At 68.0% G+C, this 45,798-nt stretch carries 38 protein-coding genes; 15 read left to right on the top strand and 23 right to left on the bottom strand.

Annotated features, from left to right (window positions below):
* Positions 1 to 130: 130 nt before the first annotated feature.
* Together AAG801_RS13195 and AAG801_RS13190 are read left to right on the top strand one after the other, a co-directional pair.
* Positions 131 to 856, top strand: coding sequence for a cytochrome c4 (locus AAG801_RS13195; RefSeq protein ID WP_341888777.1), 726 nt, complete (start codon positions 131 to 133; stop codon positions 854 to 856).
* 7 nt (positions 857 to 863) lie between these two features.
* Positions 864 to 2,162, top strand: a complete 1,299-nt coding sequence (locus tag AAG801_RS13190) for a c-type cytochrome (RefSeq protein ID WP_341888776.1) — start codon at positions 864 to 866, stop codon at positions 2,160 to 2,162.
* Positions 2,163 to 2,180: 18 nt separating this feature from the next.
* Here the strand turns inward: AAG801_RS13190 and AAG801_RS13185 are convergent, their stop codons facing one another.
* The 19 genes from AAG801_RS13185 to gspG form a co-directional block, all read right to left on the bottom strand.
* Positions 2,181 to 3,620, bottom strand: coding sequence for an 8-oxoguanine deaminase (locus AAG801_RS13185; RefSeq protein WP_341888775.1), 1,440 nt, complete (start codon positions 3,618 to 3,620; stop codon positions 2,181 to 2,183).
* Positions 3,617 to 5,032, bottom strand: a complete 1,416-nt coding sequence (locus AAG801_RS13180; protein ID WP_101491079.1) for a nucleobase:cation symporter-2 family protein — start codon at positions 5,030 to 5,032, stop codon at positions 3,617 to 3,619. Before AAG801_RS13180 ends, AAG801_RS13185 begins: the two co-directional genes overlap by 4 nt.
* A gap of 128 nt (positions 5,033 to 5,160) precedes the next feature.
* On the bottom strand, positions 5,161 to 6,063 hold the full coding sequence (locus tag AAG801_RS13175) for a LysR substrate-binding domain-containing protein (protein ID WP_341888774.1): 903 nt from the start codon (positions 6,061 to 6,063) through the stop codon (positions 5,161 to 5,163).
* Positions 6,064 to 6,111: 48 nt separating this feature from the next.
* Positions 6,112 to 8,355 carry a phospholipase C, phosphocholine-specific gene (locus tag AAG801_RS13170; RefSeq protein WP_341888773.1) on the bottom strand — a complete coding sequence of 748 codons (2,244 nt, stop codon included), beginning with the start codon at positions 8,353 to 8,355 and terminating at the stop codon, positions 6,112 to 6,114.
* Between the two features lie 15 nt (positions 8,356 to 8,370).
* On the bottom strand, positions 8,371 to 10,590 hold the full coding sequence (locus AAG801_RS13165) for a phospholipase C, phosphocholine-specific (protein WP_341888772.1): 2,220 nt from the start codon (positions 10,588 to 10,590) through the stop codon (positions 8,371 to 8,373).
* Between the two features lie 32 nt (positions 10,591 to 10,622).
* Positions 10,623 to 10,799: a hypothetical protein gene (locus AAG801_RS13160; RefSeq protein WP_180288492.1), complete on the bottom strand. Its 177-nt coding sequence runs from the start codon at positions 10,797 to 10,799 to the stop codon at positions 10,623 to 10,625.
* Between the two features lie 42 nt (positions 10,800 to 10,841).
* Positions 10,842 to 12,896: a LamG-like jellyroll fold domain-containing protein gene (locus AAG801_RS13155; protein ID WP_341888771.1), complete on the bottom strand. Its 2,055-nt coding sequence runs from the start codon at positions 12,894 to 12,896 to the stop codon at positions 10,842 to 10,844.
* 468 nt (positions 12,897 to 13,364) lie between these two features.
* Complete coding sequence (locus tag AAG801_RS13150; protein ID WP_192195082.1) at positions 13,365 to 14,264, bottom strand: 5'-nucleotidase; 900 nt, start codon at positions 14,262 to 14,264, stop codon at positions 13,365 to 13,367.
* A gap of 22 nt (positions 14,265 to 14,286) precedes the next feature.
* Positions 14,287 to 15,531 carry a type II secretion system inner membrane protein GspF gene (gene gspF / locus AAG801_RS13145; protein WP_341888770.1) on the bottom strand — a complete coding sequence of 415 codons (1,245 nt, stop codon included), beginning with the start codon at positions 15,529 to 15,531 and terminating at the stop codon, positions 14,287 to 14,289.
* A gap of 9 nt (positions 15,532 to 15,540) precedes the next feature.
* Positions 15,541 to 16,932 (bottom strand): ATPase, T2SS/T4P/T4SS family, encoded by a 1,392-nt coding sequence (locus tag AAG801_RS13140; RefSeq protein ID WP_099795208.1) that lies wholly within the window; start codon positions 16,930 to 16,932, stop codon positions 15,541 to 15,543.
* Positions 16,933 to 16,959: 27 nt separating this feature from the next.
* On the bottom strand, positions 16,960 to 19,281 hold the full coding sequence (gene gspD / locus AAG801_RS13135) for a type II secretion system secretin GspD (protein WP_341888769.1): 2,322 nt from the start codon (positions 19,279 to 19,281) through the stop codon (positions 16,960 to 16,962).
* Between the two features lie 7 nt (positions 19,282 to 19,288).
* Positions 19,289 to 20,092 carry a type II secretion system protein N gene (gene gspN, locus AAG801_RS13130; RefSeq protein WP_341888768.1) on the bottom strand — a complete coding sequence of 268 codons (804 nt, stop codon included), beginning with the start codon at positions 20,090 to 20,092 and terminating at the stop codon, positions 19,289 to 19,291.
* A gap of 22 nt (positions 20,093 to 20,114) precedes the next feature.
* The gene (gene gspM / locus AAG801_RS13125) at positions 20,115 to 20,666 is read right to left on the bottom strand and encodes a type II secretion system protein GspM (RefSeq protein WP_159273964.1); all 552 of its coding nucleotides are present in this window, start codon (positions 20,664 to 20,666) and stop codon (positions 20,115 to 20,117) included.
* Positions 20,663 to 21,874 (bottom strand): type II secretion system protein GspL, encoded by a 1,212-nt coding sequence (gspL, locus tag AAG801_RS13120; RefSeq protein ID WP_341888767.1) that lies wholly within the window; start codon positions 21,872 to 21,874, stop codon positions 20,663 to 20,665. The genes gspM and gspL overlap by 4 nt, the downstream gene beginning before the upstream one ends.
* Before the next feature lie 129 nt (positions 21,875 to 22,003).
* On the bottom strand, positions 22,004 to 23,041 hold the full coding sequence (gene gspK / locus AAG801_RS13115; RefSeq protein ID WP_341888766.1) for a type II secretion system minor pseudopilin GspK: 1,038 nt from the start codon (positions 23,039 to 23,041) through the stop codon (positions 22,004 to 22,006).
* Positions 23,038 to 23,727: a prepilin-type N-terminal cleavage/methylation domain-containing protein gene (locus tag AAG801_RS13110; protein ID WP_341888765.1), complete on the bottom strand. Its 690-nt coding sequence runs from the start codon at positions 23,725 to 23,727 to the stop codon at positions 23,038 to 23,040. Before AAG801_RS13110 ends, gspK begins: the two co-directional genes overlap by 4 nt.
* A complete protein-coding gene (gene gspI / locus AAG801_RS13105; RefSeq protein WP_341888764.1) occupies positions 23,727 to 24,107 on the bottom strand; it encodes a type II secretion system minor pseudopilin GspI in 381 nt (126 codons plus the stop codon). The genes AAG801_RS13110 and gspI overlap by 1 nt, the downstream gene beginning before the upstream one ends.
* Complete coding sequence (locus AAG801_RS13100) at positions 24,104 to 24,562, bottom strand: prepilin-type N-terminal cleavage/methylation domain-containing protein (RefSeq protein WP_257884884.1); 459 nt, start codon at positions 24,560 to 24,562, stop codon at positions 24,104 to 24,106. Before AAG801_RS13100 ends, gspI begins: the two co-directional genes overlap by 4 nt.
* Before the next feature lie 22 nt (positions 24,563 to 24,584).
* Positions 24,585 to 25,025, bottom strand: coding sequence for a type II secretion system major pseudopilin GspG (gene gspG / locus AAG801_RS13095; protein ID WP_341888763.1), 441 nt, complete (start codon positions 25,023 to 25,025; stop codon positions 24,585 to 24,587).
* A 50-nt stretch (positions 25,026 to 25,075) separates the two neighbouring features.
* On the opposite strand from gspG, the gene AAG801_RS13090 reads away from it, so the two are divergent.
* Positions 25,076 to 25,711, top strand: a complete 636-nt coding sequence (locus AAG801_RS13090) for a hypothetical protein (RefSeq protein WP_341888762.1) — start codon at positions 25,076 to 25,078, stop codon at positions 25,709 to 25,711.
* A 36-nt stretch (positions 25,712 to 25,747) separates the two neighbouring features.
* Here AAG801_RS13090 and ilvA read toward each other — a convergent pair whose 3' ends face one another.
* Positions 25,748 to 27,313: a threonine ammonia-lyase, biosynthetic gene (gene ilvA, locus AAG801_RS13085; RefSeq protein ID WP_257884883.1), complete on the bottom strand. Its 1,566-nt coding sequence runs from the start codon at positions 27,311 to 27,313 to the stop codon at positions 25,748 to 25,750.
* A gap of 232 nt (positions 27,314 to 27,545) precedes the next feature.
* On the opposite strand from ilvA, the gene AAG801_RS13080 reads away from it, so the two are divergent.
* On the top strand, positions 27,546 to 28,517 hold the full coding sequence (locus AAG801_RS13080; RefSeq protein ID WP_341888761.1) for a hypothetical protein: 972 nt from the start codon (positions 27,546 to 27,548) through the stop codon (positions 28,515 to 28,517).
* A 95-nt stretch (positions 28,518 to 28,612) separates the two neighbouring features.
* On the opposite strand, the gene AAG801_RS13075 is transcribed toward AAG801_RS13080, so the two are convergent.
* The gene (locus AAG801_RS13075) at positions 28,613 to 29,869 is read right to left on the bottom strand and encodes a porin (RefSeq protein WP_341888778.1); all 1,257 of its coding nucleotides are present in this window, start codon (positions 29,867 to 29,869) and stop codon (positions 28,613 to 28,615) included.
* 272 nt (positions 29,870 to 30,141) lie between these two features.
* Here AAG801_RS13075 and AAG801_RS13070 point away from each other — a divergent pair, with 272 nt between their 5' ends.
* Positions 30,142 to 30,591, top strand: coding sequence for an OsmC family protein (locus AAG801_RS13070; RefSeq protein ID WP_056509299.1), 450 nt, complete (start codon positions 30,142 to 30,144; stop codon positions 30,589 to 30,591).
* Positions 30,592 to 30,618: 27 nt separating this feature from the next.
* Here AAG801_RS13070 and coq7 read toward each other — a convergent pair whose 3' ends face one another.
* On the bottom strand, positions 30,619 to 31,248 hold the full coding sequence (coq7, locus tag AAG801_RS13065; RefSeq protein WP_192195092.1) for a 2-polyprenyl-3-methyl-6-methoxy-1,4-benzoquinone monooxygenase: 630 nt from the start codon (positions 31,246 to 31,248) through the stop codon (positions 30,619 to 30,621).
* A 281-nt stretch (positions 31,249 to 31,529) separates the two neighbouring features.
* On the opposite strand from coq7, the gene AAG801_RS13060 reads away from it, so the two are divergent.
* The 8 genes from AAG801_RS13060 (at position 31,530) to ygiD (ending at position 40,983) form a co-directional block, all read left to right on the top strand.
* Positions 31,530 to 32,774: a porin gene (locus AAG801_RS13060; protein WP_341888760.1), complete on the top strand. Its 1,245-nt coding sequence runs from the start codon at positions 31,530 to 31,532 to the stop codon at positions 32,772 to 32,774.
* A gap of 201 nt (positions 32,775 to 32,975) precedes the next feature.
* Complete coding sequence (locus AAG801_RS13055; protein ID WP_056573001.1) at positions 32,976 to 33,956, top strand: ABC transporter permease; 981 nt, start codon at positions 32,976 to 32,978, stop codon at positions 33,954 to 33,956.
* Between the two features lies 1 nt (position 33,957).
* Entirely contained in the window at positions 33,958 to 35,232 is a 1,275-nt protein-coding gene (locus AAG801_RS13050) for a M20 aminoacylase family protein (RefSeq protein ID WP_341888759.1), read from the top strand.
* Between the two features lie 31 nt (positions 35,233 to 35,263).
* Positions 35,264 to 36,844, top strand: coding sequence for an ABC transporter substrate-binding protein (locus AAG801_RS13045; protein WP_341888758.1), 1,581 nt, complete (start codon positions 35,264 to 35,266; stop codon positions 36,842 to 36,844).
* A gap of 75 nt (positions 36,845 to 36,919) precedes the next feature.
* Entirely contained in the window at positions 36,920 to 37,831 is a 912-nt protein-coding gene (locus AAG801_RS13040) for an ABC transporter permease (RefSeq protein WP_341888757.1), read from the top strand.
* A gap of 20 nt (positions 37,832 to 37,851) precedes the next feature.
* Positions 37,852 to 38,922: an ABC transporter ATP-binding protein gene (locus AAG801_RS13035; protein ID WP_341888756.1), complete on the top strand. Its 1,071-nt coding sequence runs from the start codon at positions 37,852 to 37,854 to the stop codon at positions 38,920 to 38,922.
* Positions 38,919 to 39,959 carry a dipeptide ABC transporter ATP-binding protein gene (locus AAG801_RS13030; protein ID WP_341888755.1) on the top strand — a complete coding sequence of 347 codons (1,041 nt, stop codon included), beginning with the start codon at positions 38,919 to 38,921 and terminating at the stop codon, positions 39,957 to 39,959. Before AAG801_RS13035 ends, AAG801_RS13030 begins: the two co-directional genes overlap by 4 nt.
* Positions 39,960 to 40,062: 103 nt before the next feature.
* Entirely contained in the window at positions 40,063 to 40,983 is a 921-nt protein-coding gene (gene ygiD / locus AAG801_RS13025) for a 4,5-DOPA dioxygenase extradiol (RefSeq protein WP_341888754.1), read from the top strand.
* A gap of 28 nt (positions 40,984 to 41,011) precedes the next feature.
* Here the strand turns inward: ygiD and zwf are convergent, their stop codons facing one another.
* Positions 41,012 to 42,484 carry a glucose-6-phosphate dehydrogenase gene (zwf, locus tag AAG801_RS13020; protein ID WP_341888753.1) on the bottom strand — a complete coding sequence of 491 codons (1,473 nt, stop codon included), beginning with the start codon at positions 42,482 to 42,484 and terminating at the stop codon, positions 41,012 to 41,014.
* 146 nt (positions 42,485 to 42,630) lie between these two features.
* Here zwf and AAG801_RS13015 point away from each other — a divergent pair, with 146 nt between their 5' ends.
* The gene (locus AAG801_RS13015; protein WP_341888752.1) at positions 42,631 to 43,641 is read left to right on the top strand and encodes an ABC transporter substrate-binding protein; all 1,011 of its coding nucleotides are present in this window, start codon (positions 42,631 to 42,633) and stop codon (positions 43,639 to 43,641) included.
* Positions 43,642 to 45,798 (top strand): iron ABC transporter permease (locus AAG801_RS13010; RefSeq protein ID WP_341888751.1); only part of this gene is annotated, 2,157 nt, incomplete at its 3' end.

Raw genomic sequence — 45,798 nt, 5'->3', positions numbered from 1 at the left:
GCCGCCGGGCCGACGCCGACAAGCGGACCGCCCAACTGGGCATCCTGCCGCTGATCGGCGTGGGGCTGTGCATGGCCCTGCTGCTGATCGCGGGCCTGCTGGCCCTGGCGCATTTCGCGGCAGGCACGTGATGAAGGCCGTGCTCCATCGCGCGGCGCTGGCCCTGGCGCTGCTGTTGCCGCTCGCGCCTGCCATGACGCGCGCAGCCACCACCACCGTGCCCGACACCATCGAACAGCGCGTGGCCGCCTGCATCGCCTGCCACGGGCGCGAGGGCGCCACCACCAACGCCGGCTTCTTCCCGCGCCTGGCGGGCAAGCCCGCGGGCTACCTGTTCAACCAGCTCGTGAGTTTTCGCGACGGGCGCCGCTTCAACAGCGACATGACCTACATGGTCCAGCACCTGTCGGACGACTACCTGCGCGAGATGGCCGACTACTTCGCGAACCTGTCGCTGCCGTACGCGGCGATCTCGCCGCAGAGCGACGCCTCGCCCGAGCAGCTGCGCCGCGGCCGTCAGCTGGCGCTCGAAGGCGATGCCGCGCGCAACATCCCGGCCTGCGTGCAGTGCCACGGCGCGGCGCTCACGGGCGTGCAGCCGGCCATTCCGGGCCTGCTGGGCCTGCCGCGGCTGTATGTGTCGTCGCAGCTCGGCGCCTGGCTCACCAAGGAGCGCCACGCGCCCGCGCCCGACTGCATGGCGCAAATCGGCCAGCGCATGACCACCGCCGACATCAACGCCGTGGCCAGCTGGCTGGCCGTGCAGCCGATGCCGGCCGACACCCGCCCGGCCGCCTCGCTGCCCGCGCCGTTGCCCGTCACCTGCGGCGGCATGCCGACCGCAGCGAAACCGTGAGAACCCGATGACCGCGCGATTGAGACATTTCGGCTGGGCCCTGCTGGGCCTCGTCACCCTGGCGGCCGTGTTGGCCGGCGTCGTGCTGGCGCTGAACCTGCGCGGCGAAGACCCGCTGCCCGAACGCGCCGAAGCCTTCGAGGCCACACCGCAGCTCGTCGAGCGCGGGCGCTACCTTGCGCTGGCGGGCAACTGTGCCGGCTGCCACACCACGCGCGGCGGCCAGCCCTACGCGGGCGGCGTGCCGCTCGAAACGCCGTTCGGCACCATCTACGCGACCAACCTCACGCCTGACCCGACGCACGGCATCGGCAGTTGGAGCAGCGCGCACTTCTGGCGCGCCATGCACAACGGCCGCAGCAAGGACGGGCGTTTGCTGTACCCGGCCTTTCCGTACCCGAACTTCACGCAGGTCACGCGCGAAGACTCCGACGCCCTCTACGCCTACCTGCGCGGCGTGGCGCCCGCCGCCACGGAAAACAAGGCGCACCGGCTGCGCTTTCCGTACGACACGCAGGCCGCGCTCGCGGTGTGGCGCGCGCTCTCGTTCAAGCCGCAGCCCTTCGTGGCGAACGCGAACAAGCCGGCCGAATGGAACCGCGGCGCTTACCTGGTCGGCGGGCTGGGCCACTGCATCGCCTGCCACGGCAGCCGCAACTCGCTGGGTGCGACAGAAACCAAGCTCGGACTCTCGGGCGGGCTCATCGCGGTGGAGAACTGGTACGCGCCGTCGCTGGCCGATCCGCACGAAGCGGGCGTGGCCGACTGGCCCGCGGCCGATGTCGTGGCGCTGCTCAAGTCGGGCACCTCCCCGCGCGGCTCGGTGATGGGCCCGATGGCCGACGTCGTGTTCCGCAGCACGCAGTACCTGAGCGACGCCGACCTCGGCGCGATGGCGATCTACCTGAAGGACCTGCCCGAGGCCGTGAAGAAGGACGCCCCCGAAGCAACCAAGGCCCCCGCCGCGCCGGTGCGGCGCGACGCTGGCGCGATGGTGCGCGGCGCGAAGATATACGACCAGCGCTGCGCGTACTGCCACGGCGACCAGGGCCAGGGCGCGGCCGGCGCCTACCCGCCGCTCGCGGGCAACCGCGCAGTGACGATGGCGCGGCCCACCAACCTGATCCAGGTGGTGGCGCACGGCGGTTTCCTGCCCGCGACGGCCGGCAACCCGCGCCCCTACGGCATGCCGCCGTTCGGGCACGCGCTCGACGCGACCGAAGTGGCCGAGGTGCTCACCTACATCCGCGGCGCGTGGGGCAACAACGCCGCGCCGGTCACGCAGCTGGACACGATGCGGCGCTGACGATCAGCGCGCCGCTTTTCAGGCGGTGTGCGGATGCCGCGCGCTTTCGTACAGCGTGCGCGCGAGTTCGCGGTGCGTCGCCAGCAGCGGTGCCAGCTCGAAGCCCGTGAAGCGCCCGTCGCGGATGCGGACCACACCGTCGATCACGCTCAGTGCCGCCGCCACCGGCGTGCAGAACACCAGCGCCGCGACCGGGTCGTGCCAGGCGCCGGCGTGGTCGACGCCGCGCATGTCGAAGGCCACGAGGTCGGCCGACATGCCCGGCGCCAGCGCGCCGATGTCGTCGCGCCCGAGCACGCGGGCGCCGCCGAGCGTGGCGATCTCCAGCGCCTCGCGCGCCGTCATCGCGGCGGGGCCGTAGCCCACGCGCTGCAGCAGCATCGCCTGGCGCGCCTCGCCCAGCATGTGCGCGCCGTCGTTCGACGCGCTGCCGTCCACGCCCAGGCCCACGGGCACGCCCGCGCGCCGCATGGCCCCGATGGGCGCGATGCCCGAGGCCAGCCGCATGTTCGAGCACGGGCAGTGCGCCACGCCGGTGCCGGTGCGCCCGAAGAGCGCGATGCCGGCGTCGTCGAGCTTCACGCAGTGCGCGTGCCACACGTCGGGGCCGACCCAGCCCAGGTCTTCGGCGTACTCGGCCGGCGTCATGCCGAACTTCTCGCGCGAGTAGGCGACGTCGTTGTCGTTCTCGGCCAGGTGCGTGTGCAGCGACACGCCGCGCGCGCGCGCCAGCTCGGCCGACAGCCGCATCAGGTCGCGCGACACCGAGAACGGCGAGCAGGGCGCGAGCACGATGCGGCGCATCGAATGGCGCGCGGGGTTGTGCCAGCGGTCGATGAGCCGCTCGCTGTCGCGCAGGATCGCGGCCTCGGTCTCCACCACCTCGTCGGGCGGCAGGCCGCCGGCGCTGCGGCCCACGCTCATGCTGCCGCGCGCCGCGTGGAAGCGCATGCCCATGGCGTCGGCCGCCTCGATCGAGTCGTCGAGCCGCGACCCGTTCGGGAACAGGTAGAGGTGATCGCTGGTGGTGGTGCAGCCCGAGCGCATCAGCTCGGCCATGGCGGTCTGCGTCGACACGCGGATCATCTCGGGCGTGAGCCGCGCCCACAGCAGGTACAGGTTCGTGAGCCAGCCGAAGAGCTCCGCATCCTGCGCCTCGGGCACGGCGCGCGTGAGGCTCTGGTACATGTGGTGGTGCGTGTTCACCAACCCGGGCATCACGACATGGCCGTGCATGTCGATGGCCTCGGCCTGGCCGCTGCGCAGCGCGTCGAGGTACACCGCCGGCAGCTCGGCCGTGGCGCCCACCCAGGCGACGGCGGGGCCGTTCATCACCACGGCGCCGTCGGCGATCTCGCGCCGGGCGGCGTCCATGGTGACGAGCACGTCGGCGTGCCGGACGATCAGCAGCGGCGGGCGCTGCGGCGAAGAGGAAGAAGATGGATGTTGAAAAGTCATTCGGAGCCGTGCGAAGTGCGCGCCGCCATCGCGAAGGAACGTTCCTTCGACAGCACGCCGTTGTAGAAAAGATTGAGCAGCACCGCGGCCAGCGTGCCCAGCACGATGCCGCTGTGCGTCAGCGGATGGGTCCAGGCGGGGAAGTGCTGGAAGAAGTTCGGCGACAGCGTGGGGATCAATCCGAGCCCGATCGAAATGGCGATCACGTACAGCGCGTGGCGGTTCTGCGCGTAGTCGATCGCACCCAGGATGCGCACGCCCGTGGCCGCGACCATGCCGAACATCACGATGCCCGCGCCGCCGAGCACGAACTGCGGCACCGAGGCCACGATGTGCGCGATCTTCGGAAAGAGCGCGAGTGCGATCAGCATCAGGCCACCGCCCGCCGCCACGTAGCGCGAGCGCACGCCCGTCACCGTGACCAGCCCCACGTTCTGCGAGAACGAGGTGTAGGGGAAGGTGTTGAACACACCGCCGATGACGGTGCCCAGCCCGTCGGCACGCAGCCCGCGCGTGAGCGCATCGGTCGTCACCTTGCGGCCGGTGATCTCGCCCAGTGCCAGGAACATGCCGGTCGATTCGACCAGCGTGATGAGCATCACGATGCACATCGAGGCAATGGCCGTGAGCTCGAAGCGCGGCAGGCCGAAGTGGAAGGGCGTGGTCACGGCCATCCAGCTGGCTTCTTCGAGTCCGTCGAAGTGCATGCGCCCGAGCGCGAGCGACACGCCCACGCCGAACACGATGCCCAGCAGCACCGCGATGTTCGCGATGAGGCCCTTGCCGAAGCGCGTGATCGCGATGATCACCGCCAGCACCGCCGCGGCAATCGCCAGGTTCACCGGCTCGCCGTAGGCCGGGTTGGCCACCGCGTGCGCCACGCCGTCGATCATGCGGGTCGCGGTGGGCTGGCCGCCCGCAGCCCAGTTGATGGCCACGCCCATGAGCGACACGCCGATCAGCGTGATGACCGTGCCCGTGACGAGCGGCGGAAACACGCCCAGCACCCGCCCCATGAGCGGCGCAACGAGCATGCCGAACACGCCCGCCACGATGGTCGCGCCGTAGATCGCGGGCAGCCCGAGCGACGGATCCATGCCGATGGCGATCATCGGCCCGACGGCCGCGAAGGTCACGCCCATCATCACCGGCATGCGGATGCCGAAGCGCCAGAAGCCGATGGCCTGCACCAGCGTGGCAATGCCGGCGGCAAACAGGTCGGCGTTGATGAGGAAGGCGATGTCGGCCTTCGAGAGGCCGAGCGCACCGCCCACGATGAGCGGCACGGCCACCGTGCCCGCGTACATCACGAGCACGTGCTGCAGGCTCAATGCGCCGCAACGGGCGAGCGGAAGCTTCTGGTCGACCCCTTCGCCGTCTCCTGCGGGGGTCTTTTTATCGTTCGAGAACATGGGAACCTTTCCTGCCGATGAACCGGCGCGGCAGTCTAGGAGCGATGTCTTTGCACATGCAAAGTCAATAAATGACGCGCCCTGTGCACAAAAAGTGGACGGTCATCGCAGGGGCTGCCAGAGCGGCATCAGGGTGCCAGCAGGTCGTCCAAGCAGGCCACGACATGGTTCGCGAACAGCTCGGCCGCGGCGCTCGGCGGCTGTGCGGCGCGGGTCTCGAGCGTGAGCGTCTGGGCGCCCAGCGTGGTGTCGCGCAGCGGCACGAAGACGAGCGTGCCGTCGTTGCGCTCCTCGTCCACGTCCAGGCGGTTCAGCAGCGTGATGCCGCCGCCGTCGCGCACCAGCCGGCGCATCAGCGCGGTGGAGGTGGTTTCGACCACCGGCGACACGCGGATGGCCGAGCGCTCGAACGCGGCGTCGAGGATCGGTCGGATCGACAGCGAGGGCGCGGGCAGGATCAGCGGGTAGCCCACGCACTCCGCCAGCACCGTGGTCGCATGCGCCGTGAGCGGATGGCCCGGCGGCACCACCGCGCCGATCGGCCACTCGCTGCTGAACAGCGTGCGAAAGCCGGCCGTGCCGGGCACGTCGTAGGCCAGCGCCAGGTCGGCATCGCCTTCGGCCACGCTGCGCAGCACGGCCGCGATGGGCAGGCCGAGCAGCTTGAGCTGGATGCCCGGGTGCGCGGCCCGAAAGCGCTGCACCACGGCCGGCAGGAAGGCGTCGGCCAGGCCGGCCGTGGTGGCCAGCGTGACCTCGCCCTGGCGCAGGCCGCGCATGTCCTCGATGCGCTGGCGCACGAGGTCGAACTCGCGCAGTGTGCCGCGCGCATGCGCCAGCACGATCTCGCCCACGGGCGTGAGCTTGAGCGTGTTGTGGATGCGCTCGAACAACGGCGCGCCCAGTTCTTCCTCGAGGTTGAGGATCTGCCGGTTCACGGCCGTGGGCACCACGTGCAGCTGCTCGGCCGCTTTGCGGATCGAGCCCGCGCGAACCACCTCGACGAAGTACCGAATGACCTTGGCGTGCATGAATTCCCCCGCGCCACTGGCGGGCGCGGGGGGATCATGCCTACGTCTTCAAAGGTCGGGCAAGCCCATCGCCGGATCGCTGACCGTGTGCTTGCCGGTTTCCACGCGGCCGGCAAAGCGGCGGTAGAAGGCCGGGTCGCTGTCGCAGGTGACGGCAAAGTCGTACCACTGGCCGCTGGCGGCGAGCTCCCAGTGCTGCTCGGCCTGGGCACCGCCGTTCACCGTCGCGTTCCACGGGCCGTCGTCGCGGTAGGCCTTGGCGCGCACCGTGAACTTGCACGCGGCCTTGCCGTCGTTGCGCATCTGCAGGTAGACGTTGCCGTTGGCGATGTCGTAGCAGACACGCACCTCGGGCGCGGCCACGCCGCCGGCGCGCAGGCGGTTGAGGTCGCCCTTGAAGTGGCGGTGGTAGCCGTTGGGGCCGAGCACCCAGAGGTCGTAGAAGCCGCTGTTGTCGGTGGCGGCGGCCCAGCTGTCGTCGAGCGTCTTGCCGGGCTCGACCATGTAGCGGCGTGGCAGGCGGTCGAGGTTGAGCTTGTCGTACACGTGGAACACGGCGGCGGCCTTGCCGGTGTTCGAGAAGATCAGCTTCACGGTGCCGGTGAGGGTGTCGGCCCTGGCGCTCGTGTGCAGCTCGTAGGGCAGGGCGCGCGAAGGGCGCGTGCCGGTGGCCTGGCGCGGCAGCTGCGGGTCGGTTGGCAGCGGCACCTGCGGCAGCGCCTGCTGGTCGTTGCGCACCTTGTCGGCATCGGTCCTGCTCAACTTGCCCGCGAGTTGGGGCGGGGCCTCGGTGTTCGGCGTGGCGAAGTTGAAGGCGCTCGTGAGGTCACCGCACACCGCGCGCCGGAAGGGCGAGATGTTCGGCTCCTTCACGCCGAAACGCGTTTCCAGGAATTGCAGCACCGAGGTGTGATCGAAGGCCTGCGAGCTGACCCAGCCGCCGCGGCTCCAGGGCGAGATCACGTACAGCGGCACACGCGGGCCGGGGCCGAACACGCGGTTGTCGGGCTTCGGCTGCGAGGTGCTGCCTTCGGGCGCCGGCTGCGTGAAGTACTCGGCCTTCAGGGCGTCGGCGGCGAGCGTGGTCTTGCCGGCCGGTGTCTTGTCGGGGTTGAGCGAGGGCGCCGAGGGCGAGGGCACATGGTCGAAGTAGCCGTCGTTCTCGTCGAAGTTGACCAGCAGCACGGTCTTGCTCCAGACCTCGGGCACGGCGGTGAGCGCATCGAGGATTTCCTGGATGAACCACGCACCCTGCACCGGGCTGGAGGGGCCGGGATGCTCGCAGTAGGCGGAGGGCGCATTGATCCAGCTCACCTTCGGCAGGCGGCCGGCCTTGATGTCGCGCCGGAACGCGTCCAGGTAGTCCTCGGGCTTGTCGCCGGGCAGCGTGTTGGCGATGCCCTTGTAGAGCGGGTTGCCGGGGTTGTCGCTGGCCGCGTCGTAGGCGTGGAAAGGGAGCTTCTGGCCCGTGTCGGAAAACGGCGCCTTGTAGTAACCGCTGGTCACCGGGTAGGGCGACGCGCGGTTGGCACGACGGAACTGGCGGAACGCGCCCAGCATGTTGTCGCCCCATTCGTCGGGCATGTTCTGGTAGCAGATCCAGCTCACACCGGCGTCTTCGAGGCGCTCGGCGTAGGTCTTCCACGTGTAGCCGGTGTCGACCTTGCTGGGCGTGGCGTCGAGCCAGTCCCACTCGTTGGTGACGAAGGCCACGTTCTGCGCGGTCGGCCCGTTGGTGCCGGTGATGTGGAACGAACGGTTCGCGTCGGTGCCGGTGTGCATCGCGCAGTGGTACGCGTCGCACAGCGTGAAGGCATCGGCCAGCGCGAACTGGAACGGCACCTCGGCCTGCTTGTGATACCCCATGGCCTTGGGCGTTTTGTAGCGCGCCCATTCGTGCATGCGGCCACCGCCCCAGGCCTGCTGGCTGTCGTCCCAGTCGTGCGGCGTGCCGCCGTCGCGCTGCGCATTGCCCTTGCGGCTGTCGAAGTGGTACGGCAGCACCACGTTGCCGTTGGCATCGCTTTGCTGCCAGACGTTGAGGCCCTTGGGCAGCGGAATGGGAAAGCGGTCGCCGAAGCCACGCACGCCGGCGAGGGTGCCGAAGTAGTGGTCGAACGACCGGTTCTCCTGCATCAGGATCACGACGTGTTCGACGTCGTTGATCGTGCCGGTCTTGTTGTTGGCGGGAATGGCCAGCGCGCGCCGGATGCTCGGCGGAAAGGCCGAGAGGGCGAGCGCGGCGGCACCGGTGGTGGCGGTGCCGGTGAGGAAGTTGCGGCGGGAGGTCATGGTGTCACCCTGGCCTCAGGCGCGGGCCGTGCCCATGGCCGGATCGCTCACCGAATGCCGGCCCGTTTCCACGCGGCCCGCAAAGCGCCGGTAGTAGCTGGTGTCGGCATCGCAAGTCACTTCGAAGTCGTACCAGGCGCCGCTGGCGGCCAGGTCCCAGTGCTGCTCGGTCGAGGTGCCGCCCGCCACGGTCGCGGTCCACGGGCCGTCGGTGCGGTAGGCCTTGGGGCGCACGGTGAACTTGCAGGCGTTGCGACCGCCGTTGAGCATCTGCAGGTAGACGTTGCCGTTGGCGATGTCGTAGCACACGCGCACTTCGGGGTTGGGCGCATCGCCGGCGCGCAGGCTGTTCAGGTCGCCGCGGAAATGGCGGTGGAAGCCGTTGGGGCCGAGCACCCACAGGTCGTAGAAGCCCGTGTTGTCGACCATCGCGTTCCAGGTGTCGTCCAGCGTCTTGCCGGCCTCGACCATGTAGCGGCGCGGCAGGCGTTCCAGGTTGAGCTTGTCGTACACATGGAACACGGCGGCGGCCTTGCCCGTGTTGGCGAACACCAGCCGCACCTTGCCACTGGTGGCGTCGTTGCGTGCGCTCACGTGCAGCTCGTAGGGCAGGGCGCGCGAGGGACGCGTGCCGGCGGCCTGGCGCGGCAGCTGCGGGTCGGCGGGCATCGGCACCTGCGCCTGGGCTTCCTGCGCCGCGCGCGTGTCGTTCGCCTGCGTCTTGGTTGTGCGGCCGGCCAGCGTGGGCAGCGCCTCGGTGTTAGGCGTGGCGAAGTTGAAGGCGCTCGTGAGGTCGCCGCACACCGCGCGGCGGAACGCGCTGATGTTGGGCTCCTTCACGCCGAAGCGCGTCTCGATGAAGCGGATCACCGAGGTGTGGTCGAAGGCCTGCGAGTTGACCCAGCCGCCGCGGCTCCACGGCGAGATGATGTACATCGGCACGCGCACGCCGGGGCCGTACACGCGACCGTCGGGCGCGGGTTGATGGGTGGTGCCCGGCGGCTTGGGGTGCGTGAAGCGCTCGAAGGCGATGTCGGCTTCGGGCAGCGTCGTCTTGCCGGCGGGCGAGCCGTCGGGGTTGAGCGAGGGCGCGGCCGGCGACGGGTAGTGGTCGAAGTAGCCGTCGTTCTCATCGAAGTTGATGATCAGCACGGTCTTGCTCCACACCTCAGGCACGGCGGTGAGCGCATCGAGCGTTTCCTGGATGTACCAGCCGCCTTCCACGGGGCTCGATGGTCCGGGGTGCTCCGAATAGGTGGCGGGTGCGACGATCCACGACACCTGCGGCAGCTTGCCGTTCTTCACGTCGTTGCGGAAGGTGTTCAGGTACTCCTCCACGTTGGCGCCGGGCATGGTGTTGGCGATGCCCTTGTACAGCGGGTTGCCGACGTCGTCGCTGGCCGGGTCGTAGGCCGGCACCGGGCCGGTGTTCTTGATCGGCTTGCCCGAGGCTTCGCTGGCCTGGCGGTACTGCTTGAAGCCCACGAGCGGGTTGTCGCCGAAGTTGTCGCGCATGTTTTCATACACGATCCAGCTGATGCCGGCGGCCTGCAGGCGCTCGGGAAACGTCTTCCACTCGTAGCCGGTGGTCGACGGCGGCGTGTAGCTGTCGTCCCACTCGTTGGTGACCGAGGCCACGCCCGCGCCCGTGGGGCCGTTGGTGCCGGTCCAGTGGAACATGCGGTTCGAGTTGGTGCCCGTGTGCATGCTGCAGTGGTAGCCGTCGCACAGCGTGAAGGCATTGGCCAGCGCGAACTGGTACGGCAGCTCGGCCTGCTCGAGGTAGCCCATGGCCTGGGTGTACGGCGCGGTGCCGGTCTTCTTGTACTTGACCCACTGGTAGGCGCGGCCGCCGTCCCAGGCGTTCTGGCCGTCGTTCCAGTCATGCGGCGTGCCGGCCACGCGCTGTGCGTTGCCCTTGGTCTGGTCCAGGTGGTAGGGCAGCACGGGCGTGCCCGTTTCGTCGGCCTGCTGCCAGACGTTGCGCCCGCCCGGCAGCGGAATGGTGAAGCGATCGCCGAAGCCGCGCACGCCCATGAGCGTGCCGAAGTAGTGGTCGAACGAACGGTTCTCCTGCATCAGGATGACGATGTGTTCGACGTCCTTGATGGTGCCGGTCTTGTTGTTGGCCGGAATGGCCAGTGCGCGGCGAATGCTCGGCGGGAAGGCCGAGAGTGCGAGGGCGGCAGCGCCGGTGGTGGCGGTGCCCGTGAGGAATTTGCGGCGTGAATTCATGGTCTTGTCGTGGCTGTTCATGAAGTCGCGCGTCACGGTGCGCAGCGCATTTCGGGCTTCACGCCGGTCTCGGGCTGGGGCTGCGGGGGCGGCGTGATGATGGGCGGGAAGCCGCCGCCGTTGTTGTCACTGCCGCCGCAGGCGGACAGCGTGCAAGCCAGGAGGAAGGCGGCGAGCAGCCGCGTGGGGAGGGAAGCTTGAAGCAGCATGGGGTGATCCGTTCTTTGTGATGTCGTGGAGACCGGGGGTGATCAGGGAGCGAGCGCCGACAGCGGCTGGCCCGAGGTGTAGATGGCGGTCAGTTCTTCGGCGGTGAGCGCGCGGTTCCAGATCGCGAAGTCGTTGAAGTCCATCGCGCCGCGCGGCGAGGCCGACCAGCGCTGGTAGTACAGGCCGGTGGCGTCTTCGTTCAGCGCGATGCCCTTGCCCAGGCCGCCGAGCGCGGCGACCAATGAAGTCGAGAGCGCGACGCTGCCGGTCTGCGTGCCCTTCACGGGGTCGAACACATAGCCGCTCATGTTCTTGCCGGCCTTGTCGACGACCATCGCGACGTAGGCCCAGCGGCCCGCGCTCAGGAAGTGCTTGCCCTTGATCTCGCCGCGGCCGCTGCCGGTGCCGGTGTTGAAGCGCAGTTCGCAGTTGCTGAACAGGCCGAGTGCGAGGCCTGCGTTGTCGCCGGTGTCGTAGTTCTTGTTGGCGATGACCGAGGCGCCGTTGCTCACGCCCTGGCTGCAGGTGGCGTCGGTGCGCAGCCAGAAGCCGAAGGTGAAGGCGGCGACGGACGGGGATGTGGTCACGTCGCGCGTCTGCAGCAGCTTGTAGCCGGCCATGCCGCTCGCGTTCTTGATGCGGCTGTCCACGCGCAGCGCCTGCACGCGGTAGGGCGGCTGGAAGTTGTCGTCGGCCACGAGCGAACCACTGTCCGCATCCGCAGCCATGGGCACGAGCGTCGCGGTGGCGTTGAGGTCCAGCGCGGGCAGTGCGTCGAGTGGGAACAGATTGACCAGGCCCACCTTCACGTAGGCGATCTGCGCGGAGATCGAGACGGCGGCACGACCGGCGGCGACCGTGTACTGGAACGCGTAGAGGCCATCGGCCGCAGCTTTGACGGGGTCGGTGTAGCGCGTGGCGCCGGCCGGCAGCGTGGCGATCGGCTTGCCGTCGCGCAGCACCTGAACGGGGCCGCCGAGGTCGCCCGCGAGCGTCCACGAGAGCTCGATGCTGCTCCGGTCGGCGCTGGTGCGGGCCGCGAGCTGCTGCACGGCGGTGGTGGCTTGCAGGGCCTGGCCGTTGAAGTTGTAGGCCGCGGTCGCAGGCAGTGCGCCGAGGTGGCGCAGCACCGTGGGCGCGATGTCGGTCGCGGCGGCCGACTGGCGCAGCGCGTTGTCGTCGGCCGGCGAGGCGGCACCGACGGCGGGCAGCGCGGGCAAGGTCTTGTTGCTGGCGATGAAGACGGTCTTGTTGTCTATGTCCTTCAGAGACGTGACACCGCCGAAGGCATCGAGGCCGTGGCCGGTCGTGAGGATCACGAGCCAGTCTTCCTTCGCATCGTTGGCGGCGCGTTGCGCGATGCGTGCGAGCAGCTGGCCGACGGCTGCTGCCGTGTCGGACACGGCGCGCTGGTAGCTGTCGCTGCGCAGGCCATTCGCGGCTGCGGCGGCAGGTGCGCTGTACTGCGCGACCAGCAGGTCGTAGCCTGCGCCGATGAGCCGCGTGGTGTTGGCGGTCACGCAGGCGTCGGCACCGGCGCAGTCGACGGCGGTGTCGAGCGTGCCGGTTTCTGCGAGCAGCAGGTTCGGATAGAGCGCGTCGGCGGTGACCGATGCGGTGAGGTAGCTAGCGTCTTTCTTCTGCTTCGCGAAGGCGAAGACGGAGGGCGCGAGCTTGGCGTCGATGCGTTGGTCCGCGGTGTCGGCACGCACCGCGTGGCGCGGCACCCAGGTGCCGGTCAAGAGCGTTGCCCAGCCGGGGCCGTCGGTGGCGGGCTGCTCGCTGAGCGCGCCATCGGTGCCGCCGGTCCATGCGGGGGCAAGCTGCAAAGATTGCAGCGCGGCAGGCACTTTCTTCTGTGCGATGGCTTCGCGTAACGCTGCGTGCGTGAGTCCGTCGATCTCGACGATCAATGCCTTGGGGCCGCTCTTGCCTTCGTTGGGCGTGCTGGTTGGTGGCGTCGGTGTGCCGCTGATCGGGGGAAAGGCAACGCCACCGCCGCCTCCACCGCCGCAGGCCGCGAGCGCGGCGGAAATCGCAAGGGGCAACAGCCAGCGCGTGAGGGGCGCGGCGTGCGTAGAAGGAGTCGGACGCATCGGAAAAGCCGTTCGGTTCTTGTTGTCTATCGAAGGAGGTGAACGCCCAGCACGAAAAAAAAGTGCCACGAAGGCACTGCGCACCGGACAGGCGACAAGACTAGGGAGAACCCGTTACTCGGCAGTGAACGAGCGATGACAGTGGGACGAAACGCGTGTGACAACGCGCTGGTCTGCGGCTGCTTCAACAGCTGCGAGAGAGGGACCGTGGCGCGTGCACAGGACACCGGGTACTCCCCTCCGCGAATGTCCCCCGGGGCTTCGCCCCTCCTCCTTAATTTCGCTGCGGGGAGCACCCAGTGCCCTGGGCACGGGACGCAGCGCTGGTGTGCGGCCGATCAATCACTGCACGGCCCATCGATCACGTCGATGGGGTGCCTTGCGCAGCGAAATAAAGGAGGAGGGCGAAGCCCGGGGGACATTCGCGGAGCAAGGTGCCCCGTCGGCGGGATCGTGCCCTGAACGACGTCAGGGCTCGTTGCTGATGCCGCTCGACACATGCCCCGCAGGCACATGCCGCGAGGCCGCGTCGACGTGACCGGTCTGGTCGTCGAAGAAGAAGTCGGGCTCGAACTCGCGCAGGAACTCACCCTTGGGCAGGCCGCCGAGGAACATCGCTTCGTCGACGCGGATGTTCCACTTCATGAGCGTGCGGATCGCGCGCTCGTGCGCCGGCGCACTGCGCGCCGTGACCAGCGCGGTGCGGATGCGCATCTGCGCATTGCCCGCCATCTGCAGCCGGTGCAAGGCCATCAGCAGCGGCTTGAACGGACCTTCGGGCAGGGGCAGGTCGGCCTTGCTGAGTTCGTGCGCCTGGAAGGCGTCGAGGCCCTCGGCCTGGAACACGCGCTCGGCTTCGTCGCTGAAGAGCACGGCATCACCGTCGAAGGCGATGCGCACTTCGTTGGGCCACGCATCGCTGGCCTTCACCGATTCGACGAGCACGCGCGCGGCAGGAAAGCCGGCGGCGAGCGCTTCGCGCACGTCTTGTGCGTTGACCGACAGGAACAGATGCGCGCGCAGCGGGCGCAGGTAGCCGAAGGGCGGGCGGCCTTGCGTGAACACGCCGCGCTGCAGCTTGATGTCGGCCGCGGCGCTCGACTTGAAGATGCGCATGCCCGACACCGGGTCGTTGCGCGAGAGGATGACCACCTCGACGCGCTGCACGCCGTCGTCGTTGAAGCGCAGCAGCTTGCGAATCAGCGACGACGCGATGCCCGGGGCGGCCGGTTCATCGATGCGGTCGAGCTGCAGCTTCATGTAGCCCTCGTTGTCGCCGGCCTCGAAGATCTTGTTTTCTTCTTCGAGGTTGAACAGGGCCCGCGAGGAGATCGCGACCACGAGTTTGTCTTCGAGCGTTACGGGCATGTGAGGGGCTCCCCGTCCGTCGTCACTTGACGAACTGATTGAGCTGGATGATAGGCAGCATCACGGCCAGCACGATGAGCATCACCACGCCGCCCATGGCGACGATGAGCAGCGGCTCGAGGATGGTGGCCAGGTGCATCGCGCGGCGCTGCACTTCGGCGCCGAGCTGGTTGGCGGCGCGTTGCAGCATCACGGGCAGCGTGCCGGTCTGCTCGCCCAGGCGCGCGAACATCGACACCAGCCCCGGGAAGCGTTTCTTCTGCGCCAGCGCGGAGGCCAGCGGCGCGCCTTCGCGCACCAGCACCAGCGCGTCGAGCGCGTCGGCGCGCATGGCGCGGTTGCCCAGTGTTTCGGAGGCCGCCTGCAGCGCACGCAGGATCGGCACGCCGGCCGTGGCGAGCATGGCGAGCGTGCTCGCGAAGCGCGCCGCGTTGTAGCCGCGCGCGAGCTTGCCGACCAGCGGCAGCTTGAGCCAGGCGGCATCGAACTTGAGGCGGAAGGCTTCCTGCGCCAATGCGACGCGCACGCCGACGGCCGCGATCACGATGACGCCCAGCATCCACCAGCCGTAGTTGCGCACGGCCGCGCTCAGCGACAGCATCACGGTCGTGAGGAAGGGCAGCGAGCGCTTGGTGCCCGCGAACACCTGGGCCACCTGCGGCACCACGTAGCTCACGAGGAAGATCACGATGACGATCGCCACCAGCGTGACGATGGCCGGGTACAGCGCGGCGCCGATCAGCTTCTGCTGCAGCACCTGGCGCTCTTCGAGGTCGTCGGCGAGGCGTTCGAGCACGAGCCCGAGGTTGCCGCTTTGCTCGCCCGCGCCGATCACGGCGGTGTAGATGGGCGAGAACTCGCGCGGGTGCGCCGCCAGCGCGCGCGCGAAGGGCGAGCCCGCGTTGACCTCGGCGCGCAGCGAGGCGACGAGGTTGCGTTGGGGTTCCGATTCGGCCTCGTCGGTGAGGGCCGTGAGTGCGCGTTCCAGCGGCAGGCCGGCCGAGATGAGGCCGGCGAGCTGGCGCGTCCACACGGCGAGGTTGGTCGAGTTGAAGACGCGCTTGCCGCCGCCGAGCCAGCGCGTGAGCGCGTTGCTGCCGGCGCCGCCACCACCGGCCGCATCGCCGCTGCCGACCGGCTTGACCGACAGCGGAATGAGCGCCTGCGCCCGCAGCAGGCCGCGTGCGGCGCGTGCGGTGTCGGCCTCGAGCACGCCTTCGCGCGAGTGGCCGCTGGCGTCGATGGCTTCGAAGGAATAGGCGGGCATCGCGGGTCGTTACTCGCGGGTGACGCGCACGAGTTCGGCGCGCGAGGTGATGCCGGCCTGCACCAGCCGTTCGCCGTCTTCGCGCATGGAGCGCAGGCCGCCGCGTGCGCCGGCCTCGAACAGCGCGCTCTCTGCGGCCTTGCCGTGGATGAGTGCCTGCACTTCGTCGTCGGCCACGAGCAGCTCGAAGATGCCGGTGCGGCCCTGGTAGCCGGTCTGGCCGCAGACTTCGCAGCCGGGGCCGCCGCAGGCCGTGCAGACCTTGCGCACGAGGCGCTGGGCCAGCACGCCGAGCAGCGACGAGCTCAAGAGGAAGGGCTCCACGCCCATGTCGGTCAGGCGCGTGACGGCGCTGACCGAGTCGTTGGTGTGCAGCGTGGCCAGCACGAGGTGGCCGGTGAGCGAGGCCTGGATGGCGATCTGCGCGGTTTCGAAGTCGCGGATTTCGCCGATCATGATCACGTCGGGGTCTTGCCGCAGGATGGCGCGCAGGGCCTTGGCGAAGGTGAGTTCGATCTTCGCGTTGATCTGCGTCTGGCCCACGCCCGGCAGCTCGTACTCGATCGGGTCTTCGACCGTCATGATGTTGCTGCGGCTCGCATCGAGCCGGGCCAGCGCGGCGTACAGCGTGGTGGTCTTGCCCGAGCCGGTCGGGCCGGTCACGAGGATGATGCCGTGCGGCTGCGCAATGAGTTTTTCGAAGCGTGCCAGCGAGTCGCCCTGCATGCCGACCGATTCGAGCGTGAGCTTCGATTCGCTCTTGTCCAAGAGGCGCAGCACGGCGCGTTCGCCGTGCGCGCTGGGCAGCGTCGACACCCGCACGTCGACCGCGCGCGTGCCGATGCGCAAGGAGATGCGCCCGTCCTGCGGCAGCCGCTTCTCGGAGATGTCGAGGTCGGCCATGATCTTCAGGCGCGAGATCAGCGCGGCGTGCAGCGCACGGTTGGGCTGCACCACTTCGCGCAAGGTGCCGTCGATGCGAAAGCGCACGGACGACGTGCGCTCGTAGGGCTCGATGTGGATGTCGCTGGCGCCGTCGCGCGCGGCCTGCGTGAGCAGCGCGTTCAGCATGCGGATGATGGGCGCGTCGCCGGCGCTGGCCAGCAGGTCTTCGACGGCCGGCAGCTCCTGCATCATGCGCGAGAGGTCGGCGTCGTTCTGCACTTCGCTGACCACCGCGGCGGCGCTCGATTCGCCCTGGGCGTAGGCGGCGCTGATGCGTTGGGCGAGCGGGCCGGCGTCGAGCACCTCGAAGGCCTGCACGCCGTACTTGCGGGTCACTTCACCGACCGCGCTGCGCGCCGGGTGGGCAGACATCCACAGCGTGTGGCGGCCGTCGTCCGTGGCTTCGAGCAGCAGTTGCTGGCTGCGGGCGAACGCGTAGGGCAGGGGATAGCGCATGGGGGGCTGGCGTGTGCGGGACGGGGTTCAGGGCGACTCGCGCGAGCTGGTCGGGTCGGAGGTGGGCGGCAGCGCGCCGCGCAGCGGGCTGGGCGCGAGCCGGCGGTTGTCGGTGGCGGGGCGCGGCGGCGGGATGAGCTGCGTGCCTTCCATGCGGGTCTTGCTGCTGTCGTTGCTGTTCAGGCGGTTGATGCGCACCAGCGGCGCCTCGGGCAGCACGGGCGCCGAGTCGACACCGCGCAGCATGATGTTGTCGGTGTTGGGCTGCGTGCGCTGCTGCATGCCGCGGATCTCGTCGTAGCGGTCGTAGGCGAAGGCTTCGGTGGAGGCACCGTCGCGCATCACGGCGGGGCGCAGGAACATCATGAGGTTGCTCTTGTCGCGCGTGCGCACCTCGTTCTTGAACAGGTTGCCGAACACCGGGATGTCGCCGGCCAGCGGCACCTTCTCGATGGTGTTGCCGTAGTTGTCCGACAGCAGGCCGCCGAGCATCACGAGGCCGCCGTCTTCCACCAGCACGCTCGATTCGATGGAGCGCTTGTTGGTGGTCGGGCCGTTCGGGTCTTTCACGGTGTTCTGGTCGACCGTGGAGGTCTCCTGGAAGATGGTCATCTTCACGGTGCCGTTCTCGTTGATGGTCGGGCGCACGCGCAGCGTAAGGCCCACGTCCTTGCGTTCCACCGTGGTGAACGGGTTGATGCCGACCGAGCCCGAGGTGCTGGCGTACTGGCCGGTCACGAAGGGCACGTTCTGGCCGATGACGATCTTGGCTTCTTCGTTGTCCAGGGTCAGCAGGTTGGGCGTGGACAGCACGTTGGCGTCGCCGTCGCTGTTGAAGAAGTTGGCGATGGCGCCCAGGATGTACTGGCCGCCGATCTTGCCGGCAATGCCCAGGTTCAGGCCGGTGGAAGGCCGGATGTTGGCCACGTCGCGCGTGGCCAGCGCCTGCGTCAGCGCCAGGATGTTGGCGCTGGCCAGGCTGGAGTTGGTGCCGATGACGGCGTTGTTGCCCAGCGCGCTCTGCCACTGCACGCCGAAGTTGGCGGCCTTCTTGGCGCTGACCTCGACGATGAGCGCTTCGATCATCACCTGCGCGCGGCGGCCGTCGAGCCTGTCGATCACGGCGCGCATCTGGCGGTACTGCGGTTCGGGCGCGGTGATGATCAGCGAGTTGGTGCTCGGGTCGGCCTGGATCTGGCCGCCGGTGGACGGCTGGTTGGCGTTGTTCAGCGGCGCGTTGGCCGCGGCCGAACCGCCGCCCTGGTTGTTGCCGCCGAAGCCGGCCTGCATCTGCTGCGGCATGCCGGCCGGCGGCACCGACGAACCGGCGCTGCCCGCGGCGCCGGGCGCACCGGGCACCTGCGACTGCTGCTGGCTTGCTGCCATGGCGGCGCGCAGCGTGGCCGCAAGGCGCACCGCATCGGCGTTCTTCAGGTAGACCACGTAGATGTTGCCGGCCGCGCCGTTGCTGGTTTCGGCCGGTGCGCGGTCGAGCTTCTCGACCAGCGTGCGCACGAGCTGCGCGCGTGCCGGGTTGGCGGCGCGAAGAATCAGCGAGTTGCTGCGCGGGTCGGCCATCAGCGTGGTGCGGAACGAGGCGTCGGCCCCGCCCGGCGCGGCCGCGCCCGGCGTGCTCGCACCGCCGCCGTCGACCAGCCGCGTGACCAGCGGCACCATGTCGGTGGCCACCGAATGCTTGAGCTGGATCACCTCGATGTCGGACGCGTTGGGCACGTCGAGCGACGCGATGATGCGCGCCAGCCGGCGCATGTTGTCGGCGTAGTCGGTGATCACGAGCGAGTTGTTGCCCGGGTTCACGTTGATGGTGTTGTTCGGCGGAATCAGCGGGCGCAGCACCGGCAGCAGGCTGTTGGCCGACTCGTAGTTCAGGCGAAAGATCTGCGTGACGATCTGGTTGCCCGCGGCCGAGCTGGCGCCGCTGATGGAGGTGTTGACGGTGCTGGTCTGCAGCTTGGCGTCGGCCTCGGGCACCACCTTGTAGAGGCCGTCGGCCTCGACCACCGCGAAGCCCTGCAGGCGCAGCGCAGCGGCAAACTGGTTGAACGCGGCGGCCGGCGCCAGCGGGCGGTCGGTGACCAGGTTCATGGTGCCCTTCACGCGCGGATCGACCACCACGTCGCGCCCGGTGACCACGGCCATGGTGCGGGCCACGGCCTCGATGTCGGCGGCGGCGAAGTTGAGCGTGATCGGTTCGCCGCGCCGTGGGGCGTCGCCGGTCTGTGCGTAGGCGGCCGGCAAGACCGGCACGAACGACGCCGCGATCAGCAGGCGTACCGCGAGCGCAATGAGGCCGGGGCGGGCGCCGGACGAGGACAGAGGCTTCTTCATGGTCGGATCAACCCAGGGTGATGATCGAGCGCGCACCGTCGCGCCGCCCGATGATGTTCAACAAATTGGAAAGTGCGTCTTCGCGGCCCGGTGCCGCGCTGGCTTCGCCGTTGAAGCGCAACGCGGTGCCGCTCCAGTCGCCGCTGCCGTTCAGTTCGAGGCTGCCTTCGCGCGTGCTCAGCAGCAGCGTGGGACGCGTGCCGCCTTCGAGCGACAGGCGGTAGCTGCCCATCGGCCGCAGGGTCGACAGGGCGGACGAGACATCGGTGGCGTCGAGCGTGGCCTGGCCCTCGATGCGCAATGCGGGGCCGTCCCACTGCATGGCGAAGGCGCGCGTATTGAGGTCGAGCGCGCCTTCGAGCTTGAGCGTGTTCCAGGGCGCGCCCAGGCCGGTGAGCAGCGTGGCGGGCCAGCGCGAGCGGGCGTCCTGCCAGGTGAGCTGCAGGCCGTCGGCGCGCGGGCTGGCTTGCAGGCCCAGCGGCTGCGCCGCGCAGCAGGACAGATCGAGGCGTGCCGACAGGCCGCGCCAGTTCGGCCACATGCGCCAGTTCAACAGGCCGGGCAGCGAGACGGCCTGCGCGCCGCCCGCACCGCTGGCGAACACGACGGCGGCGGTGCCGTTCCAGACCGTGCCGCGCGGGTTGACCAGCAGCAGGCGGCCTTGCGTCCAGCCCGAGAGCGCCGAGGCCAGCCAGCGCGCCGGTGCGAACAGCACGACCGCGACCAGCATGCCGGTGACGGCGCCGAGCACGGCCCAGCGCCAGCTGCCGCGGCGCGGCTGGAGGTCGGGGGCCGGAGAGCGTCTCGCCATGCCGTGCGGTGCTTGAGGGTGCTCAGCGCGGGGCGGGCAGCGCCATCACGAGCGTGCCGTCCCAGCGGGGTTGCGGAGGTTGGTCGGGCGTGGCGGGCGCAGGCTTGGCGCCCGGCGGCGGCGGTGCGACGGGCGCGCGCGTGAGGTGCACTTCGCGCGGCACGGCGTGGGCGTTGCCGCGTGCTTGTGCGAGCCATTGCGCCAGGCTTTGGGCGGGCGCGCCGCGCAGCGTGACGGTGGCGCCGCCGTCGCCGCCGGCCGTCATGAGCTGGGCGTTCGTGACGCCGAGGCCGTCGCGCACCGAGCTTTCGAGTGCGCGCAGTGCGTCGTCGCGCGCCAGGCGCGGTTGCGACTGCAGCGCCTTCGCGCGGTTCTGCAAGGTGGCCATCTGCTGGAGCTGGGCGTCGAGCCGTGCGTGTTCGGCCGGTGCCGCGGCCAGCGTGCGCAGCGCGGGGGCGAGCGCAATCCACCAGAGCAAGGCCAGTGCCACCAGCGCAACGGCGCCGATGACGAGGCGGCGCTCGCGCATCCCGAGGACGGCCCAGCGGGCCTTGAGTTGTTCGCTGAAGTTCATCGGTTGGCCTCGGCCTGCACCAGCAGCAGATCGCCTTCGGTGCGCACCTGGTAGCCGCGCGGCGACAGCACGCTGGTGATCTGCGTGACCTCCTGCGGCTGCAGCCCGAGGCCGCGCAGGCGCAGTTGGCCGGCGCTGAAATCGATCGCGCTCGGGGAGCGGCCGGACGGCAGGGCGGCGGCGATGGCGCCGACCATGGGTTCGAAATCGCTCGGTGCCACGTCGCCCACGGCCTGTTGCAGCGCGGCGACCTCGCGGCCCATCTGCAGCGGCGCGTCGACCACGATCTTCACCGAGGGGAAAGTTTGCGTCAGGATGGCGCGGGTGGCCTGGCGTTTGGACTCGAGCGCGTTGCGCTCCTTCCAGGCCCAGGCGTTCAGGCCGATCAATTGAGTCAGCAGCAGCACCACGATGCCCCAGCGCGCGGCGCGCCATTCGGGCGCGAAGCGCAGTGTCTGCAACACCGAAGCGAACTTCTTGCCGGCGCGCGCGCGGCCCGTCACGGCGAGGTCGAACTGCGCGAGTTCCCAGGGCGTGCGCGTGGCGTGCAGCCAGCGCTGCGGCGCCTGCACGATCGGCACGCGGCGCTCCAGCAGGTGTTCGGCCGCTTCGGCCACGGCGGGTTCGGTGCTGATCACGGCGGTGTCGAGCGGCAGGCTGCCCGACAGGGCCAGGCCCGCGCCGGCCAGCGGCAGCGAGACCACGCCGTCGCCGTCGCAGACTGTGAGTCGGGGCGCTTCGGCCTCGCCCGTGACCTGCAGCAGCGGTGGCGCATCGGCCGGCTGCGGCGTGAATTCGGGAACGATGCGCACGACGCGCCGGCCGGCCGCTTCGAGCCCTTGCACGACGCTGCGCAGCCAGATGCGGTTGCAGGCCGCGACCCACACGGGCTCGCCGGCCTTGGCGTCGGGTGCGAGTGCGAAGTGCAGGGTTTCCGGTTCGTCGAGCAGGTGTTCTTCGAGCAGGCCGTCGAGGACGGCGCGCAGCTTCGAGGTGCTGCCCATGCTGCCCTTGGGCAAGGTGACGCGGTGCCACGAGAGCGCCGCGGACGGAATGCCGAGCGTGACCTCGGGGCCCGACGGCAGCAGTGCCAGCAGCGCACGGCCCTGGTCGCGCAGGGCGATGCCGTCCTCACCGGCCTGGGCCCAGTCGTACTCACCCGCGGCATCGGCCGGAGGGAGGGGAGCAATGAGCAGCAACGGGGTCATTTAAGGGGTGTCGGAAAAGCCGGAGATTGTAGGGGGTGGCTTACAAGTTGTTGCTATTGTTTGAATAGCATACCTTGCAGAGACTACGTGCGTTTGACGGTGTTTTGGGTGGACAAAAGTTAACGGGACTCAGGGTTTTGCCGGAGGCGTGGTGGCGCCCGCGCCACGGGTGCGCCAGACGGTGGTCACGGCCAGGCCCTTGCGAAAGAGCAGCGAGTGCTCTTCGACCCACGTGCGATCGAGCCGCAGCCGGCCGTACACCTCGAAATACTGGGTGCCCACGCCATGCTGGGCCGCGTTGAAGCGCGAGCCGCCGCTGGGCAGGCCGGCGTTGGCTTCCTCGATGTTCTTGAAGAAGGAGCGGGTGCGCCGCTCCACCAGCTGGCGCGCGCTGGCGATGCCCAGCGATTCGACGCTCGCGCTGATGGCCTCGGCGCTGGCCGTGTTGAGGTTGAGCGTGGTGCGCTCCGGCAGGATCGTCACGTAGGGCTCGAGCGCGGCGGCGGTGGCGGGTGAGAGACCGAGCCAGACCAGCTGCGCGACTTCCTGCGGCATCAGCGGGGCGCCGCCGGTGTCGGCGCTGGCATCGCTGCTGCCGCCACCACCACTACCGGCTGAGGCGGCGTCGGTGCTGCCGGTGTGCAGCGCGCTCGCGAGCCGCGTGGTCATCTGGCCGAGTTCGCCCGCCGGCAGGCCGAGCAGGTTGAAGAGGCGCGTGAAGGTGGCGACGCTGGCCGGCACCGGCTTGCCGGCGTCCACCAGCGACAGCACGTTGAGCTTGGACTGCGCGTCGACGATGCGGCCCGACAGGAACGCGTCGGGCAGGCCTTCGAGGTTGTCGCTGGCCACGTTCTTCTCGGCCGAAAGAAAGCTCGTGAGGCGGGCCTCTTCGAGCGGCACAGCCCACGGCTCGCCGAGGTGGTCGGGGCCGCCGGCGCGGCCGTCTTCGCCGAGGATCAGGCGCGACCAGTCGAGCGCGCCGATCAGCACCCAGGCCGCCTGCACGCGCGCGCGCTCGGCGCCTTCGACTTCGGCGGAGCGCCACTGCTGCCAGAGCGCGGCGGCGGAAAACGTGGCGACCAGCATCACGGTCAGCATCGCGGCGAGCAGCGCGGCGCCGGACTGGCGGCGTGTGCTTGCCGTGCGACTTGGTCGCGGCGCGGTCATGAGCGCGGCCCCCCGAGCGTCGGCCGGACCCAGTCGCGCGTGAGCGTGCCCGAGAGCCCGTCGCCGGGCGGCAGGTTCAGCACCAGCCGCACGCCGTCGGGCATCGCGACGAGTGCACCAGCTGGGTTGGACGGGTTTGCTGCCGCGACGGGCAGTGGCTCCGCCGGCACCCAGGCGTTGTTGCGGAAGTACGCGAGCTGCCAGCTGTTGACCGGCATCAGCGCCACGTCGGTGGCGCCGCCGGTGGGCGTGGCCCCGTCCTGCGCCCAGGCGGCCGCGAGGTTCCAGGCCTGCACCCATTCGCCGCGCGTGGCGAAGGGCGCCGACTGCCAGCGCCGCCAGCGCGTGCCGTCGGCGCCGGGGCGCAGCGTCCAGGCGACGACCTGCACGGTCGGCGTGCTGGTGTCGCTGCCGCGGCGCGTCATGCGCAGCACGCGGCCGTCCCAGTCGATCGGGCGGGTCTGCGCGAGCAGGGTGACGGCATCGAGGTCGGCGCTCCATTGCGCGAGCGTGGCCTGCAGCGTGAGCACCGCGTCGGCGCGCAACTGGTTCTGCGTGGTGGCGCGCGACATGCTGTCCAGGCCGCGCCAGCTCACGAGTGCGAGCAGCGCCATCACGGCGATGGCGACCAGCAGCTCGATCAGCGTGAAGCCGCGTGCGCGCGAAGGCTTGCGGATGTGCGCCATCAGACGCGCCCCACCACGGTCGAGACGCGCAGCAGCGGCGCGCTGCCTTCGTCGCGCACCTGCACGTCGACGCGCCGGAAGTTCGGGTTGAGCGTGGGCACGGTCGTGGTCGTCACGAGGAAGGTGAGGCCGGCCTGCAGGCAGATGGATCCCGAGTCGCCGATGGCCGGCATCTGCCGCGACAGGCGCGCCTTGGCGAGTTCGTTTTCGGCGCACAGGCCGGCCAGCACGAGGTCGGACTGGCGCTGCGCATTGCGCGTAAGCGACATGGTGGCCTGCGAGCCGGCTGCGAGCGCGAGCGCGACGATGCCGAGCGCGATCAGCACCTCGATCAGCGTGAAGCCGCGGCTGGAGCCGGCGCGCCGCAGCCGTTGTCTCATGGCACGGCGAACACGGTGAAGGGCCGCAGCCCGTCGGTGGCGACGCGCAGCATGCGCGCGGGCGGGCCTTCGCTGTGCAGCATGACCTGCTGCGCCGGAATGATCGGGTCGGGCCCGAGCTGCAGCGCCGCCACCGGCGTGCCGCCGCCCAGCAGGGGCTGGGCAGTGATGCCCGCGTGGATCCAGCCGGTGGGAAGTGCGTCGGCCGGCAGTCCGTCGAAGACGAAGCCGCCGCCTTCGACGAGGCGCCAGCGCACCATGACGCCGCTGGCGCGCGACTGGGCGCGGGCCGATTCGAGCAGGGCGGCGAGGCGGTCGGCCTCGCGGTCGAGCGCGGCGGCGTTGCTGTCGCGCATCGCGAAGCTCACGCTGGCGGTCGCGATGGCGATGATCGCGATCACCACGATCAGCTCCAGCAATGTGAAGCCGCGCACCGCGCGAGGGGATGGCAGCACAGCGCGGCCGAGGGCGATGTGTTTACTGCCAGCTGCCGATGTCGGCATTCTTGCCCTCGCCGCCGCTCTGTCCGTCGGCGCCGAAGGAGAGCACGTCGATTTCGCCCTTGATGCCCGGGTTCATGTACTGGTACGGATGGCCCCAGGGGTCGTTGGGCAGCTTCTCGACGTAGGGCTTCCAGTTGGGCGCGGCCGGGCCCGCGGTGGGGCGGGTCAGCAGCGACTGCAGGCCCTGCTCGGCGGCCGGGTAGCGCTGGTTGTCGAGGCGGTAGAGCTTGAGCGCCTGCATCAGGTTGTTGATGTCGGTGCGGGCGGCGGTGACGCGAGCGTCGTCGGCGCGCTCGATCACGTTCGGCACGATCAGGGCCGCGAGCACGCCGATGATGACAAGCACCACCATGAGTTCGATCAGCGTGAAGCCGCGCTGGGCGGTGCGGGAGACGGAACGAAGGAGTTTGTTCATAGCTTGCGGGGACATGAGGCAGTAAGCGCGCTGCATGATAATCCGCGGCCATGACAAGTCCTTACTCCGCAGCCCGCTGGCATGCCCCACTTGCAACGACGGGGCTTTGGGCGTTGGCCGCAGGCGCCGCGGTGTTCTGGGCGCTGAGGCTGGCGTCACCGGCCGACGCCGTGGCCGCTGCGGCCACGATGCCGCGCGCGCCGGTTGCGGCCGATGCCGAGGCGGTGGCCCGGTTGCTGGGCGTGGTCACGGTGACGTCGAACGCGCCCGTGGCGCCGGAGGCCGCGAGCCGCTTCGCGCTGTCGGGCGTGGTGGCGGACCCGTCGAACCAGGGCGCGGCGCTGATCTCGATCGACGGCAAGCCGCCGCGGCCGTTCCGCGTCGGCTCGAAGGTCGGTGAGAGCTATGTGCTGCAGTCGGTGGGTGTGCGCGCGGCGACGCTCGGTGCCCAGCGCGAGGGGCCGGCGGCGTTCACGCTGCAGTTGCCGGTGCGTGCGCCGCTGAGCATGGGACTTCCGACGCCGCCTGCCGGTCTGCCCACGGTGTCGTCACCTGCGCCGGCCGGGCCCTTGCCGGCCACGATGCCGGCGGTGGTGATGCCGCCGCAGCAGCAGCAACTGCAACCTGCCGCCACGGCGGGTGCTGCGATGGAGCCGCCGCCGCAGGCGCAGAGCCCTGCGCAGTAAGCGCAGCGGTCTCTATCTCTTTTCTTCTTCTTTCGCTCAGGCCTGAAGGAACAGGCGGTAGGCCGGGTTGGCCGTTTCCTCAACGCAGGGGTAGCCCAGCGTTTCGAGGAAGCTGTCGAAGGCGGCCGACTCTTCGGCCGGCACCTGCAGGCCCACGAGGATGCGCCCGTAGTCGGCGCCCTGGTTGCGGTAGTGGAACAGGCTGATGTTCCAGTTCGGCCGCATCAGGCTCAGGAACTTGAGCAACGCACCCGGACGTTCGGGGAACACGAAGCGCAGCAGGCGCTCGTCGTGCGCGAGTCCCGTGCGACCGCCCACCAGATGGCGCAGATGCTCCTTGGCGAGTTCGTCGTGCGTGAGGTCGAGCGCGTCGAAGCCGTGCTCGATGAAGACCTTCGCGATCGTGGCTGACTCGCCGCGCGCCGAGGTCGTGAGGCCGACGAACACGTGGGCCTTGGCCGCGTCGCTGATGCGGTAGTTGAATTCGGTCACGCTGCGCGGTGCGCCGCCGGCAGGCAACTCACTGATCAGTTCGCAGAAACGACGGAAGCTGCCGCGCTCTTCGGGGATGGTCACGGCGAACAGTGCTTCGCGTTCTTCACCGACCTCGGCGCGCTCGGCCACGAAGCGCAGGCGGTCGAAATTCATGTTCGCGCCGCACAGGATCGCCGCGTAGGTCTCGCCCTGGCGGCCGTGCTCGGCTACGTACTGCTTGATGGCCGCCACGGCCAGCGCGCCGGCCGGCTCGACGATGCTGCGCGTGTCGACGAACACATCCTTGATGGCAGCGCACACGGCATCGGTGTCGACCGAGATGTAGCTGTCGACCAGGTTCTGCGCAATGCGGAAGGTTTCCTCGCCGACCAGCTTGACGGCGGTGCCATCGGAGAACAGGCCCACGTCGGGCAGGTTCACGCGCTGGTGCGCGGCGACCGATTGCATCATCGCGTCGGAGTCGTTCATCTGAACGCCGATCACCTTGATCTCGGGCCGCACGGCCTTGATGTAGTTGGCCACGCCGGAGATGAGGCCACCGCCACCGATCGCCACGAACACTGCGTCGAGCGGACCCTGGTGCTGGCGCAGGATTTCCATCGCGATGGTGCCTTGGCCCGCGATGACATCGGGGTCGTCGAACGGATGGACGAAGGTCAGGTTCTGTTGCGCTTGCAATTCGAGCGCATGCAGGTAGGCATCGGAATAGCTGTCGCCGTGCAACACGATCTCGCCGCCGAAACCGCGCACCGCATCGATCTTCAATTGCGGCGTGGTCACGGGCATCACGATCACTGCACGTGTGCCGAGCTTGCGCGCGCCGAGCGCAACACCTTGTGCGTGGTTGCCGGCTGAAGCGCAAATCACACCGCTCGCCAATTGCGCTTTGCTGAGGTGCGCCATCTTGTTATAGGCGCCGCGCAGTTTGAAACTGAAGACGGGTTGCTGGTCTTCGCGCTTGAGCAAGACGGTATTGCCTAATCGCTCGCTGAGCGCGCGCGCCTTCTCCAGAGCGGACTCGACGGCCACGTCGTAGACCCGCGCATTGAGGATTTTTCTGAGATAGTCGGCGGGCGTTAAAGCCGCGGTAACGGGTGCATTGCGCAAGATCTTTTCCAGGGAGTTTTCATTTGCTAACCATCAATCATAAGAGGCATCGGTATTGCATGCGGGGAATGTCATGGACACAAATGTCATAAACCTATTCCGCAAGGCTCCAGCTGCAAATGATTCCGGTTTTTTTGCGCGCACCTATCCCGCGATTCATACGCCCGCTAATTCGATAACTGTTGGGCAGAATTTGTTATCAGTTTCTGTCAGTGACCTTTCGAAAGGACTGATGCAAGCCGAGGCCGCACGCGTGCAACGCGGCGAAATCGGACGGCCCACATGGCAGGTCATGGGCAACAGATTGCGTGCGCACATCGTTCCGTTGCTGGGCGATGTGCAGGCGACTTTGTTCGTGACGGCTGACGTGCAGCGACTGATCGATCACCTTGGCGAGCAAGGCTTCACCAGCACGACGATCGCGCAGTACCTCGTGCTGTTGCGCAAGATCGTGATGCACGGTGTGCACACCGGCGCGGTGCGCGAGGCGCCCGTGTTTCCGAAGATCAAGGTGCGCAGCCAGCCGCGAGGCAGTTTCAGCGTCGCGGAGTACCGCGCTTTGATTGCGGCAGCACGCAAGTTGCGTGGCCACTCGCACCCGGTGCTTGATCGGTTGACGGCTGGCGAACGGTTCTGGATTGCGCGTGAATTGCTCGTCATGCCCGACGAGCTGCCGTGGCTGATCCGCTGGATGGTCAATACCTTCGTGCGCCCGAGCGATATCAAGCTCATGAAGCACAAGCACATCGAGGTCGTGCGCGGCAAGCACGTCTACCTGCGGATGAACTTGCCGGAAACCAAGCGGCACAGCCAGCCCATCGTGAGCCTGCGGCCTGCCGTTCGTGTCTATGAATGTTTGCGCGCTCACCGCGCGGCGCATGGCTTCGGCGGGGCGGAAGATTACATCTTCATGCCGCACCTGAAGAACCGTGAGCACGCGCTGGCGGTTCTCAACTTCTTCTTTCACTGGGTGCTCGAAAAGACGGGGCTCGAGAAGGGGCCGCTGGGTCAATCGAGGACGCTGTATTGCCTGCGTCATACCGCCATCACGTTGCGGTTGTTGTATGGGCAGGGGATCGACATGCTGACCTTGGCGCGCAATGCGCGCACGAGCGTCAACATGGTCGAGCGTTTCTACGCCTCGGTGCTGAGCGGAGAAATGAATGTGGGGCTGCTGCAGAGCAGGCGTGGCCGGGTGAGTTGAAGAAGCACAAAAAGCCGCCCGGCGTGAGCCGGGCGGCTTGAGGGCCTCTTGATTCAAACTGGCAAGGGCCAGCATGAGAATCGAGCCGCGATCGATCAGAAGGCGTGGCGGATGCCGAAGTCGTAGCCGGTCGAGGTCTTCGGGGTGAAGGAGTTGGCTGCGTTGTTGTAGAAGACCGGGCCACCGACCGTGTAGCCAGCACCGTTCTTGTTGCTCACGCGAGCAACCGTGGCGTACAGCGCCGTGCGCTTCGACAGGTTGTGCACATAACCGATGGCCAACTTGTTGGCCTTCTTGTCGGCGGGCAGCACTTCCCATGCGGTGCGAGCAACCAGGTTCTCGTCGTACTTGACACTCGAGTACGAAGCGCGGATCAGGCCAGCACCGACCGGCACGGTCACGCCGAGCAGGTAGCCGGTGAGATCCATGTCGGGACGGCCACCCAGGTATGGTTCGACTTCGTAGTCGATCTTGTTCTTGGCGCGTGACAGTTCACCGAACAACTTCACGGGGCCGAAGTCGTACGAAGCGCCCAGGTTGAACGTGTTGACCTTGGTGGTTGTGCCGACGTAGAAGTCGTCACCCACGGTGCTGCTGCCATAAGCCAGTGCAACATCCAGGGGGCCGTTGGCGTAGCCGAAACGGCCGCCGACGTAGCGGCCTTGGCGCGACTTGTTTTCATCAGGAGGCGTCGCAGTACCGGGGCTGTACTTGTTCTTCTCGTGGAAGCCATACATCACTTGACCGTAGAAACCACCCAGGTCTGCGGGCAGGAAGTAGCCGATCGTGTTGCTGGCACGAACATAGTTGTTCGTGCCGACGTTGCTGATCGAGCCGACGCTGGCCGCGGGGGTGCCGAAGGTGCCGAACGAGTTCTCTGCCGTATGGATCAGGTTGGTGCCGACGCCACTGGTGCCGAACGGATCGAACGCGTCGTGGTTCTTGAACGTCGGGGTCAGGTCGCGGCCCAAACGGACTTCACCGAAAGCGCCCGACAAGCTCACGGTCGAGCGACGAGCGAACGTCGCAACACCTTCAGAGCCGTCATCGTTCTTGATCGGAGCTTCGAGCCAGAAGCTGGCTGCCAGGCCACCACCGAGGTCTTCCGTGCCACGGAAGCCCAGACGGCTGGAGTTGAGGGCCGAACTCGCAAGTTCGCGACGGCTTGTTTTGACGCTGCCCTTGTTCACATAGAACGGGTTGTAGATCGGGAAGCCAGCGGCGTTGTAGGTCACGCCGTTGTTCTGATCACGCGAGGTGGACGAGTAGCCGCTGATCGACGCGTCGACCACACCAAACAGAGTGACGGACGACTGAGCCGAGGCAACACCGGCAACAGCCAGGGCAGCCAGAGCAGCTGCCCTTTCGGGGGCGGGTGGCTAGAGTGGCTCTCTGTCGATCGGACAAAGAAAAAAGCCCCGAGTCTTGCGACTCGGGGCTAAATCCACCAATTGGAAGGGTGGAGGAGACAACTGGGTGCGCACCATGAAGTGCGCAGCAATGAAATAGAGTATACCCACCCTTTGCTGCGACGCAACAAGCGGGCGATGCTTTTCCCACACACAAAATCGATGCTGGCGTGCATTTCTGCGCGTCAATTCATCCCAATTGGAATCGAAACACCATGGAATGCACAGTAAGTTGGACTGGTGACGCAGGCACCCGATCGGCCATGGGCTTCGTGGCCGAGACCGGCAGCGGCCATGTCCTGATGATGGACGGGGCCCCGGACGCGGCCAAGCCCGAGAACGGCGGCCAGAACCTGGCCGCGCGGCCGATGGAAACCGTGCTCGCGGGCACCGGGGGCTGCACGGCCTACGACGTGGTGCTCATATTGAAAAGAGGGCGCCATCGCGTCGAGCGCTGCAGCGTCAAGCTGACCAGCGAGCGCGCGGAAAAGGACCCCAAGGTCTTCACGAAGATCCACATGCACTTCACCGTGGCGGGCAAGGGGATTCCGGCTCCCGCGGTAGAGCGGGCAATCGCCCTGAGCCACGAAACCTACTGCTCGGCCAGCATCATGCTGGCGAAGACGGCGGAAATCACGACCAGCTTCGACCTGATCGAGACCTGAAATGTCGCGTGGCGGCGCCCCGGGGACTCAAATCCGGTGCGCTACGGTCGTCATGACCCGTGATGCCAGGCGCATGAGGGCCTTGGCTGGCGCCGGCAGTTCCGCCGCGCCAGCGTCCACGGCTTGCGTGGCATGGCGGGCTTCGTCGATCTTCATCTGCTCGACCACGGCACGGGAGGCGTGATCGGTCGGCGGCAGGCGATCCAGGTGGCTTTCGAGGTGTGCTTCCACCTGGCGTTCGGTTTCTGCAACGAAACCGAGGCTCAAGGGGTCGCCCAAGCGTCCGGCAATCAGGCCGAGGCCGAAGGCGCCCGCATACCAGAGCGGATTCAGGAGGGACGGGCGGGCACCCAGATCGTCCAGCCGCTGCCGGGTCCAGGCCAGGTGGTCGGTTTCTTCATGCGCAGCTTCCAGGAAATGGGCGCGCAATGCCGGGTCGCGCGTCACAGCGGCCTGGGCGGTGTACAGAGCCTGCGCGCACACTTCGCCGACATGGTTCACGCGCATCAGGGCGCCGGCTTCGCGGCGTTCCGACTCGCTCAGTTCACCTTGAGGCTCGATCGCTGGAGGAAGCGCCCGAGTGGCGTGAGAACGGGCAAAAAGCGTGCGCAAAGCCGCATCGGCGGCAGTCAGGGCTGGGTCGAACAAGGCGGTCATGCGCCTATTTGAACCCACCTGCTCAGCGATGCAAGTCGGCCACATTTCGTTTCACATCATGGAAAAACAACCCGCCTAAGCCCTTTGTTGCACGACTGCAACGAAACACGCGGGGCTTCCCAGATTTAGGGCGATTTGTTTTGCCCTGTTGCAGTGGCTCTGGTGCAATAGCATCAACTTCCCAAAAGGAGGTTGGCCCGGGGTCCGGTGGGAGCACTAAGTGCCAGTCACGGTGAGCCCTTCGCACCGGAGCCCTATGTTTAACCTTGGAGAAACTTGCAATGAAAAAATCTCTAGTTGCTCTGGCTGCCCTGGCTGTTGCCGGTGTTGCCTCGGCTCAGTCGTCCGTCACTCTGTTTGGTGTGGTCGACGCGTCGATCAGCGGCTACTCGTCCACCTCGCGCGACCTGCGCGGCGCTACGTTCGCCGACCCGTTCTACCTGAACAAGGGCAGCGTCAAGGCAAGCCGTCGTGAACTGGCTAACTCGGGCTACAACTCCAGCCGTCTGGGCTTCCGTGGTACGGAAGACCTCGGTGGTGGCCTGGCAGCCAGCTTCTGGCTCGAAGCTCCGATCACCAACGACAACGGCCAAGAAGGCGTCGCAACGTTCGCACGTCGCTCGACCGTGAGCCTGTCGGGTGGTTTCGGTGAAATCCGCCTGGGTCGTGACTACACCCCGACGTTCTGGAACGACACCGTGTTCGATCCGTTCGGCACCAACGGCGTTGGCACCAACCTGATCTCGACGGCCAATGGCTCGTTCGGTGGCTTCGGTACCCCCGCTGCTTCGACCGCTCCGTTCGCCAACGTTGGTAACAACAACTACGTTCGCGCCAGCAACACCATCGGCTACTTCCTGCCGCCGAACCTGGGTGGTTTCTACGGTCAAGTGATGTACGGCTTCGCTGAGAAGACCAAGTACAGCCCTGGCCTGGCAACGCCTGATGTGGCTAACACCCAGCGTCAAGGTCGTTACGTCGGCGGTCGCTTCGGCTACGCCAACGGCCCCCTGGACGTTGCTCTGGCTTACGGCAGCAGCACCGTGGGTGACAACTTCTACCCTGGCACGACCGACAAGGTCAACACGCTGAACCTGGGCGCTTCGTATGACTTCGGTCCCGTGAAGCTGTTCGGTGAAGTGTCGCGCGCCAAGAACAAGCGTGACTACGAAGTCACCCCGTTCGCTGGCGGCCGTGCCGACACGGACCTGACCGGTTACCTGCTCGGCGTGACCGTGCCGGTCGGTGCTGGCCTGATCCGCGCTTCGTACTCGTCGGTCAAGTACGACCTGAACCAGCCTGAGTCGTTCTTCGTGCCCCGCGCTGCGGACCCGAAGGCCAACAAGCTGGCTCTGGGCTACGTGCACAACCTGTCGAAGCGCACGGCTCTGTACGCCACCGTTGCTCGCGTGAGCAACAAGAACGGTGCTTCGCTGACCGTCGGCGGCCCGGCTTTCGTGACCACGGGTGGCTTCACCCCGAAGAACTCGACCGGCTACGACTTCGGTATCCGTCACGCTTTCTAATTTGATGCTGGCGTAAGCCAGCTTCGAATCGAAAGACTAAAAGCCACCCGGCGTAAGCCGGGTGGCTTTTTTCATTGGTGCGCCGTCATCGCGAGGCCGGGCAGTGTTGGCAAAGAGCACCATCTGTGTGCACCCCCGGGGAACCCCCGTGCGGGCACGGTGTTTGCACTGCTAGCATGCCGCGATCACTCTTGTTGCTGAATGACTGCCTTTGTACTGCGCCGCCTGATCCAGGCCGTGATCGTGATGATCGCGGTTGCGTTCATTGCCTTCCTCCTCTTTCAATATGTCGGCGACCCGGTCGTGTTCCTGCTGGGACAAGACGCCAAGCCCGACCAGATCCGTGAAATGCGCGCCGCATTGGGGCTCGACCGACCCTTCTTCGTGCAGTTCTGGCATTTCCTCGTCAACGCCGCACAAGGCGAGTTCGGGCTGAGCCTGCGACAGGGCGCCAAGGTGTCGCGCCTGATCGGCGAGCGCTTCCCGGCCACGCTTGAACTGGCACTCGTGGCCGCGGCCCTCGCGCTGTTCGTCGGCATTCCGATGGGCGTGTACACCGCGTTGCGCCGTGGCACCTTCATGAGCCAGGTGTTCATGACCGTGTCGCTGCTCGGCGTGTCGCTGCCCACCTTCCTGATCGGCATCCTGCTGATCCTCGTCTTCGCCGTGACGCTGGGCTGGTTCCCGAGCTTCGGGCGCGGCGACACCGTGCAGTTCGGCTGGTGGACCAGCGGGCTCTTCAAGGCCGACGGCTGGCACCACATCATCCTGCCGGCGGTGACGCTGGCGATCTTCCAGCTCACGCTGATCATGCGGCTGGTGCGCGCCGAGATGCTCGAGGTGCTGCGCACCGACTACATCAAGTTCGCGCGCGCACGGGGCCTGTCGAACCGCGCGATCCACTTTGGCCACGCGCTCAAGAACACGCTGGTGCCCGTCATGACCATCACGGGCCTGCAGCTCGGCGGCCTGATCGCCTTCGCGATCATCACGGAGTCGGTGTTCCAGTGGCCGGGCATGGGGCTGCTCTTCATCCAGGCCGTGACCTTCGCGGACATCCCCGTGATGGCCGCCTACCTGTGCCTGATCGCGCTGATCTTCGTGGTGATCAACCTCGTGGTCGATCTGTTGTACTTCGTGGTCGATCCCCGGCTGCGCGTGGGCAAGGCGGGAGGCCATTGAGGTGAGTGCCGCAACAGCCGCAGCAACGCCGCGCCTGCAGGCCTCCGGCCGGGCCTTCGCGCACATCGCCAGCTTCTACCCCGAGATCACGGCCTTTCGCCGCGACCTGCATGCCAACCCCGAGCTCGGCTTCGAAGAGGTCTACACCTCGGGCCGCGTGCGCGAAGCACTGCGCGCTTGCGGCGTGGACGAGATCCACGACGGCATCGGCAAGACCGGCGTCGTCGGTGTCATCCGTGGCAAGTCGACGGCCAGCGGTCGCATGATCGGCCTGCGTGCCGACATGGACGCGCTGCCCATGCGCGAAGACAACGACTTCGGCTGGCGCTCCGCCAACGACGGCCTGATGCACGGCTGCGGCCACGACGGCCACACCGCCATGCTCGTCGGCGCCGCACGCTACCTGGCCGAGACGCGCGACTTCGACGGCACCGCCGTGCTGATCTTCCAGCCCGGCGAAGAAGGCTTTGCCGGTGCGCGCGTGATGATCGAAGACGGCCTGTTCGACCGCTTCCCGGTGAACGCCGTCTATGCAATGCACAACTGGCCCGCGATGCCGGCCGGCACCGTCGGCATCAATCGCGGCGCGATGATGGCCGCGGCCGACCGCGTGACGATCGAGGTCAAGGGCAAGGGCGGCCATGGCGCGCACGCCTACCAGACCATCGACCCCGTCGTGGTGGCCGCGCACATCATCACCGCGGCGCAGACCATCGTGTCGCGCAGCGTGCGCCCCATCGACGCGGCCGTCGTCAGCATCTGCGCCGTGCAGGCTGGCGACCTTGGCGCCATGAGCGTGATCCCGGGCGAGGCCACGCTGGTCGGCACCGTGCGAACCTTCAGCGCGCGCGTGCAGGCGCAGGTCGAGCAGCGACTGAGCGAGCTGTGCACGGCCATTGCCTCCGGCTTTGGCGCGACTGCGACGATCAAGTACGAACGCATTTATCCGGCCACGATCAACACCGCGCCCGAAGCGATGTTCGCGGCCGACGTGGCCGAGTCGCTGGTCGGCGCGAAGAACGTCGACCGCAACCTGGAGCCCAGCATGGGCGCCGAAGATTTCTCTTTCATGCTGCAGAAGAAGGCCGGTGCCTATCTGCGCATCGGCCAGGACGCCCGCAGCGGCGCCTTCCTGCACAACAGCCGCTACGACTTCAATGACGAGATCCTGCCGTTGGGCGCCGCACTGCATGCGGGCCTGATCGAGCAGGGCATGCCGCTGGCTGCTACCCGCAGCCTGCAGCCAGGGAAAGCCGCCGCCACCGCGGCGCCGTGATGTGTACGATTTCAACCCGAGGAGTGTTCCCATGAGTTTCAAGAAGAAGGCGGCCGCGGTCGCTGTCCTGTGCGCTCTGAGCGCCGTCAGCATGGTCGCCAGCGCGCAGACCATCCGCATCGCGAACCAGGGCGACGCCCTGTCGCTCGACCCGCACTCGCTCAACGAGTCACTGCAACTGAGCGTCACCGCCAACGTCTATGAAACTCTCGTGGGCCGCAACAAGGACCTGAGCCTGGCGCCGCTGCTGGCCACGAGCTGGAAGCAGACCTCGCCGAACGTGTGGCGCTTCGAGCTGCGCAAGGGCGTCGTGTTCCATGACGGCACGCCGTTCAGTGCCGACGACGTGGTGTTCAGCTTCGCGCGTGCGCAGGGCGACGGCTCCGACATGAAGGCCACGCTCAGCGAGATCAAGGCCGTGCGCAAGGTCGGCGACCTCGCCGTCGAAATCGAAACCAACGGCCCGTTCCCGATCCTGCCCGACGTGATCTCGCTCACCATGATCATGAGCAAGAAGTGGTGCGAGGAAAACCAGGCCACCAAGCCCGTCGACCGCCGCAAGGGCATCGAGAACACCGCCTCGTTCAAGGCCAACGGCACCGGCCCGTTCCGCGTGCGCGAGCGCCAGCCCAACGTGCGCACCGTGTTCACGCGCAACGGCACCTACTGGGGCAAGATCGACGGCAACGCGCAGGAGATCGTGTTCACGCCCATCGCCAACCCCGCGACCCGCGTGGCCGCTCTGGTCTCCGGCGAAGTCGACGTGATGGAGCCCGTGCCCGTGCAGGACATCGCGCGCATCAACGCCGCGCCCAACGCCCGCGTCATCACCGGCCCCGAGATGCGCACCATCTTCCTGGGCATGGACCAGAAGCGCGACGAGCTGCAGTACTCGAACGTGAAGGGCAAGAACCCGTTCAAGGACAAGCGCGTGCGCCAGGCCTTCTACCAGGCCATCGACATCGCCGGCATCCAGCGCACCGTGATGCGCGGCGCCTCCAAGCCCACCGCGCTGCTCGTCGGCCCGGGCATCAACGGCTGGACCGCCGACCAGGACAAGCGCTTGCCCTTCGACGTCGATGCCGCCAAGAAGCTGCTGACCGAAGCCGGCTACCCGAGCGGCTTCGAAGTCTCGATGAACTGTCCGAACGACCGCTACGTCAACGACGGCCAGATCTGCCAGAGCGTGGCCGCCAACCTGGCGAAGATCGGCGTGAAGATCAACCTCGTGGCCGAGACCAAGGGCACCTACTTCCCGAAGATCCTGCGCCGCGACACCAGCTTCTACATGCTGGGCTGGACCCCGACCACCTACGACTCGCACAACGCACTGAGCTCGCTCACCTCGTGCCCCGACGACAAGGGCACGGGCCAGTTCAACCTGGGCGCCTACTGCAACCCCAAGCTGGACGAGCTGACCAAGAAGATCCAGTCCGAGTCGGACAAGGGCAAGCGCAACGAGATGATCAAGGAAGCCTTCAAGGTCCATTCCGACGACATCGGCCACCTGCCGCTGCATCAGCAGTCGCTGGCCTGGGGCGTGAGCAAGAAGGTCGAGCTGGTGCAACTGGCCGACAACTTCATGTACTTCAAGTGGATGAGCATCAAGTAAGTCGACCGTGGGCCGCTGCCTGAGCGGCCCGACCATGGGCCCGCTTATTGCGGGCCCATTCTTTTTTGCCTCACGATGAAAAAAACCCTTGCCCGCTGGCTCGACAGCGATGTCGGCTACAGCTTCCGCACCTCGCCGGTGGCGATCGCTGCCGCCGTCATTGCGCTGGTGTGCGTCTTCTGTTCGGTGTTCGCCGGATGGGTGTCGCCGCACAATCCTTTTGACCTCGCCACCCTCGAACTCGGCGACGCCCGCCTGCCGCCGGCCTGGAGCGCTGAAGGCTCCTCCAAATACCTGCTCGGCACCGACGACCAGGGCCGCGACATTCTTTCGGCCGTGATCTACGGCGCGCGCATCTCGCTGATCGTCGGCGTGGTGTCGGTGGTGCTGTCGGTCGTGGTCGGCGTGGTGCTCGGCCTGCTGGCCGGCTTCTTCGGCGGCTGGCTCGACTCCTTCCTCATGCGCGTGTGCGACGTGATGCTGTCGTTCCCGCCGATCCTGGTCGCGCTGCTCATCGCCGGCGTCGGCCGTGCGCTCTTTCCGAGCGCGCACGAGTCGCTGGCGTTCGGCGTGCTGATCATTTCGATCTCGCTCACAGGCTGGGTGCAGTACGCGCGCACCGTGCGCGGCTCCACGCTGGTGGAGCGCAACAAGGAGTACGTGCAGGCCGCGCGCGTCACCGGCGTGGCGCCGCTGCGCATCATGCTGCGCCACGTGCTGCCCAACGTGATGGGGCCGGTGATGGTGCTGGCCACCATCCAGGTCGCGACCGCGATCATCACCGAGGCCACGCTGTCGTTCCTGGGCGTCGGCGTGCCGCCGACCTCGCCCTCGCTGGGCACGCTCATCAGCATCGGCAACCAGTACCTGTTCTCGGGCGAATGGTGGATCACGGTGTTCCCGGGCCTGATGCTGGTGCTCATTGCACTCAGCGTGAACCTGCTCGGCGACTGGCTGCGCGACGCGCTCAATCCGCGCTTGCGCTGAACAGAAAAGGACAACGCCCCATGACGCTGCTCCAGGTCAAAGACCTCGTCGTCGAATTTCCGCACCGCCGCGGCACGCTGCGCGCGATCGACCGCATTTCCTTCGACATCGCGCCCGGAGAAATCCTCGGCGTGGTGGGCGAATCGGGTGCGGGCAAGTCGCTCACGGGCGCGGCCATCATCGGCCTGCTCGAACCGCCGGGCCGCGTGGCCAGCGGCGAGATCCTGCTCGAAGGCCAACGCATCGACAACCTCGGCTTCGATGCGATGCGCCCCATCCGCGGCCGCAAGATCGGCGCGATCTTTCAAGATCCGCTGACCTCGCTGAACCCGCTGTACACGGTGGGCCGCCAGCTCATCGAGACCATCCGCACCCACCTGCCGGTGACCGAATCGGAAGCGCGCAAGCGTGCCATCGGCCTGCTGCAGGACACCGGCATTCCCGCCGCCGAACAGCGCATCGACCACTTTCCGCACCAGTTCTCGGGCGGCATGCGCCAGCGCGTGGTGATTGCGCTCGCGCTCGCAGCCGAGCCCAAGCTCATCGTGGCCGACGAGCCGACCACCGCGCTCGACGTGTCGATCCAGGCGCAGATCATCCAGCTGCTCAAGCAGATCTGCAAAGACCGTGGCGCGGCGGTGATGCTCATCACGCACGACATGGGCGTGATCGCCGAGACCTGCGACCGCGTGGCCGTGATGTATGCGGGCCGCATCGCCGAGATCGGTCCGGTGCACGAAGTGATCCACCAACCCGCGCATCCCTACACCTCGGGCCTGATGGCGTCGATTCCCGACATGACGGTCGACCGCGAACGGCTCAACCAGATCGACGGCGCGATGCCGCGGCTCAACGCCATCCCGACCGGCTGTGCCTACAACCCCCGCTGCCCGCGCACCTTTGCGCGCTGCCTGACCGAACGGCCCGAGCTCATGCACGCGGGCGCCACGCGCGCCGCCTGCTGGCTGCACGACGCCGCCGACCCGCATGCGGGACAGGCCGAGATCGCTGCGCAACACCATGACGCCCTGGCGGCGGGCGAGCGCGCCGCGCCCGAAGCGGCCGAACCCCTCGCGGAGGTGACCCGATGAGCGCCGTGACCGAACCCCGCACCGCCACGACCGCGGCCGCCACGGGTGAGCCGCTCGTGGTCGCGCACGACCTCGCGCGCACCTTCGACGTGTCGCCGCCCTGGCTCAATCGCGTGCTCGAACGCAAGCCGCGCGTGCTGCTGCATGCGGTCGACGGCGTGAGCTTTTCGATCGAGCGCGGCAAGACGCTCGCGCTGGTCGGTGAATCGGGCTGCGGCAAGAGCACCGTCGCGCGGCTGCTGGTCGGCCTGTATGCGCCGACCCGCGGCGGCCTGCAGTTCGACGGGCAGGACGCGCACGCCGCGTTCAAGACGCCCGAAGGCCGCACCCTGCGCCGCCGCATCCAGATGATCTTCCAGGACCCCTACGCGAGCCTCAACCCGCGCTGGATCGTCGAAGACATCATCGGCGAGCCGCTGCGCGAGCACGGCATCCTGAGTGACAAGGACGCGCTGCGCCAGCGCGTGGGCGAGCTGCTGCAGTCGGTCGGCCTCTCGCCGCTGGACATGAGCAAGTATCCGCACCAGTTCTCGGGCGGACAGCGCCAGCGCATCTCGATTGCCCGCGCGCTCGCCACGCAGCCCGAGTTCCTGGTGTGCGACGAGCCCACCTCGGCGCTCGACGTGAGCGTGCAGGCGCAGGTGCTCAACATCATGAAGGACCTGCAGCGCGAGCAGGGCCTGACGTACCTCTTCATCTCGCACAACCTCGCGGTGGTGCGTCACGTGGCCGACCAGGTCGGCGTGATGTACCTGGGCCGGCTGGTCGAGGTGGCGGACAAGCAGAAGCTCTTCGCCGAGCCGCAGCACCCGTACACCCGCATGCTGCTCGACGCGATCCCGCAGATGAAGCACACCGGCCGTGCGCGCACGCCGGTGCAGGGCGAAGTGCCGAATCCGCTGAACCCGCCGACGGGCTGCGCCTTTCATCCGCGCTGTCCGCATGCCAATGCGCGCTGCTCGTCGGAGCGGCCGTCTCTGATGAGCCTGAAGGGCGTGCAGGTGGCCTGCCACGCCGTGGAGGAAGGGCGGATCTGACCGTACGTCACCGAAGCGGAAGGTGCGCGGCCGAAGTGTGCGTAAAGGCACTGCGGCGCAGCGAGAGATGAGGCAGAGTCCGGCGCTTGTCCCGAACGAAACCATGACACCTCCGACGATCCCTTCCTCATTGGCGGCCCGCCTGCTCGGCCGCCGCGGCTTTCTCATGGGCTCGGCGCTGGGCGCGACCGGCGCGCTGGCGTCGATGACCGAGATCGCGCACGCGGCCGGCGCAGCACCCGCGCGCCGCATGCCCGTGATCTTCATCGGCCACGGCTCGCCGATGAATGCGCTCGCGGACAACGCCTTCACGCGCCGGCTTGCTGCCTGGGGGCGCGAGCTGCCGCGCCCCACGGCGATCCTCAGCGTGTCGGCGCATTGGCTCAGCCAGGGCGCGACCGGCGTCACGGTGCAGACCCGGCCCAAGACGATCCACGATTTCGGTGGTTTTCCGCAGGCGCTGTTCGACATCGAGTACCCCGCGGCCGGCCATCCCGCGCTCGCGCGTGAAGCGATCGGTGCCGTCAAGCAGACGCCGGTGATCGCGACCGAACAGTGGGGGCTGGACCACGGCACCTGGAGCGTGCTGAAGCACCTGTACCCGAAGGCCGACGTGCCGGTCTTCCAGCTCAGCATCGACTACGACAAGCCGGCGGCGTTCCATCATGCGGTGGGTCGCGACCTGGCGGCCTTGCGCGACCAGGGCGTGCTCGTGATGGGCAGCGGCAACGTGGTGCACAACCTGCGCGCCACCGACCGCGGCACGCCCGACGGGCCGAAGGCGAGCCGCCCGTGGGCGCAGTCTTTCGACGATGCGGTGAAGGCCGCGCTGGCCGGCCGGGACGACCGCGCGCTCATCGGCTACGAGAAACTCGAAGGGGCGTCGACCGCCGTGGCCACGCCGGACCACTACTTCCCCTTCCTGTATGCCCTGGGCGCTGCGGCGCCGGGCGAGCGTGCGAAGACTGTCTACGAAGGCTTCCAGTCGGGCACGCTCGGCATGCGCTGCCTTCAGTTCGGCTGAAGGAAGGCCGCGCAGCCTTGCTGCTGCGTTACTGCTCTTCGCCCCAGGCGAAGCCGTCGCGCGCGATCATGGCGCTCGATGCGCTGGGGCCCCAGGTGCCGGCCGCATAAGGGCGCGGGCCGCCGTCGGATTCCCAGGAATCGATGAGCGGCTCGACCCAGCGCCAGGCTTCTTCCTGCTCGTCGCTGCGCACGAACAGGTTGAGGCGGCCGTCGATCACGTCGAGCAGCAGGCGTTCGTAGGCGCCCACGCGCTCGGCGCCGAAGCGCTTGTCGAAATCGAGGTCGAGCTGCACCGGCGCCAGCTGCGCGGCGCTGGCGTGGCCGTTGCCGCCGCGCTGGCGGTTGTCCTGGGCCTGCGCGAGCATGTGAAGTTCCAGGCCGTCCTTCGGCTGCAGGTTGATCACCAGCTTGTTGACGTTGCCCGCGGGCGCGCGGTAGATCGCGTGCGGCGTCGGGCGGAAGTTGACCTCGATGCGCGCGTCGCGCGAGGCCAGCCGCTTGCCGGTACGGATGTAGAAGGGCACGCCGGCCCAGCGCCAGTTGGCGATCTCGGTGCGCAGCGCCACGAAGGTCTCGGTGCGGCTGTCGGGGTTCACGCCCGGCTCGTCGCGGTAGCCCTGCACCCGCTCGCCGTAGGCCGTGCCGGCCGTGTACTGGCCGCGCACCGCGTGCAGGCCGAGCGTTTCGGGCGTCCAGGGCTTGAGCGCGCGCAGCACCTTGAGTTTTTCGTCGCGGATGGCGTCGGCATGCGCGTTGATCGGCGGCTCCATGGCCACGGCGCACAGCAGCTGCAGCGCGTGGTTCTGCACCATGTCGCGCAGCGCACCGGTCTGGTCGTAGAAAGCGCCGCGCTTTTCCACGCCGAGGTCCTCGGCCATGGTGATCTGGATGTTGGCGATGTGCTCGCGGCGCCAGATGGGCTCGAACAGCGCGTTGCCGAAGCGCATCGCGAACAGGTTCTGCACCGAAGGCTTGCCCAGGTAGTGGTCGATGCGAAAGACCTGCTTTTCCTCGAGCACCTTGCCCACCGCGGCGTTGATCGCGCGGTTGGAGGCGAGGTCGTGGCCCAGCGGCTTTTCGAGCACGATGCGGGTGCGCGGGCCGTTCAGGCCGGCGGCGGCGATCTGTTCGACGACCTGGGTGAAGAGCGCGGGCGCCGTGGCCACGTACATCACGACCGTCTTGGCGTCGCGCTGCTTGAGGAGGTCGGCCAGGCTGGCGTAGTCGGCGGGCTTGGACAGGTCCATGCGCAGATAGTGCAGCATGGAGGCGAACTTCTTGAATTCTTCAGGGGAGGGGCGCTTGGCGCCTTCGACGGCGCTGAAGCGCGACTGGATCAGCTCGCGGTACTGGTCGTCCGACAGGTCGTCGCGTGCCACGCCGACGATGCGTCCGTCCTGCGGCAGGCTGCCGTGCCTGAAGGCCTGGAACAAAGCGGGCATCAGTTTGCGCCACGCAAGGTCGCCAGTACCGCCGAACAGAACGAGATCGAAGCTCATGAGAAAACTTTCCTTTTGTCTGGATGCAGAGCAGGCCGTGTGCCAGTCGCGATGGTACTTCTACCGATTCGGCACACCTGTACTAAAGCTACGCTGACCCAAGGCCGCAAGGCCTTTTTTTTATGGCCGATGCAGGGGAATACCAAATGAAGAAGCTTTTCACGGCAGCCGCGCTGCTGGGTCTGTCGGCCGCCGCGTCGGCGCAAACCGTCAACGTCATCTGCTCGGTGCAGGCCGAGTGGTGCAACGTGATCTCCACCGTCTACGCCCGCACCACGGGCGTGCGCATCAACATGGCGCTCAAGGGCTCGGGCGAGGCGCTGGCACAGCTCATCGCCGAGAAGGACAACCCCAAGACCGACGTCTGGTTCGGCGGCACGGGCGACCCGCACCTGCAGGCGGCCGAGCAGGGGCTCACGCTCGAATACAAGTCGCCCACGCTGCCGCAGCTGCACCCCTGGGCGCAGCAGCAGGCCAAGCAGTCGGGCTACAAGACCGTGGGCATCTACTCGGGCCCGCTGGGCTTCGGCTACAACCCGGAGCTGCTGGCCAAGAAGAAGCTGCCCGTGCCCAAGACCTGGGCCGACCTGCTCAAGCCCGAGTACAAGGGCGACATCCAGGTGGCCAACCCCGCATCGAGCGGCACGGCCTACACCATGATCGCCACGCTGGTGCAGCTCATGGGCGAGGACAAGGCCTTCGACTACCTCAAGGCGCTGCACAAGAACGTCGGCCAGTACACCCGCTCGGGCACCGGCCCGATCAAGGCGGTGGCGCGCGGCGAAACCGCGATCTCCATCAGCTTCGTGCACGACGGCCCGGGCGAGAAGATGCAGGGCTTCCCGGTCGAGACCATCACGCCGAGCGACGGCACCGGCGCCGAGATCGGCTCCATGAGCGTCATCAAGGGCGCGCGCAACCTCGACGCCGCCAAGAAGTTCTACGAATGGGCGCTCACGCCCGCCGCGCAGGAGCTGGGTGCCGCCAACAAGCAGTTCCAGCTGCCGAGCAACGCGACCGCCAAGCTCGACCCGCGCATTCCTGACTTCAAGAAGATCAAGTTCATCAACTACGACTACGCCAAGTACGGCGCCAGCGCCGAGCGCCGCCGCCTGATCGCGCGCTGGGAAAAAGACGTCAATTCGCTGCCGCGCTAAGTGGAAGCGCGTTCCAACGAAGGCGCGCCGGTCAACCCGGCGTCTCTCGCGGCCGCCCGGCGCGCACGGCGCTGGATCTGGGCCTGGGTCGCGCTGGGCTTTGCGGCCTACCTCGTGCTGCCCTGGTATGCGATCCAGGACGCGACCTGGTACGAAGCCGTTCCGCAGGTCTTCGGCAGTGCGGAGGGCGCCAACGGGCTGATGCAGGCGGCCACGCAGGGCCGCAGCTGGCTCTTCATCGGGCTGGCCGGTTTGCTGCTGTGTGCCGTCGGCGCGGCCTTGCCGGCCGGCAAGGCGCAGGGGCGCTGGCTGCTGGCGGGCGGCGCGATCGGCGCCATCGGCCTGGCCGTGGCGGGCTTCACCATCGGCGCGCGCGGCTGGAGCGTTGCGGCCCTCCACACGCAGTTCGGCGAGCTGGCCGTCAACCAGTTCGGCATCGGCGCGGGCGGCTTCGTGGCGCTCACGGCGCTGGTGCTGCTCGCGGCCTTCGGCATCGCACGTCTTGGCCTGTTCAAGGGCGACCTCTTCGTCTCTGCGGCGGTGGTCGGCTGCGGTGTGCTGATGGCGCTGTTCATCGCCTACCCGGTGAGCCGTGCGCTGTCGGGTGCGTTCTTCAACGAAGACGGGCAGTGGTCGATCACGGCCTTTGCGGCGCGCGTGTTCACCGAGCGCATCTGGGGCCTGGGTTGCCTGGCGGGCGGCGTGCGCTGCGGCGTGGCGTGGAACACGCTGGTGCTGGCGCTGCTCACCGCAGCCGGCACCACCTTCCTGGGCACGCTGATGGCGCTGATGGCCGAGCGCGGCAACCGGCGCGGACAGGGTGTGCTGCGGGTGCTGGCACTGCTGCCGATCATCACGCCGCCGTTCGTTGTCGGCCTCGGCCTGATCCTGCTGTTCGGCCGTGCGGGCATCGTCAACCAGGTGCTCGAAAGCGTGTTCGGCATCGAACCCACGCGCTGGTTCTACGGCATGCCGGGCGTGCTGGTGGCGCAGCTGTTCGCCTTCACACCCATTGCCTTCATGATCATGCGCGGCGTGGTGCAGGGCATCGCGCCCAGCCTCGAAGAGGCCGCGCAGATGCTGCGCGCCGACCGGCGCCGCGCCTTCTTCACCGTCACGCTGCCGCTGCTCAAGCCCGGGCTGGCCAACGCCTTCCTGGTCGGCTTCATCGAGAGCATGGCCGACTTCGGCAACCCGGTGGTGGTGGGCGGCCAGTTCTCGGTGCTGTCGACCGACATCTTCTTTGCCATCGTCGGCGCGCAGTACGACCAGGGCCGCGCCGCCTCGCTGGCCTGGGTGCTCACGCTGTTCGCGCTCGGCGTGTTCGCGCTGCAGCGTGGGCTGCTCGGCAAGCAGAACTACACGACCGTGAGCGGCAAGGGCGACGCCGGCATCGCAATGGCGCTGCCCGACGGCGTGCGCCGCACCATCCAGTGCATCGCGCTGCCGTGGATCGCGTTCACCGCCGTGGTCTACCTGTTCGCCTTCGCGGGCGGCTTCGTGCAGACCTGGGGGCGCGACTACAGCTTTACGCTCAACCACTTCAAGAGCGCCTTCGCGCTCGAGTGGGGCCAGTTCGGACTGGTGTGGGCCGGCACCGCGTGGAACTCGCTGATCACCACGCTGAAGCTCGCGGGCATCTCGGCGCCGATCACCGCCGCGCTCGGTTTGCTGATTGCGTGGCTGCTGGCGCGCAACGAGTTCAAGGGGCAGGGCCTCTTCGAATTCGGCGCGCTGCTGGCCTTTGCGATTCCGGGCACGGTGCTCGGCGTGAGCTACATCCTGGCCTTCAACGTGCCGCCGTTCGAGCTCACGGGCACCGGGCTCATCATCGTGCTGTGCTTCATGTTCCGCAATTTGCCGGTGGGCGTGCGGGCGGGCACGGCGGCCTTCAAGCAGCTCGACCGCTCGCTCGACGAAGCCTCGCTGATGCTGCGCGCCTCGACCTCGCAGACCTTGTTCAAGGTGGTGCTGCCGCTGCTCAAGCCGGCGCTGGTGGCCGCGCTGGTCTACAGCTTCGTGCGCGCGATGACGACGGTGAGCGCCGTGATCTTTCTGGTCACGGCCGAGAACGAACTGGCCACCACCTACATCATCGGCCGCGTCGGCAATGGCGACTACGGCATCGCGCTCGCGTACTGCACGGTGCTGATGGTG

It is taken from the genome of Variovorax sp. YR752, from assembly GCF_943372545.1.
The sequence above is the reverse complement of the archived record's forward strand: the minus strand, read 5'-3'. Positions and strand labels throughout refer to the sequence as shown.

Bases quoted from the DNA above. Each gene is read 5' to 3' on its own strand.
- AAG801_RS13015 (WP_341888752.1), top strand. From the start codon at position 42,631: ATGAAGAAGCTTTTCACGGCAGCCGCGCTGCTGGGTCTGTCGGCCGCC.
- gspD (WP_341888769.1), bottom strand. From the start codon at position 19,281: ATGAAGAAGCCTCTGTCCTCGTCCGGCGCCCGCCCCGGCCTCATTGCG.
- gspI (WP_341888764.1), bottom strand. From the start codon at position 24,107: ATGAGACAACGGCTGCGGCGCGCCGGCTCCAGCCGCGGCTTCACGCTG.
- AAG801_RS13175 (WP_341888774.1), bottom strand. From the start codon at position 6,063: ATGCACGCCAAGGTCATTCGGTACTTCGTCGAGGTGGTTCGCGCGGGC.
- AAG801_RS13080 (WP_341888761.1), top strand. From the start codon at position 27,546: ATGCAAGCCGAGGCCGCACGCGTGCAACGCGGCGAAATCGGACGGCCC.
- AAG801_RS13190 (WP_341888776.1), top strand. From the start codon at position 864: ATGACCGCGCGATTGAGACATTTCGGCTGGGCCCTGCTGGGCCTCGTC.
- zwf (WP_341888753.1), bottom strand. From the start codon at position 42,484: ATGAGCTTCGATCTCGTTCTGTTCGGCGGTACTGGCGACCTTGCGTGG.
- gspN (WP_341888768.1), bottom strand. From the start codon at position 20,092: ATGGCGAGACGCTCTCCGGCCCCCGACCTCCAGCCGCGCCGCGGCAGC.
- gspF (WP_341888770.1), bottom strand. From the start codon at position 15,531: ATGCCCGCCTATTCCTTCGAAGCCATCGACGCCAGCGGCCACTCGCGC.
- AAG801_RS13060 (WP_341888760.1), top strand. From the start codon at position 31,530: ATGAAAAAATCTCTAGTTGCTCTGGCTGCCCTGGCTGTTGCCGGTGTT.
- AAG801_RS13150 (WP_192195082.1), bottom strand. From the start codon at position 14,264: ATGCCCGTAACGCTCGAAGACAAACTCGTGGTCGCGATCTCCTCGCGG.
- AAG801_RS13195 (WP_341888777.1), top strand. From the start codon at position 131: ATGAAGGCCGTGCTCCATCGCGCGGCGCTGGCCCTGGCGCTGCTGTTG.
- gspK (WP_341888766.1), bottom strand. From the start codon at position 23,041: ATGACCGCGCCGCGACCAAGTCGCACGGCAAGCACACGCCGCCAGTCC.
- AAG801_RS13055 (WP_056573001.1), top strand. From the start codon at position 32,976: ATGACTGCCTTTGTACTGCGCCGCCTGATCCAGGCCGTGATCGTGATG.
- gspM (WP_159273964.1), bottom strand. From the start codon at position 20,666: ATGAACTTCAGCGAACAACTCAAGGCCCGCTGGGCCGTCCTCGGGATG.
- AAG801_RS13140 (WP_099795208.1), bottom strand. From the start codon at position 16,932: ATGCGCTATCCCCTGCCCTACGCGTTCGCCCGCAGCCAGCAACTGCTG.
- gspL (WP_341888767.1), bottom strand. From the start codon at position 21,874: ATGACCCCGTTGCTGCTCATTGCTCCCCTCCCTCCGGCCGATGCCGCG.
- AAG801_RS13045 (WP_341888758.1), top strand. From the start codon at position 35,264: ATGAGTTTCAAGAAGAAGGCGGCCGCGGTCGCTGTCCTGTGCGCTCTG.
- AAG801_RS13090 (WP_341888762.1), top strand. From the start codon at position 25,076: ATGACAAGTCCTTACTCCGCAGCCCGCTGGCATGCCCCACTTGCAACG.
- coq7 (WP_192195092.1), bottom strand. From the start codon at position 31,248: ATGACCGCCTTGTTCGACCCAGCCCTGACTGCCGCCGATGCGGCTTTG.
- AAG801_RS13170 (WP_341888773.1), bottom strand. From the start codon at position 8,355: ATGACCTCCCGCCGCAACTTCCTCACCGGCACCGCCACCACCGGTGCC.
- AAG801_RS13165 (WP_341888772.1), bottom strand. From the start codon at position 10,590: ATGAATTCACGCCGCAAATTCCTCACGGGCACCGCCACCACCGGCGCT.
- AAG801_RS13070 (WP_056509299.1), top strand. From the start codon at position 30,142: ATGGAATGCACAGTAAGTTGGACTGGTGACGCAGGCACCCGATCGGCC.
- AAG801_RS13035 (WP_341888756.1), top strand. From the start codon at position 37,852: ATGACGCTGCTCCAGGTCAAAGACCTCGTCGTCGAATTTCCGCACCGC.
- AAG801_RS13040 (WP_341888757.1), top strand. From the start codon at position 36,920: ATGAAAAAAACCCTTGCCCGCTGGCTCGACAGCGATGTCGGCTACAGC.
- gspG (WP_341888763.1), bottom strand. From the start codon at position 25,025: ATGAACAAACTCCTTCGTTCCGTCTCCCGCACCGCCCAGCGCGGCTTC.
- AAG801_RS13160 (WP_180288492.1), bottom strand. From the start codon at position 10,799: ATGCTGCTTCAAGCTTCCCTCCCCACGCGGCTGCTCGCCGCCTTCCTC.
- AAG801_RS13180 (WP_101491079.1), bottom strand. From the start codon at position 5,032: ATGTTCTCGAACGATAAAAAGACCCCCGCAGGAGACGGCGAAGGGGTC.
- AAG801_RS13030 (WP_341888755.1), top strand. From the start codon at position 38,919: ATGAGCGCCGTGACCGAACCCCGCACCGCCACGACCGCGGCCGCCACG.
- ygiD (WP_341888754.1), top strand. From the start codon at position 40,063: ATGACACCTCCGACGATCCCTTCCTCATTGGCGGCCCGCCTGCTCGGC.
- AAG801_RS13155 (WP_341888771.1), bottom strand. From the start codon at position 12,896: ATGCGTCCGACTCCTTCTACGCACGCCGCGCCCCTCACGCGCTGGCTG.
- AAG801_RS13110 (WP_341888765.1), bottom strand. From the start codon at position 23,727: ATGGCGCACATCCGCAAGCCTTCGCGCGCACGCGGCTTCACGCTGATC.
- AAG801_RS13185 (WP_341888775.1), bottom strand. From the start codon at position 3,620: ATGACTTTTCAACATCCATCTTCTTCCTCTTCGCCGCAGCGCCCGCCG.